Genomic DNA, 55851 nt, shown 5'->3' with positions numbered 1-55851 from the left:
GGTCAAGGTCGTCGTGCACCGCGGCCGTCCCGTCGGCGCCGCCATCGTCGGGCACCAGGCGGGCGAGCATATCGGCCTCTGGGCCTTCGCGATTTCGTCGAAGGCAAAGATGCAGAATGTCGCCGGCATGGTCGCGCCCTATCCCACCTACAGCGAACTTAACAAACGCGCCGCGGGGGCCTATTTCTCCCCCAGGCTGTTTGACAGCGGGGCCGTCAAGCGCGTGGTGCGCACGGTCCAGCGCTGGCTGCCGTGAGCACGCGTCTTAACTAAGGCTTTATGGTGAATTCGCTTTCCGGCCGCTTTCTGATCCTCACGACGATCTTCGTGATGCTGGCCGAAGTGCTGATCTTCGTGCCCTCGGTCGCGCGGTTCCGTGAAAGCTTCCTCCTGGCGCGGCTCGAACGGGCGCAGATCGCGTCCCTGTCGCTTCTGGCCACCGACATGATCGACCCGGCGCTGGAAGAGGAACTCTTGCTCAATGCCGGGGTCTACAACGTGGTTCTGCGCCGCGACGAGGCGCGGCAGCTGGTGCTGTCCTCGCCGATGCCGGGGCAGATCACCACCACCTACGATTTGCGCGACGCCTCTGCGCTGACGCTTGTCTTGGATGCCCTCCGCCGCCTCGTGACGCCGGAAAGCGAGCTCATCCGCGTCATCGGCAGCCCGTCGCGCGATGCCGGTCTGCAGATCGAGGTGACCATGCACAGCGACGAGCTGCGCGCGGCGATGATCGATTATGGCCTGCGCATCCTTGTTCTGTCGGCGGTGATCTCGGTGCTGACGGCGTTCCTGTTGTTCCTCGCGGTGCGGCGGGTGCTGGTGAAGCCGATCAAGGGCGTCGTCGCGCACATGCAGAGCTATGCCGCCGCGCCCGAGGACTCGCACCGCATCATCCGCCCTGGCGCCGGCGTGCGGGAACTGCGCGAGGCCGAGGAGGCGCTGGCCAAGATGCAGACCGAGCTGACCCAGGCGCTGCGCCAGAAGGAGCGGCTGGCGCAGCTCGGCGGGGCGGTGGCGCGGGTCAGCCACGATCTGCGCAACATCCTCACCTCCGCGCAGCTTTTTGTCGACCGGATCGAGACCTCCGAGGACCCGGTGGTGCGCCGGCTCGCGCCGAAGCTGGTGAATTCCATCGCGCGGGCGGTGTCGCTCTGCGAATCGACTTTGGCCTTCGGCCGCGCGGAAGAGCCATCGCCGGTGCTGTCGCACGTGAACCTCGCGCAGATCGTCGACGAGGTGCTGGAAGCCGAGCATCTCGCGATCGGCGACGCGGAAGTGTCTCTCGCCGCCGACATTCCGCCCAACCTCATGCTGCGGGCCGATCCCGAACAGCTGCATCGCATCCTGTCCAATCTGGTGCGCAACGCGCGGCAGGCGATCATCGGGTCGGGTCAACCGGGAGAGATCAACATCACCGCCTCGGCGGGCGACTCGTTCTGGCGGATCGAAGTGTCGGATACCGGGCCCGGTCTGCCGGCGAAGGCGCGCGACAACCTGTTCAAGCCGTTCCAGGGCGGGGCGCGCAAGGGCGGTTCCGGGCTCGGCCTTGCCATCGTGCTGGAACTGGTCCGCGGACACGGCGGCACGCTGGAGCTGCTGCACTCGGATGCCGATGGGACCACCTTCCTCATCCGGCTGCCGATGGGCGGGCTGAACTGACGCCGCGAAGGGGAAAAGGATTTTTCCGGACCTCCCCTTGCATCGTCCGGTGAGGCCGGATAGATCAGCGATCCACGGACCGATAGCTCAGCTGGATAGAGTACCTGACTACGAATCAGGGGGTCGGGGGTTCGAATCCTCCTCGGTCCGCCACCACCCTCCCTCAAGGCGCCGAAAATCGATCTCAGGTTCGGTGTGGCCGGGATTCATCGCTCGTCGTTTCTCCCACAGGCATGTGTGGTCGCTCGGCGTTTGCCTGTCCGGGCAGGGGTCCTGTGTCAGGACAAGTTCCATGACAGACGACGACACCCGGGAGGCCGCGCCCGGTGCGCCGACACGGCCTTGTGCCGGGGCGATTCGAGCCTTGCGCTCGGCGCGGATTTCACGCGTCGACGGAAAGCCGTTTCAGACAGACACGAGCGATAGCGCCAGGTAGCACAACGCCGACAGGACCGCGGCGGCAGGGACGGTGACGATCCACGCCGCCGCGATCGTGAGAAAATGCGACCGGCGGACAAGCTTGCGGCGGCGGCGCTCCTCGCTCGGAACGCGCTGCGCGGGGGGGCGGGCCTCCTGGATCCTGCGGGCGCGACGCTCGGCGTGCCATTCCCGGAAAAAACCGACTCCGAAGACCCCGCCGACGGCGATGTGTGTGGAACTGACCGGCAGGCCGAGCCACGAGGCCGCAATGACCGTGACCGCGGCAGAGAGGGCGACGCAATAGGCGCGCATGGGATTGAGCTTGGTGATCTGGCCGCCGACCATATCGATCAGTTTCGGGCCGAACAGCATCAGCCCGACGGAGATCCCCATCGCCCCGATGAGCATGACCCAGACCGGGATCGCGACCTCTGCCGCGGCCCCGCCGGTTTCCTGCGCATAGACGATCGCGGCCAGCGGGCCCACGGCATTGGCGACGTCGTTCGCGCCGTGGGCGAAGGACAGCAGGGCGGCGGAAATGACGAGGGGAACCCGGAAAAGGATCTTGAGCGACCGGTTGCGGTTCTCGAGCCCGCGTGCCTGCCGGCGGATCAGCGGTGTGGCGGCGGCCGCGCAGAGAACGCCGATCACGACCCCGATCAGGAGCGCGGTGCCGAGGTCGATCGCCATTACCCGCTTGAGGCCCTTGAGCGCGAGATAGCTTGCGAATGCCGCGGCCATCAGGCCGATCAGCACGGGCACCCAGGTGCGGGCCGCGGCGATCTTGTCGTCGACGTAGATCACCTTCCACTTGATGAAGGCGAGGACGGCGGCCGCGATGACGCCGCCGAGCGCGGGCGAGATCACCCAGCTTGCGGCGATGGCGCCCATGGTCGGCCAACTCACCGCGCCAAGCCCGGCCGCGGCAATTCCGGCGCCCATGACGCCGCCGACGACGGAATGCGTGGTCGAGACCGGCGCGCCGACGAAGGTCGCGAGATTCACCCAGAGCGCGGCGGACAGCAGCGCTGCCATCATCGCGGTCACGAACACCCGGCCGTCGGCCAGGCTTTCCGGTGCGACGATGCCCTTGGAGATGGTGTTCACCACATCGCCGCCCGCCAGGAGCGCGCCGGCGCTCTCGCAGACCGCCGCGATGGCGATCGCCCCGGCCATGGACAGCGCCCGGGCCCCGACCGCGGGGCCCATGTTGTTGGCCACGTCGTTCGCGCCGATATTCAGGGCCATGTAGGCGCCGAACGCCGCCGCCACGACGACGAAGAGCGCCCCGGGTGTCTGACCGACGATGAGGCCGGCGGAAATCGCGGCCACGGTCACGAACAGCAGCGACAGGCCGACACCGATGAGCGGTCGCGCCGCATACATTGTCGCCGCCTCGAGCCGGGACAGTCGGTTGAGGTCGCGGTCGAGGGTCTGCCAGTTGTAGGAGCCGTCCTGCTCGCTCATGGGGCCACTCTTGTTTGGGCGAGATTATCGCGCGGAGGCGGCGAGAAGACCGTCCACATCGGCGAGTAGGTCTTTCAGTCCGGGTTCGTCCACCGACGCCGCCGCATCCTGCGGGCTCATCCATTGCCGCTCGCGACGGCCCGCCTCGGGGTAGTCGTCGTAGAGCTTCTCGGTGTCGATCGCGTAGACATCCACGTCCGTCGGCACGGGAATCCCGCCTCGCAGGCGCTTGTCGTAGCGGTAGCGCCCGATGCGCCGGGGCCTGGCGCCCCGCGGCTTCACCCCGGCCTCCTCCCACGCTTCCTCGAGCGCGACACCGCCGGCGTCGAACCCGGTTTTCGGCCAACCTTTCGGGAGGATCCAGCGTCGCGTCTCGAGCGAGGTGATGAGGAGGATCTCCAGCCGGCCGCTGTCGCGGCGGAAGCACAGCGCCGCAACCTGATAGCGCGACGGGCGCCTCAGGATCGGTTGAATGAACTCGGACCAGATCGTATTGAGCATGGGTATTCTCGACATTTCGGCCGCGCTTACCACTTCGGCTTTCGTCACTTCAACGCGTTCCCGCGAAACTGTGGTCCTTCACGTCGACGTCGGCGGCGTTTGTCGGGGTCACCAGAACCTCGGTCCCGGTCTGGCGCAGCGCGTCGGCCAGCGGACCCGCAGGCCGCGCGTCGGTAATCAGCGTCCCGATCTCATCGCACTGCGCCACCCGGCACAGATGGCTGCGCCCGAACTTGCCGCTGTCGATCAGGAAGCGCCGCGCAGAACTCTGGCACATCATCGCGCGCTTTATCGCATCGAAGCCCTCGACGGCCTCGGTCACGCCGGCCTCGCTCAGGCCGGCCGCACCGAGGAAACAGGCATCGACATTGTATCGGCCAAGGTATTCACAGGTTTCCGGTCCGACCACGGCGGCTTCCTCGCGCATGTAGGTGCCGGGCGAGAGACGGACGCTTGCCGCCGGATTCTGTCCAAGCATCATCGCGACCGGCAGCGAGTTGGTGATCGCCGTGATGCGCCGCTGCTCGAAGGCGAGGGCGCGGGCGAATTCCATCGTCGTGGTGCCGGCGTCGACCATGATCGTGTCGCCGTCCGAGACCAGGCGCGCGGCGAAACGGCCCAGCCTCTCCCGCTCCGCGACGCGCTCGAGGCGGCGCTCGTCCATGTCGCGATGAAGGGCCGGCGCGGCCGTGGAGGCCCCGCCATGCGCACGGTTGAGCAAGCCCGCATCGTTCAGCTCCTTCATGTCGCGGCGCACCGTCTCGGTCGTGACACCGAACTGGATCGCGAGTTCGCTGACACGGACATGCGGCTTGAGCCTGAGCTCAAGCAGGATCTGCCGCCGTCGATCCGCCTTTTTCAGGCGCTTTGGCTCCAAGCGTTCGGCCATGGACCTTCGCTCCGCTCCGGGTTTCATGTCTGCGAATAGCGCAAGAACGCAGAATTTGTAACGACATATGTTGCATATCCCAAATTTCGGTGCTGTCATCGTCGCAATGCGCCGTGGAGGCGGCGTGCCAACTGAAACGGGAGGGAATCAGACATGCCCAGGGACACGATCTTCGGGACGACCGCGCTTGTCGCACTGGCGTTCACTGCCTCGGCGGCCTTCGCGCAGGAGGAGTGCGAGAATCGCGGCGCGCTCGATGCGCAATATTGCGACGCCGACGGCGACCTCGTGGCCGACGCGCCGGAGGACGAAAGCGCGCTGCGCAACCCCGACACGCTCGTATTCGCCTATACGCCGGTCGAGGACCCGGCGATCTACGAGGACATCTGGACGCCGTTCATCGACCATCTGGAGGAAGTGACCGGCAAGGACGTGCAGTTCTTCGCCGTTCAGTCCAACTCGGCGGAAGTCGAGGCGATGCGCTCGGGCCGCCTGCATATCGCCGGTTTCTCGACCGGCCCGACGCCCTTCGCGGTGAACCTCGCCGGCGCGGTACCCTTCGCGATCATGGGCGCCGATGACGGCCGTTTCGGCTACACGCTGCAGGTCTACACCCAGGCGGACAGCGACATCCAGGAGATGCCGGACCTCGCCGGCAAGCGCATCGCGCACACCTCGCCCACCTCGAATTCCGGCAACCAGGCGCCGCGCGCGCTGTTCCCCGATCTGGGCGTCGTGCCGGACGAGGATTACGAGGTGAACTACTCGGGCAGCCACGACCAGTCGATGCTGGGCGTCGTCGCCGGCGATTACGACGCCGCGCCGGTCGCCTCCGAGGTGGTGGAGCGGATGGCCGAACGCGGTCTCTACGACCCCGAGGAGGTGCGCATCGTGTGGGAGAGCGATCCGTTCCCGACGACCTCCTACGCCTATGCGCACGACCTCGCGCCCGAGCTGAAGGAGAGCATCGAGGAAGCGTTCTTCAGCTTCGACTTCGAGGGCACCGCGCTTGGCGAAGAGTTCACCGGCGTGTCGAAGTTTATCCCCATCACCTACGAGGAGCAGTGGGCGGTGATCCGCCAAATCCAGAGCGCGAACGGCGTGGAGTACACGCCCGAGGGTCTCGCCGCGGAATAATGGCACTTTCGGGCCGGCGCCGTCGTGCGCCGGTCCGGCAACGGAGCATCCCATGCTGAAGATCACCGACCTCGTCAAACGCTACGGCAGCGGCGACCCGGTCCTGAAGAACCTCGACCTGACCATCGAGGGCGAGAGCGTCGTGTCCATCATCGGCTCCTCCGGGGCGGGCAAATCGACACTCCTGCGCTGCATCAACCGGCTGGTGGAGCCGAGCTCGGGCTCGATCGAGCTCAACGGCACGGAGCTGACGAAGCTGCGCGGCAGGAACCTGCGCGCGGCGCGGCGCAAGATCGGCATGGTCTTCCAGGGCTTCAACCTCGTAGACCGCCTGACGGTGATGGAGAACGTCCAGTCCGGGCGGCTGGGCTACATCTCGACCTGGGCGGCGATCATGCGGCGTTATCCCAAACAGGACATCCGCCGCGCCTACGAGCTGATGGAGCGGGTGGGCATCGCTCATTACGCCAACACCCGCGCCGACCAGCTCTCGGGCGGTGAGCGCCAGCGTGTCGGCGTGGTGCGCGCGCTGATGCAGGACCCCGAGATCCTGCTGGCGGACGAGCCGACGGCCTCGCTCGATCCCAAGACGTCCGAGCAGATCATGGGGCTCTTGCGCGATCTTGCCGGAGAGCTGAAGCTGCCGGTGTTGATCAACATCCACAACGTGACCGAGGCCAAGGAATACACCGACCGGATCGTCGGCATGCGCTACGGGCGGATCATCTTCGACGACAAGCCGGCGCAACTCGATCAGGAGGCGATGGACCGGATCTATTCCGGCAGCCCGCACGCCGACCGCAGCGAAGACCTGAGGCAGGCGTCATGAGCGAGGCCCGCGATACCTGGCGCAAGCCGCCCTTCATCGCCAACCCGGTGGTCCGCTGGGCGGTCTATCTCGGTGCCATCGCCTATTTCCTCTGGGTCGGCGCGACCATGCCCATCGACTGGGGCCGCGTCGCGGACGGGTTCGGCCGCGCTGGCCGCATCTTCGGCGGCGCTTTCCCGCCGAGCTTCGAGCGCAGCGGCCTCCTGATCGACGGATTCCTCGAGAGCCTCAAGATCGCCATCCTCGCCACCACCGGCGGCGTGCTTCTGTCGATCCCGATCGCCTTCATGGCCGCGCGCAACGTGGCGCCGCTGCCGATTTATTATCTCGGGCGCTTCGTCATCATCGTCGCGCGCAGCTTCCACCCTGTCATCGTCGCCATCATCTTCGTGAAGGCCGTCGGCTTCGGGCCATTCGCGGGCGTGCTGACGCTGGTGGTCTACTCCATCGGCTTCGTCGCCAAGATGCTGGCCGAGCGGATCGAGGAGATCGACTTCGGCCAGGTCGAGGCGATGCGGGCCGCCGGGGCGCCGTTCTTCTCCACGATGTTCTACGCCATCTTCCCGCAGATAATGCCGCGCCAGATCGGCCTGACGATCTATCAGCTCGACAGCAACCTGCGCGCCTCGGCCGTGGTCGGCATCGTCGGGGCAGGGGGCATCGGCGCGACGCTCGCCAATGCCTTCGGGCGCTACGACTACGACTTCGCCCTCGCCATCACCATCGTGATCGTGGGCGCGATCCTGATCTCGGAAGGGGTCAGCGGCATGATCAGGAAGCGGATCGGATGACCAGCATTTCCGAACAGTTCGGGCGGGAGGACTGGAGCCGCTTCTCGTCGCGGCAGAAATGGCAGCGCTTCGCGATCTTCGCGGTTTGCGCGCTGGCCATCGCCTGGTCGATCTCGTCCATCGAGGTGGTCTGGGCCTGGGTCTGGGACGCGCCGGGGCAGATGGGCGATCTCTTCCAGCGGATGTATCCGCCCGACACCACGAACCTCGCCACCATCCTGCGGGTGCTGTGGGAGACGGTGAACATCGCGACCTTCGCCACCGCCTTCGCGGTGCTGATGTCGCTGCCGGTGGCCTACCTCGCCGCGCAGAACACCACGCCGAACCGCGCGACGCTCTGGCTCGGGCGGCTGATCCTCGTCACCTCGCGGTCGGTCAACACGATCATCTGGGCGCTGCTCTTCGTCGCGATCTTCGGTCCCGGCGTGGTCGCCGGCATCATCGCGATCATGTTCCGCTCCATCGGGTTCATCGGCAAGCTCCTGGGTGAGGCGATCGAGGAGATCGACAAGCGTCCCGTGGAGGCGCTGGAGGCGACCGGCGCGTCGCGGTTCAAGGTCATCGCCTATGCCATCGTGCCGCAGGTCATGCCGACCTTCTGGGCGGTCGCGATCCTGCGCTGGGACATCAACCTGCGCGAATCGACCGTGCTCGGCCTCGTCGGGGCAGGGGGCATCGGCATCATCCTTCAGGGCGCCATTGACACGTTCAACTGGCCCGAAGCGGCGACCGTCCTCCTGGCGATCCTCGTGCTGGTGATCCTGGGCGAGGTGATTTCGGCCTTCCTGCGCCGCCGCATCCTGTGAGCGTCATCACCGCAACGGACCCGGCCCTCGCGTTCGAGGCCTATCTGAGGGTGCGGCCGCGTCTGCCGCAGGCGCGGTTCCCGCAGACCTGGCAGGCGGCCCGCGATCTCGGCGAGATCGCGGGCGAGTTCGAACTGATCCTGCTCGACGCCTACGGCGTGCTGAACGTGGGCGAGTCGCCGATCCCAGGCGCGGCGGCGCGCATCGCCTCCCTGCGCGCGCAGGGCAAAAGCGTGATGGTCGTGTCGAACTCGGCCGGCTATCCCAAGCGGCGCATGATGCAGCGCTACGCCCGGCTCGGCTTCGACGTCACCCCCGAGGAGGTGGTGACCAGCCGCGAGGCGCTGCTCGCACATCTGGCCGCGGCGCCGCCGCGCCGATGGGGCGTGATGCTCACGCCCGAAGCCGGCGATGACGAATTCGACCCCTTCGATATCGTCCATCTCGGCGACCACCGCACGGACTACGACCGGGTCGACGGCTTCCTGCTGGTCGGCTCGGACGGCTGGACGGAGGCGCAACAGGCGCATCTCGCGGCCTCCTTGCGTGCGCATCCGCGTCCGGTTTGTGTCGGAAATCCGGATCTCGTGGCGCCGCGCGAGGATGGGTTGACGCAGGAGCCGGGCCATTTCGCGCACCGGCTGGTCGAGGAGGCCGGCGTCTCGCCGGACTTCGTCGGCAAGCCCTTCCGGGAGATCTTCGAGCTTGCCCTCTCGCGTCACGGCATCGACCCATCGCGGGTTTTGATGGTGGGCGACACGCTGCACACCGACGTCCTGGGGGGCGCTCATATGGGCTTTGCCACGGCGCTGGTGTCCGGGCATGGCGCGCTGTGCGGTCTCGACGTGGGGGAGGCGATCGCAGCGTCCGGCATCGTGCCGAACTATGTCATCGATTCCATCTGACTCCGTATCGGCCGGCCTCAGGAGGTCGGCTCGGCGCCCCGCTCCGTTCGGTGGACCGCCCTTGCAGGTTGGCCGTCGCCCCCTCGGGAGCCGGCCGCGAGGGAGGTCGTCTTGCGCGTCGCACCCTGTTTCGGCGCTTTCGTGTTCTGCCGCGCGCGGTTCCTGACCGGGCGGCTCGCGCTTCCCGAGGCGGAGCGCCGGGTGGATGCGGACTCGGCCATCGAGATGTCGCACGCGCCACGTGCCGCCCGGTCACCTCGGCTTTCGGCTGGTGCGCATGCCCCGCGGGGCCCGCCGCCGTGCCTGCGATGGCGGCGGCCGTGCGCACTCGGCCCGAGGCGTGGGGTCGGGTCAGGAGGCCTGACTGTAGCGAGCGCCCTCAGGTGCGTGGGCGTCGAACACATGCGCCACGAGGCGGGCAAGTACGCGCCCGTCGGGGGGCACGGTAAGGCCCGTGCTCGTGACTTCCACAAGGTCGCCGAACCGTGCGGCGACGGCTGCGATCTCCGGGCGAAGCCGAGCAGCCATGGCGCCGAAGCGCTCGTGCAGCGCCTCCAGGTCCAGCCGGAAGTCGCACATGATCATTTCGATGGCCCGCGCGCGCATCAGGTCCTCGTCGGTCATCACGTGACCGCGCACCGCCGCGAGTTCTCCGGCTTCGATCCGCTGGACATAGGCCGGCGTCGCCGGGGCGTTCTGGACGTAGCCCGCCGGCAGGCGCGAGATCGACGACGCCCCGAGACCGATCAGAGTGGCGCAGCTGTCGTCCACGTAGCCCTGAAAGTTGCGGCGCAGGCGGCCCGTGCGCGCCGCCAGTTCCAGCCCGTCGCCGGGGCGCGCGAAATGGTCGATCCCGATGGGGGTGAAGCCGGCGCCGCGGAACCGGTCCGCGGCGCGCTCCGCCAGCCGGTAGCGCGCGACCTCCTGTGGCAGGCTCGCCGCGTCGATCAGCTTCTGGCGCTTGGACATCCACGGCACGTGGGCGTAACCGAACAGCGCGATGCGATCCGGGCCGAGGTCCAGCACCTTGTCGAGCGTGTCGTCGAGCCGGGCCGCGTTCTGGTGCGGCAGGCCGTAGACCAGATCGGCGTTCAACGATCCGATGCCGGCGTCGCGCAGATCGTCCACGCAGGCGCGCGTGACGTCGAAGGGCTGCATCCGCCCGATGGCCTGCTGTACCAGCGGGTCGAAATCCTGGATGCCGATGCTGGCGCGGGTCATGCCTTCGGCTGCGAGCGCCGCGATCTTGGGCGTGTCGACCATCGTCGGGTCGATCTCGACCGAGAATTCGCAATCCTCCGTCGGCGGCAGCACCGCCTTCACCGCCTGCGCAAGCCGGTGGATGAGCGCCGGCGGGAGGATCGTCGGCGTGCCGCCGCCCCAGTGCATCCGCCCCATCCGCAGCCCCGCCGGCAGCGTCTCTTTCAGCAGCGCAAGTTCCTGTTCCAGCGTCCCGATATAGTTCTCGACCGGGGTGAGCGTCTGCGTCCCTTGCGTCCGGCAGGCGCAGAACCAGCAGAGCCGTTCGCAGAACGGGATGTGGATGTAGACCGAGACGGGTTCGGCCGGGTCCAGCCCGGCAAGCGCCGCGGCCTGGTGCGCCGCGCCGATATCGGCGGAGAACACCGGCGCGGTAGGGTAGGAAGTGTAGCGGGGCACCCGGGCGTCGAAGAGGCCGAGGGATCTGAGGCGGTCGATCTGTGTCATGCCGCCTCTTTGCCGCGGATCAGGGCCGCGCTCGTTGCGCTGGATCAAGGTTCAGAACGGGAAGGGCGAGGCGCCGATCACGGCCGTGTGAAGGTGCAGGAGACCGAGCCAGAGCGCCAGCCCCAGCACCGCCCGGGTCGCGAGCGGCCGGGCATGGCGGCGGCGCCAGTCCCGGTCGCCCAGTGGACGGAGCGAAAACATTGACGTCGCCGCAAAAAAGGCGCGGGCCGTCTCGGGCTCCAGCGCGCGGCGCGCCCGGGCGTCGAAGGCGGGGATCGCGGCCAGCGCCATCGCGAGGAAGCTGCCGAAGAGGAGCACGTGCGCCAGATCGCCGTTCGGCGGCAGGTGCGAACCGGCCCAGAGTGCGAGCGCCAGGAACAGGGGATGGCGCGAGATCGCGGCGACACCCGGCCGCGCCGGATCGAAGGCCGCGCCCTTGCGCGCGCCCAGCGTGTAGGGTTGCGACAGGCCGATGCCGGCCGCGATCAGCATGACCGACACCGGCATCGCGATGTTCGGCACCCAGCGCGCCCAGGCCGGCTGCGGCCAGAGTTCGACATACGGCGCGCGCCCGGCCGCCGCGATCAACCAGGCCAGCAGCGCGACCGAGACAAGTCCGTAGACGCTGAAATAGGTCTGCCGCCCCATCGCGCCGATCAGCCTTTCGCGAAGGCCCCAGAGCCGTGGCACGAAGTGGCTGGCGGCGAAGAGGCTCAGCGCGGTGGCGTATTCGATCCATCCGGTCATCTGCGATCGGCCTCGGCGATGAGCCGCGCGAAGTGACGCGTGGAGGCCCAGATGCCGGACAGGCCCTGCATCATACTCGGCTCACCACCGCCGGGACCGCGATCAGGGCGACGAAGCCGACAAGCACCAAAAGCTCGGCCGTTTCCGTCTGCGGCGGGCCGAGCGCCGCGGCGGGGAGGATGAGGAAGAGTGTGGTACATCGGGTCATGTCGGATCTCTGTCGTCAAGATCTGGTAAATCTCGAACCGGACACGGGGCAACAGGTCCGGGTCCGCAGATCGCGTTCCTGTCTCCGTGGAAGCGGGACGGGAACTTGCGGACAATTCTCCGGAACTTGCTTCGGCTGTCGGGGGCGCCATGCTAAGCTGCCTTGAGGCAAAGACAATTTTCGAGGTTGTATAGTTCATGCCTGCGTGGGGAGAGCAGATCGCCGCCTTGCCGGTGCGATGGGACCGCAAGGAGCGTATCCAGGTCCTGATGGTCACCTCGCGGGACACCGGCCGCTGGGTCATGCCCAAGGGATGGGAAATGAACGGCACGAAGCCCTGGGCCGCCGCGGAGATCGAGGCGCTGGAAGAGGCCGGCGCGCGCGGGTTCATCTCGAAAAGCCCGATCGGCGTCTACAGCTACGGCAAGGTGCTGGACGACGGCACCGTGCAGCCCTGCCGCGTTCGGCTCTACCCGATGATCGTCGACAAGCTCAAGCGCCGCTGGAAAGAGCGCGAGCAGCGCACGCGGCGCTGGTTCTCTCCCCGGTCCGCCGCCCGCCGGGTGCAGGAGCCGGAGCTTGCCGCGCTCCTGCGGCGGCTCGAATCGGACGGGGGGACACGCGACGCGCTGCGCCGGCTGCGCAAGGCGGCCTGATACGGCTGGCGCTCAGGCGACCATCTTCTCCGCCCGCTTGAGGTCCACGGACACGAGCTGGCTGACGCCCTGTTCCTGCATCGTCACCCCGAAGAGACGGTCCATCCGCGCCATCGTCACCGCATGGTGGGTGATGATCAGAAAGCGCGTGTCGGTGCGGCGGCACATCTCGTCGAGCATGTCGCAGAACCGGGTGACATTCGCGTCGTCGAGCGGCGCGTCCACCTCGTCGAGCACGCAGATCGGCGCAGGATTCGCGAGGAACACCGCGAAGATCAGCGCCATCGCCGTCAGCGTCTGTTCGCCGCCCGACAGCAGCGACAGGACCTGCAGCTTCTTGCCCGGCGGCTGGCACATGATCTCGAGCCCGGCGTCGAGGGGGTCGTCGCTTTCGACGAGGACGAGGTTGGCCTCGCCGCCGTTGAAGAGATGCTTGAACAGCATCCCGAAATTCTCGTTCACCTGCTCGAAGGCGGTCAGCAACCGTTCGCGCCCCTCGCGGTTGAGGCTGGCGATGCCCGAGCGCAGCGTGCTGACCGCCTCCTCCAGGTCGGCCTTTTCGCTCACGAGCTCGTCATGCTCGGTCTGGACCTCGCGGGCGTCTTCCTCGGCGCGCAGGTTGACCGCGCCGAGCGCATCGCGCTGGCGCTTGAACTGGGCGACGCGGGCCTCGATCTCCTCGGCGGTGGCGAGCGTCTCGGGGTCGATGTCGAGCTGTTCGAGGAGCTTCTCGGGTGTCGTCTCCTGCTCGTCCGCGATGCGTTCGGCGGCGACGGTGGCGGCCTCCTCGGCGGCTTCGGCGCGGGCCTCGGCGCGGGCGCGGGCCTCGCGCGCTTCTGACGCCGTGCGCTCCGCGTCGCGTTCGGCGGCGACCGCTTCGCGCAGCGCCATCTCGGCGGCGGCGAGGGCGTCGGCGGCGGCCGTCCGGCGTTCCTCGGCCTGTTCGATCTGCGCGGAGAGGTCCTCGCGCCGTGCGGCCAGTTCGGCGGGGCGGGCGCTGGCTTCGGCAAGCTCCGCCTCGGTCTTTTCGCGCCGCGTCTCCAGCTCCGCGGTCCGGGTGCGGGCGGTTTCGAGCCGGTGACGCCAGCCGGCAATCTCCTGCGTGACCTTCTGCGCCCGCGCCGTGCGCGCCTCGCCCTCGCGGCGCAGCTCGTCATGGGCGGAGCGGCGGGCCATCATCGTCATCCGCGCGGCTTCCACCGTCATGCGGATGTCCTCGACCTCCGCCCGGGTGGCGTCGAGGTCGGGCAGCCCCTCGGCGACGCGTGTGGCCTCGACCTCCTGGGCGCGGGCGGCGGTGGCCTCCTCCTGGTGGCGGGTGACGGCAAGCCGGGCGCTTTCGACCTTGCCGTCGGCCATGTCGTGGTCCGCCTCGGCGCGGGAGACGGCGCGCGCGGTTTCGGCCACACGGCGGTCGGCCTCGCGGCGGGCCTCGCGCGCGGCCTTGTCTGCGGCGGTGAGATCGGCCAGCCGGGTCGACAGGGCCTCATGCGCGTCGCGCGCCCCGTCGAGCGTCGCTTCGGCGCGCGCGGTCTCCTGTTTCAGCGCCTCGAGCCGGTTGATCTGTTCGAGCCGCAGCGCCGCGGCGGAGGGCATGTCGGCCGCCGCGGCACGATAGCCGTCCCAGCGCCAGAGATCGCCGTCGCGGCTTACCAGCCGCTGGCCGGGTGCGAGCTGCGGCTGAAGGCGGGCGCCTTCCTCTGCCTCCACCAGCCCGATCTGCGACATCCGGCGGACCAGCACGTCCGGGACGGAGACATGACGGTCGAGCGGCGTGATACCCGCGGGCAGAGGCTGATCGCTGTCGTAGGCGGGCAGCACGGTCCAGCCAGAGGCTTGGGCGTCCTCCACCTCGGGCGCGCGCAGATCGTCGGCGAGCGCGGCGCCGAGCGCCTTCTCGAAGCCCTGTTCCACCTGCAGCCGGTCGAGGATCTGCCCGCCCTCCGCCGTGTCGCGATCGAGCAGGCGGGCGAGGGCCGTATGCTCTGCCCGCAGCGCGGTTGCTTCGCCCTCGGCGCTGCTGCGCGCGGCGCGGGCTTCCGCCTCGCGGGCGCTGGTCTCGGCGCGGGCGGCCTCCGCTTCGGCGAGGGTGTCCTCCGCCTGCGCGGCGCTTTCGCGGGCGGCCTCGGCGTCCGCCTCGGCGGCCTCCTGAGTCTCGGCGGCCGCTTCGCGGCGCGCCTCGGCCTCCGTGGCGGCGGCCACGGCCTTTTCCGCTTCCGCCTCGCTGCGCTCGCGGGTCTTGCGCGCGTCCGCGAGGCTGCGCTGCGCCGACTGGTGGCGGGCGGACAGGCGGGCCATGTCCTCCGTCGCCTCCGACAGCGCAGCCTCGCGCGATTCGAGGATGGAGGCGGCCTCGCGCGCGGCCTCGGACGCGTCGGCAAGGCGGTCCTCGTGGCCCTCGCCGGCTTTCGCCAGCTCTTCGGCTTCCCGTTCAAGCTGGGCGATGGTGTCGTCGGCGTCGGCGTTCAACCCGCCCTCGCGCTCGATGTCGCGGGTAAGCTGGTCGATCCGGCCGGTCAGCGTCTCGATCGCCTCCGCCGCGCGGGCCTCTTCGGTCGAGAGCGTGTCGCGTTCGACGCCGAGACGTTGGAGCACGGCCGCGGCGATGGCATCCTCTTCCCGCAAGTCCGGCAGGGCGGCCTCGCGTTCGCTGCGGGTGGTGCCGGCCGTGCTCGCGGCGGTCTCGGCCCGCGCGGCCTCCGTCAGCGCGTCGCGCAGGGCGCTGCGGGCGACCGCGCGGGCGGCGTCGGCGTCCTTCCAGCGGCGATAGAGGAGCTGCCCCTCGGCCGCGCGCAGATCGGCGCCGATGGCGCGGTAGCGCGCCGCCTGTCTGGCCTGTCGCGCGAGGCTGGCGAGCTGGCTGGCCAGGCCCTCGACCACGTCGTCGACGCGGGTGAGGTTGGCCTCCGTGTTCTTGAGCTTCAGTTCCGCCTCGTGCCGGCGCTGGTAGAGCCCGCCGATCCCGGCGGCATCCTCCAGCACCCGGCGGCGCGACTTCGGCTTGGCGTTGATCAACTCGGAGATTTGGCCCTGCCGGACGAGCGCCGGCGAATGCGAGCCGGTGGCGGCGTCGGCAAACAGCATCTGCACATCCCGCGCGCGCACCTCCTTGCCGTTGAGCCGATAGGCGGAACCGACGTCGCGGGTGATCCGGCGGGTGATCTCAAGCGCGTCGGTGTCGTTGAAGCCGGCGGGGGCGAGCCGTTCGGAATTGTCCAGCGACAGCGCCACCTCGGCAAAGTTGCGCGCGGGCCGCGACGAGGCGCCGGCGAAGATCACGTCTTCCATGCCCCCGCCGCGCATCGCCGTCGGGCGGTTCTCGCCCATAACCCAGCGCAGCGCCTCGAGCAGGTTCGACTTGCCGCAGCCGTTCGGACCGACGACGCCGGTCAGCCCCTCCTGGATCAACAGATCCGTGGGGTCGACAAAGCTCTTGAACCCGGTCAGCCGGAGTTTGGAAAACCGCATCGCGTGTGCCTCGACCTGCCTTACCGGCAATCTGCCGACCGATCTTGGGTCATGTCAAAGGCTTTCGTCAGGATATGGAGCGAGCAAGGCATCTATCCACAAGATATTGGATCATTCGCTACTTATTGCTGCCTTGACGGATGCGACGTGGTGTTAAATCTCTGAAATATCAGCGTCGGTCAGGAGATTCGTCATGTCTGTGACCATTCGGGAGATTTCCCCGCTCGCGCCGGAGGCCCGGTTGCTGCTGCAGGCCAGCCAGGCGCTGATGCGGACACTCTTCCCGGCTGACGAGAATCACTATCTCGACGCGGAGGCGCTGGCGGTCCCGGACGTGACGTTCTTCGGGGCGGAGGCAGAAGGCGCGCTCCTAGGTTGCGTCGCGCTCAAGCGGCATGACGGGTACGGGGAATTGAAATCGCTCTTCGTCGCGCCGGAAGCGCGCGGCCTCGGACTGGGCCAGAAGCTTCTGGCTCATGCCGAGGCGCGCGCGGAAGCTGACGGGCTGCTGCTGATCCGGCTTGAAACGGGCAACAAGCTCTTCGCGGCCTCGGCGCTGTACGACAGGTGCGGCTATCGGCAGCGCGGGCCTTTCGGCGCCTATGTCGCCAACGGGTCGAGCGTGTTCTTCGAAAAACCGCTGCCGGCGGAAGGCGCAGTGCCGCGCTGATTGCATCATCGCTCGGCCGGGCGCCAGGCGCTGCCGGAGAGGGCGCCGCACCGAATCGCCAATTCTGTGTAGACCGCGCCGGTGGCCGTGATCTCGTCGATCACGTCGCAATCCAGTTCGGGGCGGCCCGGCGGCAGCAGCGCGCCTTCGCCGCAATCGAGCCCCATCCGCAGGAGCGCCGCGTCCCCGCGCATCCACGCGATGTCGCACCCGGTGACGCGCCGCACCGCGAGACCGGCGCGGCCTGATACGGCGGCGCGGGACGGCAGGATCTCCACGCTGGTGCGGATCGCCTCCACCTCGTTTCCCTGGCGGCGCAGGAGAAACGTCGATTGCCCCTCCGACACGCGGGTCGGAGGGGCGCCGTACATGCCCGGCCCCGGCAGGGTGCAGGCGGCCGAACCGGTCAACACGAACACCAACACAATGACATGATACGGCATGGGAACATTGGTGGAACGAGAGCGGTAAACGCGAAGTTAACGCCGCGACGTGCGCGGAGCCGCCACGAAGGCGCAAGATCCGGGTCGCGCGAGGGCGGCGCGTCTTCTACCTTGGGTCTCAGAACAGCCAGCAGGCCACAGAGATGACCGACCAGACCCCGATCGCAGACCGCCGCAGCTATCATTTCGAGGTCATGCGCCGGGCCATCGACCTGATCGACGGCATGGGCCCGCAGGCCCGGCTCGACGATCTTGCCGCCGCGATGCAGATGAGCCCGGCACATTTCCAGCGCGTCTTTTCCGAATGGGCGGGGGTCAGCCCGAAGCGCTACCAGCAATACCTCACGCTCGGCCATGCCAAGGCGCTGCTGCGGGAGCGATTCACCACGCTGGAGACGGCGCACGCGACCGGTCTGTCGGGTTCCTCGCGCCTGCACGATCTGTTCCTGCGATGGGAGGCGATGAGCCCCGGCGAATGGGCCAGGGCGGGCGAGGGGCTGACGATAAGCTGGGGCTGGTTCGACAGCCCGTTCGGCCCGGCGCTCGTGACCGGAACGGATCGCGGGATCTGCGGTATCGCCTTCGCCTCCGAATCCGGGGAGGACGCGGTCTTCGCCGATCTCTCGGGCCGCTGGCCGCTTGCCGCCTTAACCGAAGACCCCGCCCGGCTGCGCCCCTGGGTGATGTCGGCCTTCGGCGCCGGGACGGAGCCGACGCCGCTCTTCCTGATCGGAGCACCGTTCCAGATCAAGGTGTGGGAGGCGCTGATGCAGATCCCATCGGGCCAGGTGACCACCTATTCGGAGATCGCCGCCGCCATCGGCCATCCCGGGGCGGTGCGCGCGGTGGGCACTGCCGTCGGACGCAATCCGGTCAGCTTCCTGATTCCCTGCCACCGGGCGCTGCGCAAGTCCGGCGGGCTCGGCGGCTACCATTGGGGGCTGCCGGTCAAGCGCGCGATCCTCGCCTGGGAGGCCGCGCGCCACGACGCCTGAGGGCCGCCGGCGTGATTTCAACCCTGTCAGCGGAACTTTGCCGACGTTTTGGCGGTTGTCATCGCATGACAAACGCCCGGTCTCTATAAAGATGGGCGATCCCGCCGGTTCGCGGGTGACGCGATAACAGAACGAGGCACATCCCATGTTCCGAGCCAGACCCATTCTCTTCGCATCGGCAGCGCTGCTCGCCGTGGCGGCCTGTACCGAAACGGGCGGGCTGAACGACCCGAACAACCCGCGCCGCAACACCCAGTCGGGCGCGCTGATCGGCGCCGGCGTCGGTGCCGCCGCGGGCGCCCTGATGGGCAACGATCCCGAGGAACGCCGCCGCAACGCGGCCGCAGGCGCTGTCATCGGCGGCGGTGCCGGCGCGCTAGTCGGCAACGAACTCGACAAGCAGGCGGCGGAACTGCGCAACTCGGTCGGCAACAGCCAGATCGACGTGCGCAACACCGGCGACCGGCTGGTCGTGACGCTGCCGCAGAACATCCTGTTCGCCACCGACAGCGCCCAGGTTTCGCCGTCGATCCAGGGCGACCTGCGCGCCGTGGCCGGCAACCTGTCGCAGTACCCGAACCAGACCGTGCAGGTCATCGGCCACACCGACAATACCGGCGATGCGTCGTACAACTACGAACTGTCGCAGCGTCGCGCGCAGGCCGTGTCGGGAATTCTGATCGCCAACGGTGTGTCCTCGAGCCGCGTGCGCGCCATCGGCCGCGGCGAGGATCAGCCCGTCGCCTCCAACCTCACGCCCGAGGGCCGGCAGCAGAACCGCCGTGTGGAGATCGTGGTCCTGCCGAACGCCTGATCGCGTCCGCCACCGATACGGAAACGAACGCCGCGGCCCGGGGCCGCGGCGTTTTTCGTCTGCGTCGCCGCACCTTGAAGCGGCGTGCCTCCGGGCCATGTCCCGCACCGAACGACATCACGGCGGGAGACGACTTCGCATGACCGATCTGACCCTTGTGGGCCTCTGCGGCGCACTGCGCGCGGCCTCTACGAACCGGATGCTGATGCATGAGGCCGCGCGCCGCTTCGGCCCCGCGCGGTTCGAGGTCGCGGACCTCGACCTGCCGCTCTATGACGGAGACGTGGAGGCGGAGGGCATCCCGCCGAAGGTGCAGGCGTTGGCGGACCTGGTGGGGCAGGCGGACGCGGTGATCGTCTGCACGCCGGAATACAACAAGGGGATGTCGGCGGTGCTGAAGAATGCGCTGGAGTGGATCAGTCGGACGGAGGGCAATCCGTGGCGCGACACGCCGGTGGCACTGATGTCGGCGGCGGCCGGCATGGCCGGTGGCGAGCGGGCGCAGAACATGGCGCGGCTCTGCCTCAACCCGTTCCGGCCGCGGCTGCTACCGGGGCCCGAGGTCTTCGTGCGTCAGACCGCGCAGAAATGGACGGAGGACGGCCGGCTCAACGACGAGACCGGCGCCCGGCTGATCGATACGCTGATGAGCGACCTGCGCCGCGAGGCGGAGGCGCGCCGGACCTGACCGGCGCGCGCGGGGCCGGGACTCAGCAGCCGGTGCCGACGATGACGACGCGCACCGTCCGCAGCAGCACCGACAGGTCGGTGCCGAAGGACACGTCGCGCAGATAGGCGTGATCGAAGCCGGCACGCTCGGCAAAGCTCGACTCGTTGCGCGAGGAGGTCTGCCAGTACCCGGTGATACCGGGGCGAAGGGCGTAGTAGGCGGTGCCGGGATAGATCTCCCGCTGGTTTTCCATCATCGGTCGCGGCCCCACCAGCGACATGTCCCCCCGCAACACGTTCCACAGTTGCGGCAGCTCGTCGAGAGAGGTCTTTCGGATGACCCGGCCGATCCGCGTGATCCGGGGGTCGTGCCGCAGCTTCTGCGCCACGGTCCATTCAAGCCGCGCAGCCGGGTTGGCATCGAGATAGCTCTCGAGCTTGCTGTCGGCATCGACGACCATGCTGCGCAGCTTCCACATGCGGAAGACCCGGCCGTTCTGGCCGAGACGCTTCTGCCGGTAGAACGGCGATGCACCGTCCAGCATGATGATCGCGCAGATCGGCAGAAGAACCAGGAGCACCGGCAGCGCGGCGAGCAGCACCAGCGCGATGTCCAGCGCGCGTTTCAGCGCGTCGCGATAGAAGAATGTCGACGGCGCTGGGGCCAGAACGTCGGCGATCAGCGGGTCGAAATCTGCGGTGACCGCGTTCTGCGGTCTGAATTGTAACGTCACGGATCCGCCCTCCAGAGGCAGCAGGGGCAGGCGCGCCGTGGTCCCGTGTCGCAGGCTGGCCGAGGCCGCAGCTCTCCGTTCGCCGCAGGTCATGCGGCGGGCGGCCGGAGGCCGTTCGGCGTCGCGAAGTCATGAAGCCCTCAGGCTCTGATGTGCCTTTGCGTCAGGTCCTGTCCGCACCCACTCCAAACAAGAAAGGCACCAGCCCCCTGAGTGCCGTGAAGTCCATTGCGTCTTTTTTGTGGTTCACCGCTCGATGATGGCTTTGTGCAAATATGGCGTAATTTAGTCAACTTGGCTCACGAAGTTACACCTTCTGCTTGCATTTGTGCCCACGGTCTCGGCGTTGAGGTGCGGCGGCATTCGCGGCTCGCGAGGCGGTGGAGCGCAGCGAAGCGCAGGCGCCGTGATCCCCGCAGGTTTCGCTTGGATGGAAACAATGAGCTGCGGTGCCGGAGCGGGCTGACGGCGCACACGGGAATATGCGACGAAAATGCATGTATTGTCCCGATCAGGTCGATGGTCCTGGGTGGCGCGGGGTGTGGTGCGTGCCGATTTGTGCGTATGGCGGAAACAGTTTCCCCGGCCCGCGGCGGCGGTCTGCGCTGTCTCTGGTGATGACAGCAGCGTCCCTGTGCCCGGGCCGTCGAGCCCGGCAAGGACACGCCAGGGCTGTGCGCGATCTGCCGCAAATGTTTCAAAGGGGCATTTTTTGGGACTTGAACGGGCGAGGGCCGAGCGCAGGGCGCCACATTTCTACCGAATCGGGACGCTTTCGGGGGGTGAATCGTGGCGCGTTGCGCCGCATTTCCGCACCGGCCCCGCAAGCGCCTGCCTTGCCACAAACCACCGGCCTGTCTATGTGCCCCGGACGCAGCACCGGAACACGGCCTCGGGGGCGACATGGCGAACCATCTGCACAAGGGCGATCTGCCCGACGATCTCGATCTCGGGCCAGAGGTGGCGATCGATTGCGAAACGATGGGGCTCGACCCGCACCGCGACCGGCTGTGCGTGGTGCAGCTCTCGGGCGGCGACGGCGATGCGCACATGGTGCAGATCGCCAGGGGCCAGACCGCGGCGCCCAACCTCGAGCGGCTGCTGACCGATCCGGCGGTGCTGAAGCTCTTCCATTTCGGACGGTTCGATATCGCGGTGCTCTATCACACCTTCGGGGCGCTGACCGCGCCGGTGGCCTGCACCAAGATCGCCAGCCGCCTCGTGCGCACCTATACCGACCGCCACGGGCTGAAGGCGCTGCTTCAGGAACTCATCGGTGTCGACATCTCCAAGCAACAGCAAAGCTCCGACTGGGGCGCGCCGGTACTGAGCGAGGCGCAACTCGATTACGCCGCGTCCGATGTGCTGTACCTGCACCGGCTGCGTGATGCGCTCTTCGAGATGCTGAAGCGCGAGGGCCGGATGGAGATGGCGCAGGCGTGTTTCGATTTCCTGCCCATGCGCGCGAGGCTCGACCTGGCCGGTTGGCCGGGCACTGACATATTTGCGCATTCCTGAGGTAGCGATGGCGGCACGTTCTCCCGGCTCGTATTCGCGGATCGTGTCTTGGCTGAAGCTTCTGCTGCCGCTGGTCGCGCTGGGCCTTCTGTCGACCATCTTCCTGTTCGCCCGCAACGCAGACCCGACGGCGAACATCCCGGTCGCCACCGCGCGCGACCTCGCCGGGCGCGCGTCCCAGATGGTGACGGACCCGCGCTATTCCGGAACGACGGACTCCGGCGCGAGCGTGACGCTGACTGCGGCACGCGCACGCCCCGATCCAGAGGCCGAGGGCCAGATCCGTGCCGAGACGCTGGAAGCTGCCATGGCGTTCGAGGACGGCAGTCGCATCGATCTGGCCGCGCCCGACGCGCGCCTGCGCGATTCCGATGACGAGGTTCAGTTGTCGGGCGGTGTCACGATCACGAGCAGCCAGGGCTACCGCCTGACCACCGACAGCCTGACCGCGGCGATGACCCGGATCGAGGCGCAAAGCGGCGGCGCGGTTCGCGGCGAAGGACCGGCCGGCACCATCGAGGCCGGACGGCTGCGCATCGAGGAAACCGGGTCCGAAGGTGCGCGGCCCGGCGATGTCAGGCTGCTCTTCACGGGCGGCGTCGACGTGGTATACGAGCCGTGAGATCATCAGGGGGTTCGCCATGTTCCGCGTGCTGACTTTCGCCGCTGCGCTGCTTGCGGCCGTGCCGGCCGCGGGCCAGGGCACCAGCGTCGCCTTCGGCGGAATGCGGCAGGACAGTTCCCTTCCGGTGGAGATCAGCGCCGACAACCTCGAAGTCGACCAGTCCGAGGGCACCGCGCTCTATACCGGCAGCGTGGTGATCGGGCAGGGCGAGATGCGCCTGTCGGCCCCGCGCGTGCTTGTCGTCTATGGAGAGGGCGCCGGCCGCATCCAGCGGCTGGAGGCGACGGGCGGCGTAACGCTTGTGTCGGGTGACGAAGCGGCCGAAGCCGAGCGCGCCGATTACGACATCGACGCCGGAACGGTGGAGATGACGGGCAGCGTGCTCTTGACCCAGGGTGAGAACGCCCTCACCTCCGAACGTATGGTGGTCGATCTCGACAGCGGGCGCGCGCAGATGGCGGGCCGGGTACGCACGGTACTGCAGCCGCAGGACGCCGAAGGCGGCGGGCCGCAGTGACATGGACGCGCGGCCGGCAGGCGAACCGGGGCGGCTGAGCGTCGCCGAAGGCCCGCCCGGGCTTCAGGTACGGCACCTGCGCAAGAGCTACCGCAAGAAGGTGGTGATCCGCGACGTGTCGATCACGCTCGACCGTGGGGAGGTCGTGGCGCTGCTCGGACCCAACGGGTCGGGCAAGACCACAAGCTTCTACGCCATCGCCGGTCTCTTGAACCCCGAGGGCGGGCAGGTGCTCATCGACGGGCAGGATGCGACCTATCTGCCGATGTACCGCCGCGCGCGGATGGGGATCGGCTACCTGCCGCAGGAGATGTCGATCTTCCGCGGCCTGTCGGTGCAGGACAACATCGCCTCCATCCTGGAGATCAGCACCGACACAGCGCACAAGCGCCGGCGCCGGCTTGAAGAGCTTCTGAGCGAGTTCTCCATAGAGCATCTGCGCCGCGCTCCGGCGCTGGCGCTGTCGGGTGGTGAGCGGCGGCGGGTGGAGATCGCGCGCTGCCTTGCCGCCGATCCCAAGTACCTGCTGCTGGACGAACCCTTCGCCGGGGTCGATCCGATCAGCGTCGGCGACATCCGCGGGTTGGTGGCCGACCTCAAGAAGCGCGGCATCGGGGTGCTGATCACCGACCACAACGTCCGCGAGACGCTGGAGATCGTCGATCGCGCCTACATCCTGCATGACGGCCAGGTGCTCATGTCCGGCACGCCGGAAGAGGTGGTTCGGAACGAGAACGTGCGCCGCGTCTATCTCGGCGACAGCTTCCGCTTCGGCTGACCGGTCGCGGGGGCGATCTTTCAAGGTCTTGAAAGCGCGGAAGCGCCGGTCCCTCGGACCCTTGCGCGCGCGCCTGCCGACAGTGCCGGTGGCGGCCGGCGCGTCGTCGCCACGGGCGCCTTCGGGCCCCTGTGAGGTATGCGCTTTTCCACAAATCGGCCACGGGATTCGTTTGACACCGGGCGCGGTTCTTGCCTCAAATATCTGCCATGACGTCGCGTATTCGCACAGGCTTCCGTTCCCATCCCCGAGCGATCGGGGCCGCGGCAATGAACGGCGCGGACTGCGGCGCGGCATCGTGTTTCCCGACCCGAGCGACCCGGCAGGTTGCCGCCATGGCACGTGCGGCGTCGCCTCGGGCTTACAAATGAAAGGGGAGTCCTCATGCACTACCAGATCACGGGCAAACAGATCGACATCGGCGCTGCGCTGCAGACACATGTCGAGACCGAGCTTTCGGCGATGCTGGAGAAGTATGCCGGGCGCCCGACCGACGCCAACGTGATCTTCTCCAAGTCCGGGCATGAACATGTCTGCGAGGCGGTCGTGCACCTGTCCACCGGTCTGAACTGCACCGCGAAGGCAAAAGCGACCGAAATCTATGCCGCGTTCGAGGCCTGCGCCGAGAAAATGGACAAGCAGCTCCGCCGCTACAAGCGGCGCCTGAAGGATCATCACAAGGAGCGGACGACTCCTGTTGAACTGATGGGCGCATCCTCGTATATCCTCGCCGGCACCGAGGACGGAGCGGATGACACGGCAGAGCCGGACACGCTCCAGCCCATCATCGTGGCAGAGATGGAGACGAAGATCCCGTCGTTGTCCGTTGGGGAAGCGGTGATGCAGATGGAGCTGGCCGGCGCCCCCGTGCTGGTGTTCCGGAACGAAAAGAAGGACGGCGTGAACGTCGTCTACCGCCGCGACGACGGCAATATCGGCTGGATCGACCCGTAAGATCCGCCGGTCAGACCAGAGCGGGACGACCAAGCCCGAAACAGAGCAGGCGCTGATGAACGTGATCGATCTTTTGTCCCCCGCGGCTGTCCGCGTGATCTCAGGCGTGTCCAGCAAGAAGCGGCTGATGCACGACATCGCCGAGACGGCGGCGGCGGCGCACGGTGTCTCGGCCGACCGCACGGTCGAGGCGCTGATGGAACGCGAGAGCCTGGGGCCCACGGGTGTGGGCCACGGGGTCGCGTTGCCGCATGCGCGGCTGTCGGGGATCGACCGGGTTCACGGCGCCTTCATCCTCTTGGAGCGGCCCATCGCGTTCGAGGCGGTGGACCGCCAGCCGGTCGACCTGGTCTTCGCGCTTTTCGCGCCGGAAGAGGCCGGGGTCGATCACCTCAAGGCGCTGGCGCTGATCTCGCGCACGCTGCGGGACGGCGCGTTCTGCGCCAAGTTGCGCGCCAACCCCGATCCGGCGAAGCTCTACACGATCCTGACCGAACTGGCGCCGGTGCAGGCGGCCTGAGTCCTCAGCCCCAGTCGTCGAAGCCGAACATGATGTAGTCGCGCGCGTAAGCCTCGCGCGCGAGCGCCTCGAGCGTGTCGTCGTAGATCCGCGCGAGCCCGTGCGGCGCGGCGGTCGGCCGGTGTTCGGGCTCCGGCGCGTCGGCATGGCCGACCTGCATCGCCAGCGCTGGCAGGTAGGCGGCCATTTCGTCCTCGCGGATCAGCATGTCGGGGAGGGTGAATTCGGCCATGCCCTGCAGAATTTGCGTCTGACTGGCCCAGTGCGCATCGACGCGGACCGCCGTCTGGCCGTTCAGATTGTCCTTCACGAAGCGCAGGTAGCCCTCGAACGCCGCGCGGTGGGCGTCGGCGTCATAGCCCGGATCGGCCGGGTCGTCCGGCAGATCCATCCCGTACTTCCGGCCCAGCATCCGCCGGATCGCCGCGAAGGTGCCCGGTCCGGTGGCAAGGATCTTGCCACAGAATGCCGCATGCGCCCGCGCAAGCGGGTGGCGTAGCACGGTGAAGCTGCGGTGTCCCGGCCGCGCCGATTTCCACTGGCGCAGAGTCTTCTGGCTGAACCCGTTCTCCAGCGCGTCCGGCTGCGCGCCATCAAGCGCGGCCAGCCAGTGCGCCACCGCGTCCTCGGGTCCCGATCGGATCGGCATGTAAAGAAGCGGCGTGCGCACACCGGCGAGGTAGGAAGGCACCACCGGCCCGCGCCTCGGTTCGAAATTCGGTGTGCGCGACAGGTTGAACCGGTCGAGCCGGGCCAGCGCGGCCTCCATCTGCGGGAAGTTGGCCACCTTGCTCTCGACCGGTTCGGGGTTCTGGCGCTTGAGCGAGGTCTCCAGCCCCTCCAGCCGCTCGGCAATGCCGAGCCAGGCGGCAAGGCCGTTCATCACCTCGAGGTCCTGCAGATCCTCGTAGGCGACATGGAACGCCGTCTGCCCGCTGCGCTGGAGCGCCCGCATAAGCGTGACCTGGAAGTCCTGGAGATCGGCCATGTGCCGTTCGAACTCGGCCGGATCGAAACGCGCCTGCGCCGCCTCGCGCCGCGCCACGTTGGTCAGCTTCCACTGGCCGGTCGCCTGGGCGATCTTCCAGCTGACATAGCTGTCGACCGGGTTGCGCGTCAGAATGATCTTGGCCGCGCGCGGGTCATCGAGGATCGGGGTCAGCACCCGCGGGTCGTGGTCGTGGAAATAGCGAAAGCCGCCCATGCCCCCGCTCGCCTTCGCGATCTGCGCCAGCAGGCGCTGGGGCGCCGCGTCGCGCTCGGCGATCGAAATGCCGAGGATCTCCTCGCTTTTCGGATAGCCGATGAAATGCGGATTGAACGCCTCGCCGTGGCAAGTCAGCGACGGAAAGGCGTTGAGGTTGGCCTCGAGGAAGTTCGAGCCGGTGCGCATCTCGGCGAAGACGACGAAGTAGTCGAAGCGGTCGGTCATGGATGGCCTTCAGCGCGCCGTCAGCCGGCGGATTTCTTGACGAGGTAGGGTTTCTTCGGCTGCGGCGTGCCGTGGCGCGGCGCGGGATCGACCGGAAAGTCGCCCATGAGATAGGGGTGCATGCCCTCGTTCTTGAGGTTCTGCAGGAACTGGCCGAAGCCGGTAAGGTCGGTCATGCGCGGGGGTTCGGCCAGCCGGCGCTGGCTCTTCTGGCCGATCTCGTCGAGGATGACCTGCAAGGGCTCCATCGGTGCCTCTATGAACTCCGCCATGGACCAGGTTCGGATGCGCGCCTTCACGTCGGGGCTGCGCAGCTCGTCCAGCATCTTCGCCTCGATCTTCTGCAGCGCCGCCGCCTCGCGCCGCAGGAGGGCGAAATCTGCGTTGGATCGGAAGAGCGGCACCGCCCACGCCCCCGAGATGACCGAGATTTGCGCATTGGGATCGCGCGCGATGAGCCAGTTGATCCGGACATTGTCGGCAGGCCCGAACTGGAAGCACTGCCGCTCGCCGCGCGTGTTCCAGATAAGGTTCGTCAGGAAGGCCCGCGGGTTCGCGTCGCGCAGCCTGGCGTTGTCCGAAAGCGCTCCGGAGATCAGCGTCTGCCCGCCGGCGAACTCTGCCCGCTCCGGTGCGAAAAGGTGCCCGTGCACCTGCGCGCCGGTGGTGCGGGCGAGCCAGGTCTCGAAATCCTCGAAGAGTTCGGCAAAGCCCTGGAAGACGGAATACTTGCCGGCGGTCACGCCGTTCTCCCACCCCCGGTTCGGGAACCGCGACTGCATGTAGAGCCCGGGCCGCCCGCGCGTGCGCCGCTCCACCGCCCTGGCGAAGATGCGGTCGATCTTGCCGGGGGTCGGCTCCGCCCGGTTTTTGGCTGCGGCCTCTCCGAGGAAGGCGGCGTAAAGCCGTTCGGCATGGGGCCAGATCTTGCGCGCGACGAAACAGTCCGACCGGCGCAGGAGCTGCAGGTGATCGTCGTAGAAGATGTGCGGCTTGCCCTGGAAATCGAATTTCGACAGCGTCAGCGACCGGCTTTCTATGTTCGTGGAATAGAGTCGCGCGAGCGTCTGGAAATAGCTTTCGTCCGGGATCCAGACGGACCGGAAGTAGCGGTCGTGGATCGGGCGCTTCGGGTCCTGCAGGATGGCCGAAAGGGTCTGCCGCGTCAGGCACCACCATTGCGAGCCCATATGCGGCACGATGCCCTCGGGGATGCGGCGGCGGATGTTCAGCCTGCGCTGGATCGCCACCGACATGTCGAAGAGGGAACGGCTGTTCCGCCAGGAGAACGGGAAGCGCATGGTGAAGCGTTCCTCGTCGAGCCCGCCGACCGTCCAGGGCACCTCCGCCGTCGTCGCGCTTTCGATGAAATCGGTGCGCGGACGCTCCGCCAGGTAGGCGACCAGTTCCTCCACCGGGCGCAGCGGCAGGCAGGAGCCGGAGGTAAGGTAGACGTGCCGGACGCTCGGAAAATCGGCGAGCATGAGTTCGGCGGCGTCCTGTGTCGCCGCGACCAGCCCCCAGGTGCCCCAGTCGCAGCGGTGCCGGCGAGAAAAGCGGATCAGCGGATCGTCCGACAGGGCTGCCGCGAAGTCGTCGTAGACCTTTTGCGGCACCGCGCTGTCGGCGTGGATCACCACCGGGCAACTGGCGCGCGTCCAGTGCCGCGCCACCTGTTCGGCGCGGCCGAACGCGGTGTGGATCAGCATGACGATCCCGACGCTCACGCCCAGTTGCCCTTGGACATGAGGCCGAGGATCTCGAGCTGGCGCCAGTTGATGTATCTTTCGGACCACTTGCACCACAGCTCGGGGTTCTCGCGCACGCCTTCGGCATAGGCGATGTATTCCTTCGACGCGCCGTAATGCTGCCGGCGCTCCAGCTCTTCCTCCGCCTTGGCGGTGAAGGTGTCGAGGAACTTGGTGTGCAAGAGCACACCCGACGCCTTCTCGCCCCCCCATTCGTCGTAGACGAGGTTGAGCCCGCGCGGCAGCAGCATGTGCGTGGACGATACGTAGGCATAGCGCCGGTCCCACTTCACCAGCGGGATCTTGTTGAGCGCCGGTGCCCGTTCGGGCGTGTTCGGGAAAAACACGCGGGCGCGGGGGCCGCCCTGGATCCACAGGTTGCCGAAACGCGGATTGCGGCTGATCGAATAGTTGCCGGCATCGAACCAGGGCGCGATCTCCAGCGGGTCCTGGCCGGGGCGGTAGGGCTCCGCGTCGATGCGGCCCTTGGGATACATGTCCAGCAGCATCGCCGAGAACGACTTGATCGAGGAGGCGTCGAGCCAGTCGGTCAGCGCGCGCAGGGGGCGCGTGTCGCAGAACGGGTAGAGAAAGAGTTCATCGGGGTCGACCACGAGGCACCAGTGCCCGTGGCCGTACTTCATCTGGAGCCAGTTCAGCCAGTCGACCCCGAAGCGCGCGCGCTTGTAGCTTTTCGCGGTGTGCCAGAGCGACACGTCGGGCTGGGCGGCGAGGTAGTCGCGCGATCCGTCGGTCGAGTCGTTGTCGACCATCAGGAAGTGATTGACCCCCATGTCCCTGTAGTAGTTCAGGAAATAGGGCAGGCGCACGCCTTCGTTGCGGGCGGTGGAGAACAGCAGGATGTCAGAGGGGCGAATCTGCCCGGTGCGGTTGGCGACAGTGTGCAGGTCGCGGCGCTTGCGAAAGGCGCGGACGCGCCAGCGCCTGCGCTGCAACCGTAGCCGGTATGACTGCCAGAGCCCCACCTGTCCGCCCGTTCCCTTCCTGCCCGCGCGGCAGCGGGCGCCTCAGAGCCGGGGCAGAACGGTTCGGAAATGGTCATTCCAGCCGGGCGGGGCGATGCCCGCCGGCGCCTCCGATGTCCCGGTGTTCCGTGTTGCGGCCCGCTCGACGAGCCCTTTTATCGAGTGTTCCCAGAGATAGTCGTCGCAAATCGAGGCGTAAATTGGGAAACTCGGGGCAATTTCGCGGAAAACCCGGAGATCGTTGCAGATGACCGGCACATTCAGATGTGCCGCCTCCAGCAGGGGAAGGCCGTACCCCTCCGCAAGGCTGGGAAAGAGCAGCCCGGCGCTCTCTTGCAGCAGCCCGAACATCTCCGCGTCGCCGAGGTCGTTCAGTTCGTGCACCCGGTGCGGCTGCGCGTCGAGGCGGGCGAAGGTGGCGTGGTTCTCCCAGCCCCGCGCCCCGAGGACCAGAAGCGGCGGCGCGGTCGTGCCCATCCGCTCCCAAAGGTCCAGCAGGAAGGCGTGATTCTTGCGCGGCTCGATCGTGCCGATCGTCGCGACGTAAGGGGTGCCGGTCCACGGGCCGTGCGGAGCCTCGCCGGGAACTGGGCGCGGTACGCCCAGATGCGCGACCACGGTCTCGGGGGGCGGGTGATCGAGGTGCCGTGCGATATCGGCCGCCGTCGCGGCGGAATTGGCGATGACGAGGTCGGCGTTCTGCCCCGCCCGGGCAAGGAAGGCGGCGAACCGCTCCGACGCGCCGGGCCGCTGATGGTCCGGCCAGTCGAGCGGGATCGTGTCGTGGACCATTACCGCGACGCGCATGTCCGCCGCGGCCAGCCCCGAAAGCAGCGTATCGGCCAGCGCCGTGTGCCCGACGTTGACATAGGTGCCGCCGGGGACGTGGCGGCGCAGCAACGCTCCGAGCCCCGAGTGGCGTGCGCGGCCTATGGCGAGGCGCCGCAGCGCGCCTTCCAGCCCCGCGCGGGCCGGATCGCCGCGCCGGGCGAGCCGGGCGAGAGGCCCGGGCGGTGGCCAGGTGCCGATTTCGATCAGAGTGCGCGCGGCGGCGGCGCCTTCGGGATCGAGCAGCAGGAAGCCGAGCGCGGTGCGCACCAGCGCCCAGGGCGCGGGCAGGTGCTGCAGGTAGGCCAATTCCACGCGGTCGACGCCGGTCGGACGCCGCCCCGCGCGCGACACGAGGCGGGTGAGGTCGAGAAGGCGCTGACGCTCAGCCAGAGAACCCGCCCGAGCCGTGCCAGCGCCAGGCATCCTCGATCATCTGCTCCATGGTGGAGCGCTTCGGCGTCCAGCCCAGCTCCTCGATCGCGCGGCTGGAGCCGGAGACGAGCTTCGTCGCGTCCCCCGCCCGCCGCGGGCCTTCGCTAAAGGGCACTTCGCGGTTGGTGACGGAGCGGGAGGCGTCGATCACCTCGCGCACCGAGAAACCGCGCCCGGTCCCGAGGTTGAAGACCCGGCTGCCGCGCCCATCTTCCAGCCAGCTCAGGCCGAGGACATGCGCGTCGACCAGATCGCAGACATGCACGTAGTCGCGGATACAGGTGCCGTCGGGCGTATCGTAATCGGTGCCGTGGATAGTCAGCGCGTCGCGCTTGCCCTGGATCGCCTCCAGCATCACCGGAATAAGATGCGTCTCGGGCTGGTGTGCTTCGCCGACCTCGGCGTCGGGGTCGGCGCCGGCGACGTTGAAATAGCGGAAGATCACCGATTTGAGGCCGTGCGCGGCCTCGAAATCGGCCAGCATGTCCTCGATCGCGCGCTTGGACTTGCCGTAGGCGTTGAGCGGCTGCTGCGGTGTGTCCTCGTCCAGAACGACGTTGTCATGCTCGCCGTAGGTGGCGCAGGTCGACGAGAACACGAAGCGCTGGCAGCCCGCCGCCACCGCCGCCTCCAGCAGCGTCAGCGCGCCCATCACGTTGTTGCGCCAGTAAAGGCCGGGCTGCGCCATCGCCTCCCCGACGAGGCTGAACGCGGCGAAGTGCATCACCGCGACCGGCGCGTATTCCGCGAAGGCGCGGTCGAGCGTGGCGCGGTCGCTCAGGTCCCCCTCGATCAGCGGGCCGTACTTCACCGCCGCGCGCCACCCGGTCGACAGGTTGTCATAGGTGACGGGCACGTAGCCCGCCGCCTTCAGCGCCTTGCAGGCATGCGCGCCGATATAGCCGGCGCCGCCGGTGACCAGAACATGTCGCATGTCGGTCTCTACTCCGCGGCTTTCTCGGCCGACACGACCTCGAAGAGGTAGCGCCGCAGGTCGTCGCGCAGGTCCTCGCGCTCCAGGCCGAAGGCGACGGTGGCCTGCAGAAAGCCTGCCTTGGACCCGCAGTCGAAGCGCTGGCCCTTGAAGCGCAGGCCGAAGACGCCCTCGTCGCCGTTGATCTCTTGCGCGATGGCGTCGGTGAGCTGGATCTCTCCACCGGCGCCTTCCTTCATGTCGTTGAGGTTTTTCAGGACCTTGGGCGACAGGATGTATCGGCCGATGACGGCGAGGTTGGAGGGCGCCTCCTCCACCTTGGGCTTCTCGACCATGCCCTTGACCTGAACGAGCGATCCCATGTCCTCCGACACGTCGAGAATGCCGTAGGACGACGTCTTCTCGCGCGGGACCTCCATCGCGGCGACCATGTTGCCGCCGGATTCCCGGTACGCTTCGGTCATCTGCTGAAGGCAGGGCGTGTCGGCGGAAATCACGTCGTCTGGCAGCATCACCGCGAAGGGCTCGTCACCGATCAGGCGCCGCGCGCACCAGACCGCGTGGCCGAGGCCGAGCGCCTTGTGCTGGCGGGTGTAGGCGATCTCACCCGACTCCATGTTGGTCGACTTCAGGATTTCCAGAAGATCGTCCTTGCCCTTCTTGACGAGTTCTTGCTCAAGTTGTGGGGCATGGTCGAAATAGTCCTCCAGCGCGCCCTTGCCGCGCGAGGTCACGAAGATGAATTCCTTGATGCCGGCGGCCCGCGCCTCGTCGATGGCGTATTGAACCAGCGGTCGGTCGACGAGGGTCATGATCTCCTTGGGAACGGACTTGGTCGCCGGCAGGAATCGTGTTCCGAGACCAGCGACCGGAAAGATCGCCTTGGTTACCTTATTCTTCATTTCAAACTCCTAGTGTGCGCCCCAGCACGCTTTCGTGAGTGTCGTTTCGCATATCAGCCCCGGGAAGGGCTACTGTAAATTCTGCGCTCCCGTCATGCGCGTGACTGTCCGGGCGACCAGAGCCGCACCGGCGCGAGCCGGGCCACCTCTTGCCGAGTGCGGCGTGCATGTCGCATCGGGCGAAAGAGCGGCTGGTCCCGGTCCGATCGTCCGAAGAGACCGCCGCGCTGCTCCCATATCCCGGCATCGGTGAAATACATCCTGTGGTAGAGCGCGGTTGGTGAGAAGCAGAAGATCGTGACGACGTCGCCGGCTTGCGCCAATTGCGCTGCGCGCTCTCGCAACGGCCTGATGCGGCGGCCCGAAAGCGCGGTGCGCGGGGCCCCTGGACGCGCCGGAAAGGGGCGGAACCCGGCCGCGGCGCGCGGCAGGTTCGACAGCGCCGCAATGTCTCGGTCGCGTCCCTCCGCGATGCCGCGCTTCAGCCCGCGCATCAGCCGCGCCACATCCGCGGCGTCGAGCGGGCCGCGCTGCATGAAGGCGATCAGGCGTGCGCGCTGCTCGGCCCCGAGCCGGGCAAGGTGGCGGTCGTGGCTGCCCGGATCGGCGTGCTTGCGCAGGAAGACCGCGGTGGAGGCGCCGATCTCGGCCAGGTCGCGCGGGGTGCGGTCGCGGGCGCGTCGCGCGCTTTCGTAAAAGCCGTGATGAACCCGTGCCAGCGGCACCAGCGCGGTGGCGTGTCCGGCCTCCGCCAGACGCCAGTTGAGGTCGGTTTCGTCGAGGTAGAAGCGGAAGGCGGGGTCGAACCCGCCAAGCCCGGCCAGCACCTCGCGGCGGAAGGCCATGTTGGTGCCCTCTGTCTTGACCGCGCGGTCCGCGCTGCCCCGCAGCAGGATCGGCCTGTCATCGCTCAACTGGAGCGGATGTGCCGCGCCGCGCCGGTCGACGCTGCGTGCGCCCCATTGCAGCGAGATGCCGTTGCGCCCGATGACGAAACCCCCGGCGCCGGCGACCTCGGTATCGGAGAACGGGGAGATCAGGTGCAGCAGCCATGTCGGTTCCGGCACCGCGTCGTCATCGATGAAGGCGACGATATCGCCGGCCGCGGCGGCGATACCGCGATTGCGGGCGGAGGAGATGTTGGTCGCGTTGTATTCGACCAGCTTCACCTCGGCCCCGGCGGCATGGGCGCGCACCGCAGCGCAGCCAGCGGCGCATGCGACGACCACGACTTCGACTGCCGGCCAGTCGAGCTGCGACAGGCCGATCAGGCAGCGCGACAGCGCCCGAGGCCGCCCGTGGGAGACGACGACGACGGAGACGCGGGGCGCGTCCACCGCACTCAGGGCGCCTTGAGGTCCACGCCCGGGGCGTAGGCGATGAAGAACGGGTTGGCGAAACCGGCCTTGCCGTAGACCAGCGGCGTGTGGTCGTCGAACCGAACGATGCGGCCGCCCGCGCCTTTCAGCACCGCGTGGCCGGCGGCGGTGTCCCATTCCATCGTGCGGCCCAGGCGCGGATAGATGTCCGCCTCTCCGGTCGCGACGAGGCAGAACTTCAGCGACGAGCCGGCCGAAGTCATGTCCTTCACGTTGTACTTGTTGATATAGGCGTCCGTGGCCTCGTCGCGGTGCGATTTGGACGCGACGACCATCAGGGACCCGTTGTCCGGTTCGCCCACGTGAAGCGGGGTCGTCTCGCCGGCCGTGTTCTTGTCGAAGGGGCCGGTTTCCTCGACCGTGCGGCCGGTGCTGTCGGTGTAGAAAAGCCGCCCCTTGGCGGGCGCGTAGACCACCCCGCGCGTCGGCACGCCGTCCTCGACGAGCGCGATGTTGACGGTGAAATCGCCGCGGCGGTTGATGAATTCCTTCGTTCCGTCGAGCGGATCGACGATCAGGAAGGTGTCGGCGTCCTCCTGGTCGTGGCTGTCGGCCTGTTCCTCTGTCACCAGCGCGATGTCCGGGAAGGCCTCGCGCAGCCCGGCAGAGATCAGCGCATCCGCGGCCTCGTCGGCCTCTGTCACCGGGCTTTCGTCGGACTTGGTCTTCACATCGAAATCGTCGGCCTCGTAGATGGCCATGATCGCATCGCCCGCTTCGAGCGCGAGCCGCCGCAGCACCGGCGTCAGATCGGAATAATTCAAAGTCTTGCCCTCTCCATGGCGCATTCCGCGGGTTCATTGAACGGAAACGTCGCACTCCTTATGATGGTGACGCCGCGTCGCGGCAAGCGCCCGCCGGGGAAGGGCGCGGGCCGCGCCGGTAAAGGGTGGCGACCAAGAGACACCGAAAGACGGGCGACTGCGGAACAGGGCGGGCAAATGTTTCACATCAAGGAGCGGCGCAGTCGGGCCGGATCGGCGTTAACGCTGGCCGAAGTGGTCTACCACGCTTCCGTGCGGTCGGTGCGCAAAACGCACGGCAACGCGATCATCGCCATCGCCATAAATATCCTGCAGGCGGTGATCTTCGTCGCCGTCTTCTACTTCATGTTCTTGATCCTCGGTCTGCGGGGCGTGTCTCTGCGCGGCGACTTCCTGCTCTATATCATGACCGGCGTGTTCCTTTTCCTCACGCATACAAAGACGCTCGGCGCGGTGGCGGGGGCCGAGGGCCCGACGTCGCCGATGATGCAGCACGCGCCGATGAACACGGCTGTGTCGATCCTCTCGGCGATGCTGTCGACACTCTATATCCAGGTGCTGAGTCTGATCGTCATCCTGTTCGTCTACGACGCCGTTCTTCATCCCGGCGCGATCGCGGAGATCAACCAGCCGCTGCCGGCCTTCGGGATGCTGCTGATCGCGTGGTTTTCGGGCGCGGCGATCGGCATGGTGTTCATGGCCATCAAGCCCTGGGCGCCGGTGCCGGTGGGCATCGTCACCACCATCTACCAGCGCGCCAACATGATCGCCTCGGGCAAGATGTTCGTGGCCAATTCGCTGCCGCCGGCGATGCTGCAACTCTTCGACTGGAACCCGCTGTTCCACGCCATCGACCAGGCGCGCGGCTACACCTTCGTCAACTACTTCCCGCGCAATTCCAGCTGGGAATACGCCATCTGGGTCGCCATCGTGCTGCTGATGGTCGGGCTGATGATCGAGTTCTATACCCGTCGCCATGCCTCCGCCTCCTGGAATGCGAGGCGCTGAGAACGGCGCAATAAGCCGTTGCCGAATTGGGGCGACGCTGGGTAAGATCCCTGCATGAGACCGTTTTTCGCCCTTTTCGCCGGCCTTGCCGTCCTGTGCGCCGCGCCGCTTGCCGCGCAGGACGACGCGGCGCCCGCCGCCCCCGTAAGCCCGCCGCCGCTTCCGGCGCTCTACGATGTGACGGGTGTCACGCCGGGTGACGTGCTCAACATCCGCACCGCGCCCGATGCGGCGGCCGAGAAGATCGGCGAACTGGCTCCCGACGCCATCGCCGTGGAGGTCACCGCCATCGACGCCGAGGCCGGCTGGGGCCGCGTGAACACCGAGGAGCGCGCCGGCTGGGCCTCGCTCGATTTCCTCACCCGGCAGGAAACGGGCGCGGCGCTGCCGGACGTCGCGCGCATGATGTGTTTCGGGACCGAACCGTTCTGGAACATCGACCTCGACGCCGGTGGCCTGTCGAACTTTTCCGAACCCGAGTCGGAGGCGCTGTTTCTCACCGGACCGGTGCGGCCGGGCGAAGGGCGGCCGGACCGGTTCGCGGTGGTCGGCGGCGCGGCGGGCAGCGACCTGGCGCTGTCGATTTCGGTCGAGGAATGCAGTGACGGGATGTCGGACCGGCTCTACGGGCTGTCGGCCACGATGATCGTCAGCGGCAGCGTGAACCGGACGCTGTCGGGCTGCTGTGCGCTTCAGGGCGTGGCGCAGTAGCTCAGGTCACCACCCGCAGCGTCAGGTTGATCCGCCCGCCCTCCGGCAGCAGCGTGGAAGAGCCGAAGCGGATCCGGTCCACCCCGTGATGGCGCAATCGCGCCTCCCCGCCCATCACCACCACGTCGCCCGAGCGCAGCCAGAGCGAGGCCGTCTTGCCGCCACGCTCCACGTTGCCCATGCGGAAAAGTCCGTCGTCGCCAAGCGACACCGACACCACCGGCTGGTGGAAATCTGCCTCGTCGCGGTCCTGGTGCAGGCCCATCCGCGCGCCTTCGCCGTACCAGTTGATCAGGCAGCACTCGGGATCGCGCGCCTCGGGCGCGACGGCGCGCCAGATCGACAGCACTTCGGGCGGGATCGGGGGCCAGGGCGCCCCGTTCGGGTGCGCCTCCTCGTAGCGGTAGCCGCGCCGGTCGGTGATCCAGCCGAAGCGCCCCGCCGCCGACATGCGCACCGACATCGGCCGGCCGCGCGGCGTCACCGGCTGCACCAGCGGCGCCGTGCGCAGCACGTCGCGCAACGCCTCGACCAGCGCCACCTGCGCCGGACGATCCATGAATTCCGGATGAATCCGGAAACCGCGAATGTCGTGTGCCACGCTCATGGCGAGCAATTTCGCCCGCCCCGTCGCGGGACGCAAACGGAACGCCACGCGAAAATTGCCCGACAAAAGACGGAACCTGCGCCGGTGGCGTGCTTGCAGGCCAAAAACCCGCTCCTTATATACCGTCCGAACGCGGAGGCGGGCCATCGGCCCCGCAGCCGCCTCAGAGTCGGGGCGGGATGCCGGAACGGGTCCGAAGCCTCGGAGAATCGCCTTGAAGTCAAAAAAGGGATCGAAACGATATGGGCAAAGTCATCGGGATTGACCTCGGCACCACGAACAGCTGCGTCGCAATCATGGACGGCAGCCAGTCCAAGGTGATCGAGAACGCCGAAGGCGCACGCACCACGCCGTCGATCGTCGCCTTCACCGACGACGAACGGCTCGTCGGCCAGCCGGCCAAGCGTCAGGCGGTCACCAACCCCACCAACACCATCTTCGGCGTCAAGCGCCTGGTCGGTCGTCGTCAGGACGATCCGGATCTGGCCAAGGACAAGAAGAACATGCCGTACGAGATCGTCGACGGCGGCAACGGCGATGCGTGGGTCGAAGCCAAGGGCGAGAAGTACAGCCCGTCGCAGATTTCCGCCTTCATCCTGCAGAAGATGAAGGAAACCGCCGAGAGCTACCTCGGCGAAGAGGTCACGCAGGCGGTCATCACCGTCCCGGCCTATTTCAACGACCAGCAGCGCCAGGCCACCAAGGACGCGGGCAAGATCGCGGGCCTCGAAGTCCTGCGCATCATCAACGAGCCGACCGCGGCGGCACTGGCCTACGGGCTCGACAAGAAAGAATCCAAGACCATCGCAGTCTACGACCTCGGCGGCGGCACGTTCGACGTGACCATCCTCGAGATCGACGACGGCCTGTTCGAGGTGAAGTCGACGAACGGGGACACGTTCCTCGGCGGCGAAGACTTCGACATGCGGATCGTCAATTACCTCGCCGACGAGTTCAAGAAAGAGAACCAGGTCGACCTGACGCAGGACAAGATGGCCCTGCAGCGTCTCAAGGAAGCGGCCGAGAAGGCGAAGATCGAGCTGTCCTCCGCCTCCCAGACCGAGATCAACCAGCCGTTCATCTCGATGGGCTCCAACGGTCAACCGCTGCACATGGTGATGAAGCTGACCCGCGCGAAGCTGGAAAGCCTCGTGGGCGACCTTATCAAGGGCTCCATCAAGCCGTGCCAGGCGGCGCTGAAGGATGCGGGTCTGTCGACGGACGATATCGACGAGGTCGTGCTCGTGGGCGGTCAGACCCGGATGCCGAAGGTGATCGAAGAGGTCACCAAGTTCTTCGGGAAAGAGCCGCACAAGGGCGTGAACCCCGACGAGGTCGTGGCCATGGGCGCGGCGATCCAGGCCGGCGTGCTGCAGGGTGACGTGAAGGACGTTGTCCTTCTCGACGTGACCCCGCTGTCGCTGGGCATCGAGACGCTGGGCGGCGTGTTCACCCGCCTGATCGACCGCAACACGACGATCCCGACCAAGAAGTCGCAGATCTTCTCGACCGCCGAGGACAACCAGAACGCCGTGACCATCCGGGTCTTCCAGGGTGAGCGCGAGATGGCGTCCGACAACAAGATGCTCGGCCAGTTCAACCTCGAGGACATTCCGCCGGCCCCGCGCGGCATGCCGCAGATCGAGGTGACGTTCGACATCGACGCGAACGGCATCGTCCACGTTGGGGCCAAGGACAAGGGCACCAACAAGGAACAGAAGATCACCATCCAGGCCTCCGGCGGTCTGTCGGAATCCGACATCGAGCAGATGGTCAAGGATGCCGAGGAGAACGCCGAGGCAGACAAGAAGCGCCGCGATCTCGTCGACGCCCGCAACCAGGCCGAAAGCCTCATCCATTCGACCGAGAAGTCGGTCGAAGAGCATGGCGACAAGGTCGACCCCTCGACTGTCGAGGCGATCGAGCTGGCCATCGCTGCGCTCAAGGACGAACTGGAGAAGGAAGACGCGGAGAAGATCCGCTCCGGTATCCAGAACGTCACCGAAGCGTCGATGAAACTGGGCGAGGCGATCTACAAGGCGCAGCAGTCCGAAGGTTCGGACGGCGGTGACGGCTCGGACGGCGGCGAAGGCGGCGGCAACGCCTCCGGCGACGACGATATCGTCGATGCCGATTTCGAGGACCTCGACGACAGCAAGCGGGCCTGAGGGTTACCGCCCGCGGATCCCTTTGGGGCCGGTCCGGACACCGGGCCGGCCCCGCGCACGTTCCGCGGGCCCGCTTGCCCCAGAAGGAGGGCATGAATGTCCAAGCGTGATTACTACGACGTTCTCGGCCTGAACAAGGGCGCCTCCGCGGACGAGATCAAGAAGGCCTATCGCAAGAAGGCGAAGGAGCTGCACCCCGACCGCAACGCCGACAATCCCGATGCCGAGACGCAGTTCAAGGAAGTCAACGAGGCTTATGACGTCCTCAAGGACGGCGACAGAAAGGCGGCCTATGACCGCTTCGGCCATTCCGCGTTTGAAGGCGGCATGGGCGGCGGCGGTGGCGGCCGGCCCGGCGGTATGGGCGGCGGAGCCGGACAGGGCGATTTCGCATCGGCCTTCTCGGACGTCTTCGACGACCTCTTCGGCGACTTCATGGGCGGTGGCCGCGGCGGCCGCAGCCGCGCGGCGCGCGGGTCGGACCTGCGCTACAATCTGCGCGTGACGCTGGAGGAGGCTTATAACGGCCTGTCCAAGACGATCACAGTGCCGACCTCGGTCCAGTGCGGCGCCTGCTCGGGCTCCGGCGCCGAAGGCGGGGCGGAGCCGACGACCTGCCCGACCTGTTCGGGCATGGGCAAGGTGCGCGCGACGCAAGGGTTCTTCACGGTCGAACGGACCTGTCCGACCTGTTCCGGCCTCGGCCAGATCATCAAGAACCCCTGCACCACCTGCGGCGGAAATGGCCGCGTGCAGAAAGAGCGTGCGCTGTCGATCAACGTGCCCCCGGGCGTGGAAACCGGCACCCGCATCCGGCTCGCCGGTGAAGGCGAGGCGGGGATGCGCGGCGGCCCGCCGGGCGATCTCTACATCTTCGTGGAGGTCGAGCGGCACGACATCTTCGATCGCGAGGGCGTGAACCTGCAATGCCGCGTGCCGGTGTCGATGGCCACGGCGGCGCTTGGCGGCGACATCGAGGTGCCGACCATCGCGGGCGGCCGCAGCCGCGTGTCGATCCCGGCCGGGTCGCAATCGGGCCGCCAGATGCGCCTGCGCAGCAAGGGTATGCCGGCGCTGCGCGGCGGCGGGCACGGCGACATGTTCATCGAACTCGCGGTCGAGACGCCGGTCAACCTGACCTCGCGCCAGAAGGAGCTTCTGAAGGAGTTCGACTCGCTGTCCGAGGACAACAACCCGGAGTCCAAGAGCTTCTTCAAGAGCGTGAAGAGCTTCTGGGATGCGATGAAAGGGTGAGCGCCGTCTCGGAAACGCTCCGGGGGAGCGTTTCAGGCGCGAACGGGCGGAGCCCCGAGCCACAAGGAAAGAGCCTCGGCCACCGGCCGGGGCTCTTTTTCGTTTCAGCTATTGGCCGTGCCCGCGCGCCCCGACAAAGAAATGGCCCGGATGCGGGGGAAACGCATCCGGGCCGAAGGGAACACATGAGGGATGTCTCGGAGACTCAGGCGGCCTTGCGCTCGTGCTTGCCTTCCTCAATCTCCTCGACGATCTTGCTTACAAACGCATCAAGGTCGCCAGGGTTCCGGCTGGTGACGATTCCGTTGTCGGCCACCACCGTCTGGTCGACCCAGTGCGCGCCCGCGTTCTTCACGTCCGTCGCGATGGACTTGTAGGACGTCGCCTGACGGCCCTTGAGAATGCCGGCCTCGACGAGGATCCACGGCGCGTGGCAGATCGCGGCGATGGTCTTGCCCTGATCGAAGAAGGCGTTGACCGCCGTCATCACCTTGTCGTTCACGCGCAGGATGTCGGGGTTGATCTGGCCGCCCGGCAGAACGAGCGCGTCGTAATCGCCCGGATTGACGTCCGAGATACCGCCGTCGACGGGCACGGTATGGCCCCAGTCGTCGCCGTCCCAGCCCTTGATCGTCTCGCCGTCGAGCGAAACGACATGGACAGACGCGCCGCGGTCGCGGAGCTGGTCGCGCGGAACTTCGAGTTCGGATTGCTCGAATCCGTGGGTGGCCACGATGAGTATTTTGGAGTCGCTGATACGGGGCATGAAATGCCTCCTTTTCGCGTTTGTTTCCAGAGAGCTAGCCTTTTCGGCCCTGCTTGACTGTACAACGCGTGGCGAACCGCCCCGTTCCCGCGATCACAGGGTTGCGGCAAGGCGTGTGCCCTGGTCGATGGCGCGCTTGGCGTCGAGTTCTGCCGCCACGTCGGCGCCGCCGATCACGTGGACCTCTGTGCCCGCTGACGCCAGCGCATCGGCGAGGCTGCGCTCGCTCACCTGACCGGCACACAGGACGATTGTGTCGCATTCGATCACCTCGGGCCGCTCGCGCGCGTCGCCGTAGGAGATGTGCAGCCCCTCGGCGTCGATGCGTTCGTAATTCACGCCGGTCTTCATCTGCACCGCTTTCATCTGCAACCCCGCCCGGTGGATCCAGCCGGTGGTCTTGCCCAGACGCTTGCCCGGCTTTTCCGCCTTGCGTTGCAGCATCGTGACCGCCCGCGCCGGGGCATGGGGCTGCGGGCCTTCCGGGGCGAGGCCCGACCGTGCCTCTTCGGGGTCGACCACGCCCCATTCGCGCATCCAGTCAGGCAGGCTGACCGTGGGGCTCGTGCCCTCCATGACGAGAAATTCCGACACGTCGAAGCCGATCCCGCCGGCACCGACCACGGCGACGCGCTTGCCGGGCGCGGCCTTCCGCGTCAGCACGTCGACATAGCTCAGGACATTCGGCGCGTCCTGCCCCTCGATCCCCGGATCGCGCGGGCTGACGCCGGTCGCGACGACCACCGCGTCAAAGCCCGCGAGCGTCTCCGCCGTCGCCTCCGTGCCGAGGCGCAGCGCGACCCCGTTTCGCTCGGTCATCGTGCGGAACCAGTCGACGAGGCCCCAGAACTCCTCTTTGCCGGGGATCTGCTTGGCGAGGTTGAGCTGCCCGCCGATCTCTTCGGCACGGTCGAAGAGCGTCACGCTGTGCCCGCGCTCGGCCGCGGTGATCGCCGCCGACAGGCCCGCCGGGCCGGCCCCGACCACCGCGATGGCGCGCGGCGCCGTGGTCTTCTCGATGCGGATCTCGGTCTCGTGGCAGGCGCGCGGATTGACGAGGCAGGTCGACACCTTGCCCTGGAAGGTGTGATCTAGGCAGGCCTGGTTGCAGGCGATGCAGGGCGCAATTTCCTGCGCGCGCCCCTCTGCCGCCTTCGTCACGAAGGCCTCGTCGGCGAGCCAGGGGCGCGCCATCGACACCATGTCGGCGCAGCCCTCGGCGAGTACGTCCTCCGCCACCTCGGGGGTGTTGATGCGGTTCGAGGTGATCACGGGGATGCCGACCTTGCCCATCATCTTCTGCGTGACCCAGGCGAAGGCGCGGCGCGGCACCGATGTGACGATCGTCGGCACCCGCGCCTCGTGCCAGCCGATGCCGGTGTTGAGGATCGTCGCGCCCGCCGCTTCCACGGCCTGGGCAAGCTCAACGACCTCGTCATGGGTGGACCCGTCCGGCACGAGGTCGATCATCGAGATGCGGTAGATCAGGATGAAATCCGGGCCGACCGCGTCGCGCACCCGGCGGACGACCTCCACCGGCAGGCGCATGCGGTTCTCGTAACACCCGCCCCAGCGATCGGTGCGCTTGTTGGTGTGGGTCACCAGGAACTGGTTGAGGAAATACCCCTCCGATCCCATGATCTCCACCCCGTCGTAGCCGGCCTCGCGCGCGCGGGCGGCGGCGGTGACGATGTCGGCGATCTGCTTCTCGATGCCGTCCTCGTCGAGCTCTTTCGGCGGGAAGGGAGAGATCGGCGACTTGATAGGGGAGGGTGCGACGCATTCCGGCCCGTAGGCGTAACGCCCGGCATGGAGAATCTGCATCGCGATCTTGCCGCCTTCGGCGTGCACGCGGTCCGTCACGAAGCGGTTGTTGGCCATGTCCTTGGCGGTGAAGAGGCCTGCGGCCCCGGGAAAGACGCCGCCTTCGCGGTTCGGCGCCATGCCGCCGGTGACCATCAGCGCCGCGCCGCCGCGGGCGCGCGCGGCATAGAACTCCGCCACCCGGTTCCAGTCGCCGACCTCTTCGAGGTTGGTGTGCATGGAGCCCATGAGCACCCGGTTCTTCAGCGTGGTGAAGCCGAGATCGAGGGGCGAGAGCAGATGCGGGTAGAGATCGGACATGCGGGCCTCCCTTGCCTTGCGGGTCCAGCTTTCACGACACCCGCGTTCTGTCGACGTCAACGTGACGTCAGAGCCGGCCACGTCACCCAGGAGACGCACCGGTCACGTGTGCCTTCCCACATTCGATTGCGCATATGGGTTGTTTCGACGCCTCAAACATTGCCACCTATCACCCCCCTATTGTCGGCGGCGAGCCGTCTTTCTGCCTTGTTTCGACGCGATACCCGAGCTTGGAACAATCGAACGAGTGAAGGAGATGCGCATGGACCGCCTCACCGAGATGGAGGCCTTCGCCACCGTTGTGGACCAGGGCGGGTTCACCGATGCGGCCAAGAAGATGGGGATCTCCAAGTCCGCCGTCTCCAAGCATGTCTCATCGCTCGAGGCGCGGCTGGGAGCGCGCCTTCTCAACCGCACCACGCGGCGGGTGTCGCCGACCGAGATCGGGCTGGCCTATTACGACCGCGCGCGGCGCGTGCTGAACGACGCGGGGGAGGCCGACGCGCTGGTCACCTCCATGCAGTCGGCGCCGTCGGGGCTTCTGCGGATCTCCGTCGCGACGGATTTCGGGGTCAATCATCTCTCGCCCGTGCTGGGCGATTTCCTGGCGGAGTTCCCGGACATCACCGTCAACATGGTGTTGAACAACCGCTACGTGGAACTGATCTCCGAAGGCTTCGACATGGCCGTGCGGATCGGCGAGCTTGAGGATTCGACGCTGCGGGCGCGCAAGCTGACCGAGACGACGAAGCGCATGATCGCGTCCCCGAGCTATTTCCAGAAGTTCGGCCGTCCGAGCCGGATCGACGATCTGAACGAACACAAGCTGCTGCATTATTCCAACCAGGCGTCGGGCAATGTCTGGAAGGTGACCGCGCCGTCGGGCGAAAAGCGACAGATCCGCACCGCCGGCTGGCTGTCGGTCAATGACGGGCAGTCGCTGCTGAACGCCTGCATCGCGGGGCTGGGAATCGCCTACCTGCCGTCGTTCCTGTACGCCGACGCGATGGAGAAGGGGCTGGTGGAGGACGCCATCCCCGATCTGCCGGTGGAGACGCAGGGCATCTACGCGGTCTATCCGCCGGGGCGCTTCACGCAGCCCAAGGTGCGTGCCTTTATCGACTTTCTCGTGCACGAATTCGGCGAGAAAGGCCCCGCCGGCTGGTAGTTCCCCCGGCCTTGCCAAAGGCTCACCTCGCCCCGGCCGCGCCCCCGTGCGCCGGGGTTTTTTCGTTTCTAGCGGCGCCCTTCCCGCAGCCAGGCGCCAACGATGAGGCCCGCGGCCAGAAGCAGCACCGCCCATGCGGGCAGGGCCGGCACCTGGGTAATATCGCGCGTCTCGAACGCGTCGCGCGGGGTGATGCCGACCCAGCCGCGGCCCGCCGCCGGGCGCCCGGCACTGACCTCGCGGATGTCCGGCACGCCCTCTTCCAATCGCACGACGCCGCCTTCGACCGGGTCCAGTACCGGCTCAAGCAGGTCGCCCGTGGCGATGGTCTGCTCGAACTCGCGCGGGGCGGCGGGGCCGAGGCCGACCACCGCCTCCTGCTCGCCTTCCTCGAGGCGATAGAGGCCGATCTGCGGGCCTTCGTAAAGCGCTTCGAACCGGCCCGGCGCGACCTCTTCGAGCGTGATCTCCTCGGTCTCGCCGTCGGGGCGCGTGATCGTCACCGGCCCGACCTCGTCGCCGAGCGTGCGGCGGATGATCCGCATGGTCTGGCCCGTCGGCTGGGCGAGGAGCGTCTCCTCCTCCAGCTCCGGTTCCTTCATCATCCAGTGGGCGAGTCGGCGCAGAAGCTCGAGCTGCGGGCCGCCCCCCTCGTAGCCGCGCGACCAGAGCCACGCCTGGTCCGAGGCGACGAGCGACACGCGCCCCTCTCCGATCCGGTCCAGAACGAGGAGGGGGCGGCCCTCCACTCCCGACATCACCACCTCGGCGGCGTCGGTGGGCTCCACGTCGATCTGGCGCAGCCAGCGGCCCCAGCCCTCGGCGTTTGACAGGCCGGCGGTCACGGGGTGCCGCTCGCCCAACTCGGTGATCTCGGGCCGGAAGCCTTCCTTGATCACGCGGGCAGTCGGTTCGGCCGGCAGCACCTCGCCCAGGGGCGAGCGAGCCAGACTGTCGGCGGAGGCGAAGTCGGGGCCGGCCGAGATCAGCACCGCGCCGCCCTCCTCCACGTATTGCCGCACGTTGTCGAGGTAGATCGACGGCAGGATGCCCCGCCGCTTGTAGCGGTCGAAGATGATCAGGTCGAAATCGTCGATCTTCTCGAGGAACAGCTCCCGCGTGGGGAAGGCGATGAGGGACAGCTCGCTCACCGGCACGCCGTCCTGCTTTTCCGGGGGGCGCAGGATGGTGAAGTGGACAAGATCGACGGAGCTGTCGGATTTCAGCAGGTTGCGCCAGGTGCGGCCGCCGGCATGCGGCTCGCCCGAGACCAGCAGAACGCGCAGACGGTCGCGCACGCCGTTGATCTGCACCAGCGCGGTGTTGTTGCGGTCGGTGATCTCTCCCTTGGCCTCGGGCACGGTGAACTGGATCACGTTCAGCCCGCCATGCGGCAGGGTGATCGGCAATTCGAAGCTCTGGCCGATGGGGATGTCGAAGGTCTGCGGCTCCGCCCCGTCGACGGAGATGTCGATGGTCGTCTGCGCGGCCTCCGGCGCGGCGCCCTCGTCCTCCACCCGGACGGTCAGGGTGACCGGCTCGTCGAGGATGGCGAAGGCGGGCGCGTTCTCCACGATCAGGCGGCGGTCCCAGTCGTCCTCCTGTCCGGTCATCAGAAGGTGCATCGGCGCCGGCAGATCGGGCGCGCGGTCGAGGTCGTGCAGCCGCCCGTCGGACAGGAGCAGGATTCCGGCGACCTGCGCCGGCGGTTCCTCGGCCAGCGCCTCGGACACGGCAGTCATCAACAGCGTGCCGGCGTCGTCCTCGCCGTCGCCCACCTCGACGCGGCGGACCTCGGTGTTGGGGCGGCCGGCAAGCTCCGCCTCCAGCGTGGTCGCGGCCTCCTCGGTCACGCCGGCGCGCTCCGCGAGCGTCTGGGAGGCGCTCTTGTCCACAACCATCAGCACGATGTCGTTGAGCGGCGCGCGATCCTCCACCTGCCAGGAGGGTTGCGCCAGCGCCGCGACCAGCACCAGCCCGGCCAGCGCGCGCAGCGCCCAGCCCGACAGACCGCGCCAGAGCGCGAGCACCACGCCGAGCGCGGCGAGTCCCCCGAGCGCGCCGATCGCGATCCAGGGCAGCAGCGGGTCGTAGACGAGCGTTCCGGTCATTGGCCAAGCCTGTCGAGAAGGGCGGGGACGTGCACCTGGTCGGATTTGTAGTTGCCGGTCAGCACGTGCATCACGAGGTTCACGCCGAAGCGGTAGGCGATCTCGCGCTGCCGCTCACCGGAAAAGCCGCGGCCCAGCGGCAGCATCGGCTGGCCGTTGTCGGACACCGCCCAGGCCGAGGCCCAGTCGTTGCCGCCGATGACCACGGGCGTGACGTTGTCGTTGAGGTTGCGGAAGGGCATCCCGTCCACCAGTTCGGCATCGGGCGGCGCGGCCTCCACCCAGACGTCGCGGCCCACGTAGCGACCGGGGAAGTCCTGCAGGAGATAGAAGGTCCGCGTGAGGACATGGTCCTGCGGCACCGGCTCCAGCGGCGGAATGTCGAGCGGTTCGGCCAGTTCCTGCAGCTTGCGCCCGTTGGGCGAGGCCGCGCCGAACCCGGCGATGTCGGCGTCGCGCGTGTCGAACAGGATCATGCCCCCCGAACGCAGGTATTCGTTGAGCTTGGCGTAGGCGTCGCCCGAGGGGGTCGGCTGGTCGGGCGTCACCGGCCAGTAGAGCAGCGGGAAGAACGCCAGCTCGTCGTTTTCGAGATCGACGCCGAGCGGTTCTCCGGGTTCGACCGACGTGCGGTAGAACAGCGTGTCCGACAGGCCCTGAAGGCCGGCAGCGGCGACCTCGTCGACGTTTTCGTTGCCGGTCAGGACATGGGCGAGCGTGACCTCCGCCGTCGCCTCGATCGCGAAGTCGTCGCCGGTGGGCTGGCTCTCCTGGGCCTCGGCGCCGCCGGGCAGGATCAGCACGGCGGCGAGGATTGCGGCCGCCGCCGGGGCGCCACGAGAGCCCCGCAGACGCCCCGTCAGCGCCAGCGAGGCGAGGATATCGGCGAACAGCATGGCGATGGCGAGCGCCAGAAGCCACCCGGCGAGCGGCGTCTCCTCTGGGCCGGCGAGCCCCTCGACCGGGACGCTGTCGGGCCATGTCACCGGGCGCAGTTCGGTGTCCGCTGTGACGACGTTGCGGGCGAGGTTGCGATCCTCGCCGGCATAAAGGCCGGGTCGCAGATCGGGGCCGAGCGGGTCGGAGACCAGCGCCTCCCCGGACACGCCGGGCAGGGTGCCGGCGTCGCGCAGGTCGCCGAAGGCGTCGAGCACCATCTGCGGCTGCCATGTGGTGCCTTCAAGTTCCTCGATCTCGGGCTGGGCGGGCATGGAGGACACCGCGAGCCGCTCCAGCATGCTCACGAACAGGCCCGACAGCGGCAGCGTCGACCATTCGGCGTTGGCGGTGACGTGGAAGAGCACGATCTGCCCCTGGCCGACGCGCTTGCGGGTGACCAGCGGCGTTCCGTCCGACAATTGCGCGATCACGCGCGAGGCGAGCGTCGGGTCGGGCTGGGCCATGACCTGCGCGTTCACTGTGACGTCCTCGGGAATATCGAGCCCGAAGAATGGGCTTTCGGCGTCGAACGGGGCGAGCGACTTCGGCTCCCCCCAGCTCATCGCGCCGCCGACGCTGCGCCCGCCGGCGCGCAGGCGCACCGGCATCAGCGGATCCTCCTCGCCTCGGCTGACGTCCGAGCCGGCCAGGCGCGGCCCGGCAAAGCGCAGTAGCATGCCGCCGTTCTCGACCCAGTCCCGCACGGCCTCTGCCTCACCTCCAAGCGTGGCGACGTCCGCCAGGGCGATCACGTCGGGGTTGGCGGGCAAGACATCGCTCAATGCGCCGTCGATCAGGTCGGCGGTCGGCTCCAGCGCGCCTTGCAGGTAGTGCAGGGGGGAGAGCAGTTCTAGACCCTCGCGGTTCTCGGTCCCGGCGATCAGCGCGACCTCGCGGCGGCGCAGGCTGTCGTCCGACAGGGTGGTGGCGCCGGCGCTCTGCGTGGTGGCGACCTCGAACCGGTCGACGCGGGCTCGAAGTTCGGCCGGCAGGGACAGCTCGCCTTCGGCGATCACCGCGCCGTCGGCGAAGGTCATCGGCAGGGTGGCCAGCGTCGCCGGGTTGCCGGCCGGGTCGCGCCCTTCGGCGTTCACCACCACCTCCCGCTCGCCGGACGGGCGCAGCCGCTTCAGGGTGAGCGCAACATTTCCGTCGACGAAGCGGGCGGGGGCGAGGGCATAAAGGCTCTGCGGGCTTTCGTAGACGGTGACGCTGCCCGCGGCTTCGAGCGCGGCAAGCATGTCCTCGCGGCCTTCGCGGGCTAGCCCGTCGGAGAACCAGTAGGTGTCGAAGGGGCCGTCGGGCAGGCGCGCGGCGGCGCTTTCCATGCGCGCCGTGTCAGTTTCCCACGGCTCGGGCTGGATGCCCGACAGGCGCTGCCGCAGGGCATTCGCGCTCTGGAACATCGGCGCTTCGGGCGCGGTCAGGCGCAGCAGCGCCACAGCCCTATCGTCGCGTGCGGCGCGCGAGAGCAGGCCGTCCAGCGCCTCGGACCGGGCGCGCCAGTCGCCGGCGCTGGCCCAGCTTGCATCCATCACGATCAGGAGCGGCCGGTCGCCCACTGGCGCAGCATCCCGGTCGGGGTTGAGGATCGGCCCCGCGAGCCCGACGATCACCGCCGCGACCGCCAGCATCCGCAAGAGCAGCAGCCACCACGGCGTGCGGTCACTCACCTGTTCCTCGTCTTTGAGGCCGAGCAGAAGGACCACGCCGGGAAACAGCCGGCGCACCGGCGCAGGCGGCACCGCGCGCAGCACGACCCACAGGATCGGCAGCGCCAGCAGCCCCAGCAGCAGCCAAGGCGTGGTGAAGCCGAGTGCGCCGAACAGGGTCATCCCTTGCCTCCGTCCATCGCGCGCCAGACCCACAGGAGGGCCGATTGCGCGGGTGTGTCGGTGTGGTGGCACTCGTACTGCCAGCCGGTGATGCGGCACAGCTCGTCAAGGCGATCCTTCCGCTCGGCCAACCGCTCAAGGTAGCGGCCGCGCAGGTCGCTCGCCTTCAGCGTCTCGTGACGCGTGCCGCCGCCGACCGACTGGAACACGGTGCGGCCCTCGAAGGGAAACGCCTCTTCCGAGGGATCGAGGATCTGCAGCAGAACTCCGCGCACGCCGCGGTCGGCGGCCTTGGTCAGCGCCGCCTCGATCGGGTCGAGATCGCCGAGGAAGTCGGACACGAACATGGCGCGGGCATGGGGCAACATCCCCCGCGCCTCGGGCGCCGAATAATCGTCTTCGGTATCGGTGGCGAACGCTTCGGCGAGGCGCATGATCTGCGGGCGCCCACCGCGCGGCGGCAGGCTCCAGCCGGTCAGGCCCACCCGTTCGCCGCCTCGGATGAGCAGGATCGTGGTGGCGAGCGCGATCAGCCGTGCGCGGTCCGCCTTGCTGGGAACCTTGTCCGAGGAGGCGAAGCGCATCGACGCCGCCTGGTCGACCCACATCAGCACCGATTGCGCGATCTGCCATTCGCGATCACGCACGAATTGCGAATCGCCGCGCGCGGAGCGGCGCCAGTCGATGTTGCGGTAGCTGTCGCCGGCGACCATCGGACGGTATTGCCAGAAATCGTCGCCAAGCCCGGCGCGGCGCCGGCCATGCTCTCCCAGGAGCACGGTGCCGGCGAGCTTTTCGGCGCGGGCGAGAAGGGCGGGAAGGTCGCTCGCCTCCTCCTCGCTGTGCTGGCGGAGGGTGAGCGGCTGCGTCACGCAGCCGCCTCGGTCCGCATAAGCCCTTCGCTGACGGAACTGATGAGCTGGCCGAGATCCTCGCCCCGCGCGCGGGCCGAGAAGGTCAGCGCCATGCGGTGGACGAGAACCGGGCGCGCCATGTCGATGACGTCCTCGGGCGACGGCGCGAGCCGGCCCTGCAAGAGCGCGCGGGCGCGCACGGTGAGCATCAGCGCCTGCGCAGCGCGCGGGCCGGGGCCCCAGGCGACGAGGTCGCGCACACGCTCGGGTGCGGAGGGGTCGGAGGGCCGGAAGGCGCGCACGAGGTCGAGGATCATCTCCACGACCGATTCGCCGACCGGCATCCGTCGCAGAAGGTGCTGCGCGGCCATCAGCGAAGGCCCGTCGAAGACCTGGTGCGCCTCGGCGTCCTCCGTCCCGGTGGTGGCGAGAAGGATGTCGCGTTCTGTGTCCCGCTCGGGGTAGGCGACGTCGATCTGCACCAGGAACCGGTCGAGCTGCGCCTCGGGCAGGGGATAGGTACCCTCCTGCTCGATCGGGTTCTGCGTGGCGAGGACGTGGAACGGCTGGTCGAGCTTGCGGGTCTCGCCGGCGACCGTCACCGCCTTTTCCTGCATCGCCTGAAGGAGTGCGGACTGCGTGCGTGGGCTCGCGCGGTTGATCTCGTCCGCCATCAGGAGCTGGCAGAAGATCGGCCCCTCGATGAACTTGAAGGCGCGGCTGCCGTCTGTGCCGGTCTCCAGTACCTCGGAGCCGAGGATGTCCGCCGGCATCAGGTCCGGCGTGAACTGCACCCGGTTGCCGTTGAGGCCCATCACCGTCGACAGCGTCTCCACCAGCCGAGTCTTGCCGAGGCCCGGCAGACCGATCAGAAGGCCATGCCCGCCGCACAGAAGCGCCGAGAGTGTGAGGTCCACGACCCGTTCCTGGCCGATGAAGCGGCGGGTGATCGCCGTCCTCGCTTCGGCGAGCTTCGCCTCCAGCGCCTCGATCTCGGTGACCAGGTCCTCGGTCTCGGCCATGACAACGCTCCTTTGGCGATTAGATCAGTGGGAATGGTATCGTGACGGGAAGGAATGGCAAAAGCTATGACATCACAAAATTCCGTGACGCCCGCAGAGGCGCCCTCGGCCGACGGGATCGCCGCCTCGGCGCGCGCTGCCAAGGGCAAGGGCCTGCCCCCAGTGCACAAGTGGAATCCGCCGTTCTGCGGCGACCTGGACATGCGTATCGCACGGGACGGCACGTGGTTCTACCTCGGCACGCCGATCGGCCGGTTCGAACTGGTGAAGCTGTTCTCGTCGATACTCAAACGCGAGGACGATAAATACTTCCTTGTCACGCCCGCCGAAAAGGTCGGCATCACCGTGGACGACGCGCCCTTCGTGGCCACCGATTTCACCGCCGAAGGATCGGGCGAGGCGCAGGCGCTGACCTTCACCACCCATGTCGGCGACAGCGCCGTCGCCGGCCCCGACCACCCGATCCGGGTGGAGCGCGACCCCGAGACGGGCGAGCCGTCGCCCTACATCCTGATCCGCGACGACCTGGAGGCGCTCATCGACCGCAAGAGCTTCTATCGGCTGGCAGAGATCGGCGCCCATCACGAGGTGGAGGGCGAAAACTGGTTCGGCCTCTGGTCAGAGGGGCGGTTCTTCCCGATGATTCCGTCCGCCGATCTGCCGGAGTGATGCCGCCCGGGCGCCCCGCTCGGGGCGCCGGGCCTCGGCCGCCACCCGCACGGGAATGAGCGGACGGTGCCCGCCGCCGTGGCCGCCTTCGTCCTCGGCCATCAGGAAGATGCGCGCGCCGGTCTGCGCGCCGGCAAAGACGATGCCGTTGAAGAACCACAGCAGGAACAGCGCGAGCATGCCGTCGGCGGAGCCAAGGATCAGGTGGCGCAGGCCCGCCACATCCCCGGCAATCAGCAGGCCGACGAAGATCCCCGACAGCGCGAAGCCGACGATCCAGTTGCGAACGAAAAGAGCGACGAGCGGCGGAAGAGAGCGCATGGCGGGGTTCCCGAAATCTACACCGGTAACATTAGCACCGATCCGCCGCGGGTCACGCGCGGCGGTGTCGCAGGGTCAGTCGCCCAGCTTGGCATGCACCTCGTCGAGGTCGATCTCTCCGATCGGCATCTTGTTGGCCGGATTGCCGAAATCGTATTTGAAGAGCTGGAAATCGCGCCAGTAGATCTCTTTCATCAGGTGCATCGAGAGATCGTCGAAATAGTCCTCCACCGGGTGCAGGCGCTTGGGGCCATGCCCTTCGCTTTCGTTGAAGCGGGGAATCGTGGCCAGATCGACGGGCTGCGGCGTGTCTGTTGCCCCGAGCACCTCGGCCATGCCGTCGTTGAAGCTTTCGGTCCAGAAGATCTTGTCGTAGCGCCCGCCATTCACGATGAAGGTGCTGATATGTCCCGACATCGCCGACCAGTGGATGTCGGGCTCCATCGGCCGGCGCCAGCGGATGGTGTCGCGCGCGAACAGCAGGAATCGCCGGAAGCTGCGAATCTGGTCGAACGCCTCCTGCCCGTCGGGGCCGCCGACCTCGATCCCGTATTTCTGGATCAGCAGCGGCACGAGGTTGCCGCGGTAGCGCTTGCCGTTGCGCTGGATGCCGCAGATCTTGTCGAAGAACGACGACAGGATGCGGCTGTAGGGATTGCGCACGCAGGTGAAGGCGTAGGCGGAGCGCGTCTTGACGTTTGCGCGGATCGCCGGTTGGCTGTCCTCGCGCGCCCATTTGTGCAGACCGGCGGTGGCGTCGTGGATGTCGCCGTCGAAGAACGCCCCATGGTCCGAGAAGTACATGATCTGCCCGATGGTGGAGCAGGCGCATTTCGGCACGACCCGATACACCATGCTCTCGCTTTCGGTCATCCAGGTGCCCGGAAACCCCATGCCTGCCCGTCCCGCCTCGTGCGATCCGCTCCACGTCGGCGTCTGTCTCGCGCCGTCTTGCGGATGCCGCAAAAAAGAAACCGAAGCGTATTCATTCAACGCCTCTTTATCACTATCAACATGAACAATCCGCCGAAAAGAGGGCAAAAGTTCTAGCAGGCCATGGCAAAGATCGCCTTCATCCTTCTGTGTCACAAGGACCCGGAGGCCATCGTCAAACAGGCGCAGAGCCTGACGGCGGTCGGCGATTGCTTGGCGATCCATTTCGACGCCCGCGCGCCGGCCGCCGCCTACCGGCAGATCCGCAGCGCGCTTGCCGATAACCCGAACGTCGTCTTCCCGAAAAAGCGCGTCAGGTGCGGCTGGGGGGAATGGTCTCTCGTGCAGGCGACGCTGAGCGCCGTCGAGGCGGCGGTGGAGGCGTTCCCGCGCGCAACGCATTTCTACATGCTCTCGGGCGATTGCATGGCGATCAAGTCGGCCGAATACGCGCACGAATTCCTCGACCGGCGCGATGTCGATTACATCGAGAGCTTCGATTACTTCAAATCCGACTGGATCAAGACCGGCTGGAAGGAAGAGCGGCTGATCTACCGCCACTGGTTCAACGAACGCACCGCGAAGGCGGCGTTCTATGCCATGTTCGAGGCGCAGAAACGGCTGGGCCTGACGCGCAAGATCCCGGACGATCTCGATATCATGATCGGCTCGCAATGGTGGTGCCTGCGCCGGTGCACCGTCGAACGGGTGCTGGGCTTCGTGCGGCGCCGGCGCGACGTGGTGCGCTTCTTCGCGTCGACCTGGATCCCGGACGAGACGTTCTTCCAGACGCTGGTGCGCCATCTCGTGCCAGAGCCCGAGATCGAGGGTCGCGCGCTCACCTTCCTGCTGTTCACCGATTACGGCATGCCGGTGGTGTTCCACAACGACCACTACGACCTGCTTCTGGGCCAGGATTTTCTGTTCGCGCGCAAGATCAGCCCGCACGCGACGGAGCTGCGCCGCCGGCTCGGCGTGCTCTATTCCTCCGAGGGCGCGCGCTTCCGGGACTCCGGCGAGGGACGGACGCTGTTCGAGTTCCTCACCGCCAAGGGCCGCATCGGCCACCGCTTCGCCCCCCGCTTCTGGGAAACGGAAAGCTCGCTTGGCCGCGAGCGCGCGCTGATGATCGTGGTGTGCAGGAAATGGCACGTCGCCAAGCGGCTGGTGGAGCGGATCCGGCAGGTGACGAACCTGCCCTGCATCGACTACCTCTTCAACGAGGAGGCCACGCCGCTGCCCGATCTCGGTGGGCTGCAATCGACGCTGGGCAAGCGGCACCGCCACCGGCGGGCGCTGGTGCGGATGCTCTTCGACTATTACGAGACCGACCGGCTGATCGTCTGCCTCGATCCCGCGAACCTCGACCTGCTGGAGGATTTCTGCCGCGACCGGGCGCAGACCAGGGTGCTGGAGGTCGAGTGCGAGTTCGCGGACAGCTATCTCGTCGGCCAGGCGATGCGGATGGGGCTGGCCGGCGACCGAACGCCGCCGGAGACGCTGCGCCGGCTCCTGCCGACGATCCGCAACGACATGATGCACGAAAGCGATCGCATCCGCGACGGCGCGTTCGACAACCTGCTGCGCATCCGCGAGGGGGACACGCCCGACGTGAACGCCGATCCGCTTGCGCGTTTCCTGGGCGTGCCCCATGACAAGGCGCGCGAGATCGCGGAAACCCACCACCTGTTCGCCGATTGAGGATCCCATGGCCTATTCGTACGACTCCGAGAACATTTTCGCGAAGATCCTCCGGGGCGAGATCCCGAACGACACCGTGCTGGAGACCGAGCACAGCCTCGCGTTCCGGGACATCGCTCCGAAGGCGCCGACCCACATCCTGGTGATCCCCAAGGGTGCCTATGTGAACTTCGACCACTTCGCGCAGACGGCGCCCGAGGCGGAGATCGTCGATTACATCCGCGCCGTGGGCGAGGTCTGCCGCCAGGCCGGCGTGGAGGACGACGGCTTTCGCCTGATTTCCAATGCCGGCCGCCACGGCGTGCAGGAAGTGCCGCACCTGCACGTCCACATCGTCGCCGGCCGCCCGCTTGGCCGCATGCTCGCAGCCGACTGATCCGGCGGCGCCGCGTGCCGCGGCACAGGATCTGTCGCCGCCCGCCTTCGGCAGGCGGCACCGCGCCCATGACAGCGTGACGCGCGGCCCCTGGGGCTTGGTCCCGGTTGGACGGTCGGATGCCTCCGGCGGGAGTATTTCGGCGCCCAAAGAAGCCAGAGACGCGTCTTCCGGCTTCTTTGGGCCTCAAATACTCCGGGGGGTGCAGGGGGCGGAGCCCCCGCCCGGCGCGGCGGGGCCGTCAGGCGGAGCGACGGTGGTGCGCGCCGCGGGTGAGCGACAGGAACACGTCCTCGAGGTCGGCCTGTTCGGTGCGCACGTCCGCGATGCGGATGCCGGCGCTGCGAACCGCGTCGAGAACGCGCTCGGCACCGGTCTGACCGGCGTGGTAGGTCACCGCGATGGAGCCGTCCTCGCGCCGCTCGGCCTCGAGGCCCGGGCCGCTC

At 67.8% G+C, this 55851-nt stretch carries 53 protein-coding genes and 1 tRNA gene (2 of these 54 only partly in view); 27 read left to right on the top strand and 27 right to left on the bottom strand.

Going from position 1 to position 55851, the window contains the following annotated elements; genetic code table 11:
• The 3 genes from F3H57_RS16330 to F3H57_RS16320 form a co-directional block, all read left to right on the top strand.
• Positions 1–256, top strand: partial view of a dihydrolipoyl dehydrogenase family protein gene (locus tag F3H57_RS16330; protein WP_149756993.1) — the end only. 1163 nt of this gene lie to the left of the window's left edge; only the last 256 of its 1419 coding nucleotides appear in the window; its start codon lies off the left edge, out of view; the stop codon is at positions 254–256.
• 23 nt (positions 257–279) lie between these two features.
• Positions 280–1662, top strand: a complete 1383-nt coding sequence (locus tag F3H57_RS16325) for a sensor histidine kinase (RefSeq protein WP_149756992.1) — start codon at positions 280–282, stop codon at positions 1660–1662.
• A 76-nt stretch (positions 1663–1738) separates the two neighbouring features.
• Positions 1739–1815 (top strand) — tRNA-Arg (locus F3H57_RS16320).
• Positions 1816–2067: 252 nt separating this feature from the next.
• On the opposite strand, the gene F3H57_RS16315 is transcribed toward F3H57_RS16320, so the two are convergent.
• From F3H57_RS16315 to F3H57_RS16305, 3 genes are read right to left on the bottom strand one after another with little or no spacing between them, the layout of a single operon-like run.
• The gene (locus tag F3H57_RS16315; RefSeq protein WP_149756991.1) at positions 2068–3549 is read right to left on the bottom strand and encodes an inorganic phosphate transporter; all 1482 of its coding nucleotides are present in this window, start codon (positions 3547–3549) and stop codon (positions 2068–2070) included.
• Between the two features lie 24 nt (positions 3550–3573).
• Positions 3574–4050, bottom strand: a complete 477-nt coding sequence (locus F3H57_RS16310; RefSeq protein ID WP_149757014.1) for an NUDIX hydrolase — start codon at positions 4048–4050, stop codon at positions 3574–3576.
• A 49-nt stretch (positions 4051–4099) separates the two neighbouring features.
• Positions 4100–4939 carry a DeoR/GlpR family DNA-binding transcription regulator gene (locus F3H57_RS16305; protein WP_149756990.1) on the bottom strand — a complete coding sequence of 280 codons (840 nt, stop codon included), beginning with the start codon at positions 4937–4939 and terminating at the stop codon, positions 4100–4102.
• A 153-nt stretch (positions 4940–5092) separates the two neighbouring features.
• Between F3H57_RS16305 and phnD the strand changes: the two genes are divergently transcribed.
• From phnD to F3H57_RS16280, 5 genes are read left to right on the top strand one after another with little or no spacing between them, the layout of a single operon-like run.
• Positions 5093–6076: a phosphate/phosphite/phosphonate ABC transporter substrate-binding protein gene (phnD, locus tag F3H57_RS16300; protein WP_149756989.1), complete on the top strand. Its 984-nt coding sequence runs from the start codon at positions 5093–5095 to the stop codon at positions 6074–6076.
• A 52-nt stretch (positions 6077–6128) separates the two neighbouring features.
• Positions 6129–6905 carry a phosphonate ABC transporter ATP-binding protein gene (gene phnC, locus F3H57_RS16295; RefSeq protein WP_149756988.1) on the top strand — a complete coding sequence of 259 codons (777 nt, stop codon included), beginning with the start codon at positions 6129–6131 and terminating at the stop codon, positions 6903–6905.
• Complete coding sequence (gene phnE, locus F3H57_RS16290; protein WP_149756987.1) at positions 6902–7696, top strand: phosphonate ABC transporter, permease protein PhnE; 795 nt, start codon at positions 6902–6904, stop codon at positions 7694–7696. Before phnC ends, phnE (F3H57_RS16290) begins: the two co-directional genes overlap by 4 nt.
• The gene (phnE, locus tag F3H57_RS16285; RefSeq protein WP_149756986.1) at positions 7693–8502 is read left to right on the top strand and encodes a phosphonate ABC transporter, permease protein PhnE; all 810 of its coding nucleotides are present in this window, start codon (positions 7693–7695) and stop codon (positions 8500–8502) included. Before phnE (F3H57_RS16290) ends, phnE (F3H57_RS16285) begins: the two co-directional genes overlap by 4 nt.
• A complete protein-coding gene (locus F3H57_RS16280) occupies positions 8499–9407 on the top strand; it encodes an HAD-IIA family hydrolase (RefSeq protein WP_149756985.1) in 909 nt (302 codons plus the stop codon). Before phnE (F3H57_RS16285) ends, F3H57_RS16280 begins: the two co-directional genes overlap by 4 nt.
• A gap of 351 nt (positions 9408–9758) precedes the next feature.
• Here F3H57_RS16280 and hemN read toward each other — a convergent pair whose 3' ends face one another.
• From hemN to F3H57_RS22295, 3 genes are all read right to left on the bottom strand, one after another.
• Entirely contained in the window at positions 9759–11114 is a 1356-nt protein-coding gene (gene hemN, locus F3H57_RS16275) for an oxygen-independent coproporphyrinogen III oxidase (protein WP_149756984.1), read from the bottom strand.
• Positions 11115–11165: 51 nt separating this feature from the next.
• Positions 11166–11861, bottom strand: a complete 696-nt coding sequence (locus tag F3H57_RS16270; protein WP_149756983.1) for an NnrU family protein — start codon at positions 11859–11861, stop codon at positions 11166–11168.
• A 70-nt stretch (positions 11862–11931) separates the two neighbouring features.
• Positions 11932–12069, bottom strand: coding sequence for a hypothetical protein (locus tag F3H57_RS22295; protein ID WP_188129715.1), 138 nt, complete (start codon positions 12067–12069; stop codon positions 11932–11934).
• Between the two features lie 197 nt (positions 12070–12266).
• On the opposite strand from F3H57_RS22295, the gene F3H57_RS16265 reads away from it, so the two are divergent.
• Positions 12267–12725: an NUDIX hydrolase gene (locus tag F3H57_RS16265; protein WP_149756982.1), complete on the top strand. Its 459-nt coding sequence runs from the start codon at positions 12267–12269 to the stop codon at positions 12723–12725.
• A 12-nt stretch (positions 12726–12737) separates the two neighbouring features.
• Here F3H57_RS16265 and smc read toward each other — a convergent pair whose 3' ends face one another.
• Positions 12738–16193, bottom strand: coding sequence for a chromosome segregation protein SMC (gene smc, locus F3H57_RS16260; protein WP_149756981.1), 3456 nt, complete (start codon positions 16191–16193; stop codon positions 12738–12740).
• Between the two features lie 193 nt (positions 16194–16386).
• Here smc and F3H57_RS16255 point away from each other — a divergent pair, with 193 nt between their 5' ends.
• On the top strand, positions 16387–16863 hold the full coding sequence (locus F3H57_RS16255; RefSeq protein ID WP_149756980.1) for a GNAT family N-acetyltransferase: 477 nt from the start codon (positions 16387–16389) through the stop codon (positions 16861–16863).
• Between the two features lie 5 nt (positions 16864–16868).
• Here the strand turns inward: F3H57_RS16255 and F3H57_RS16250 are convergent, their stop codons facing one another.
• A complete protein-coding gene (locus F3H57_RS16250) occupies positions 16869–17273 on the bottom strand; it encodes a hypothetical protein (RefSeq protein ID WP_188129714.1) in 405 nt (134 codons plus the stop codon).
• Between the two features lie 176 nt (positions 17274–17449).
• On the opposite strand from F3H57_RS16250, the gene F3H57_RS16245 reads away from it, so the two are divergent.
• From F3H57_RS16245 to F3H57_RS16235, 3 genes are all read left to right on the top strand, one after another.
• Positions 17450–18301: a methylated-DNA--[protein]-cysteine S-methyltransferase gene (locus tag F3H57_RS16245; protein ID WP_149756978.1), complete on the top strand. Its 852-nt coding sequence runs from the start codon at positions 17450–17452 to the stop codon at positions 18299–18301.
• A 145-nt stretch (positions 18302–18446) separates the two neighbouring features.
• Positions 18447–19115 carry an OmpA family protein gene (locus F3H57_RS16240; protein WP_149756977.1) on the top strand — a complete coding sequence of 223 codons (669 nt, stop codon included), beginning with the start codon at positions 18447–18449 and terminating at the stop codon, positions 19113–19115.
• 139 nt (positions 19116–19254) lie between these two features.
• On the top strand, positions 19255–19803 hold the full coding sequence (locus F3H57_RS16235) for an NADPH-dependent FMN reductase (RefSeq protein WP_149756976.1): 549 nt from the start codon (positions 19255–19257) through the stop codon (positions 19801–19803).
• A 22-nt stretch (positions 19804–19825) separates the two neighbouring features.
• On the opposite strand, the gene F3H57_RS16230 is transcribed toward F3H57_RS16235, so the two are convergent.
• The gene (locus tag F3H57_RS16230; RefSeq protein ID WP_394349839.1) at positions 19826–20518 is read right to left on the bottom strand and encodes a sugar transferase; all 693 of its coding nucleotides are present in this window, start codon (positions 20516–20518) and stop codon (positions 19826–19828) included.
• Between the two features lie 903 nt (positions 20519–21421).
• Between F3H57_RS16230 and F3H57_RS16225 the strand changes: the two genes are divergently transcribed.
• The 6 genes from F3H57_RS16225 to F3H57_RS16200 all read left to right on the top strand — a co-directional run bounded on the left by F3H57_RS16225 (position 21422) and on the right by F3H57_RS16200 (position 25430).
• Entirely contained in the window at positions 21422–22036 is a 615-nt protein-coding gene (locus tag F3H57_RS16225; protein WP_149756974.1) for a ribonuclease D, read from the top strand.
• Between the two features lie 7 nt (positions 22037–22043).
• Complete coding sequence (lptC, locus tag F3H57_RS16220; RefSeq protein ID WP_149756973.1) at positions 22044–22658, top strand: LPS export ABC transporter periplasmic protein LptC; 615 nt, start codon at positions 22044–22046, stop codon at positions 22656–22658.
• Positions 22659–22677: 19 nt separating this feature from the next.
• The gene (lptA, locus tag F3H57_RS16215) at positions 22678–23178 is read left to right on the top strand and encodes a lipopolysaccharide transport periplasmic protein LptA (RefSeq protein WP_149756972.1); all 501 of its coding nucleotides are present in this window, start codon (positions 22678–22680) and stop codon (positions 23176–23178) included.
• Between the two features lies 1 nt (position 23179).
• A complete protein-coding gene (gene lptB, locus F3H57_RS16210; protein ID WP_149756971.1) occupies positions 23180–23956 on the top strand; it encodes an LPS export ABC transporter ATP-binding protein in 777 nt (258 codons plus the stop codon).
• A gap of 384 nt (positions 23957–24340) precedes the next feature.
• The gene (hpf, locus tag F3H57_RS16205) at positions 24341–24910 is read left to right on the top strand and encodes a ribosome hibernation-promoting factor, HPF/YfiA family (RefSeq protein ID WP_149756970.1); all 570 of its coding nucleotides are present in this window, start codon (positions 24341–24343) and stop codon (positions 24908–24910) included.
• A gap of 55 nt (positions 24911–24965) precedes the next feature.
• Positions 24966–25430, top strand: a complete 465-nt coding sequence (locus F3H57_RS16200) for a PTS sugar transporter subunit IIA (RefSeq protein WP_149756969.1) — start codon at positions 24966–24968, stop codon at positions 25428–25430.
• A 4-nt stretch (positions 25431–25434) separates the two neighbouring features.
• Here the strand turns inward: F3H57_RS16200 and F3H57_RS16195 are convergent, their stop codons facing one another.
• The 8 genes from F3H57_RS16195 to cysQ all read right to left on the bottom strand — a co-directional run bounded on the left by F3H57_RS16195 (position 25435) and on the right by cysQ (position 34862).
• The gene (locus tag F3H57_RS16195) at positions 25435–26862 is read right to left on the bottom strand and encodes a sulfotransferase family 2 domain-containing protein (RefSeq protein WP_149756968.1); all 1428 of its coding nucleotides are present in this window, start codon (positions 26860–26862) and stop codon (positions 25435–25437) included.
• Positions 26863–26882: 20 nt separating this feature from the next.
• Entirely contained in the window at positions 26883–28589 is a 1707-nt protein-coding gene (locus F3H57_RS16190) for a DUF5927 domain-containing protein (RefSeq protein ID WP_149756967.1), read from the bottom strand.
• Positions 28586–29596 (bottom strand): glycosyltransferase family 2 protein, encoded by a 1011-nt coding sequence (locus F3H57_RS16185; RefSeq protein ID WP_149756966.1) that lies wholly within the window; start codon positions 29594–29596, stop codon positions 28586–28588. Before F3H57_RS16185 ends, F3H57_RS16190 begins: the two co-directional genes overlap by 4 nt.
• Before the next feature lie 42 nt (positions 29597–29638).
• The gene (locus F3H57_RS16180; RefSeq protein WP_149756965.1) at positions 29639–30850 is read right to left on the bottom strand and encodes a glycosyltransferase family 4 protein; all 1212 of its coding nucleotides are present in this window, start codon (positions 30848–30850) and stop codon (positions 29639–29641) included.
• A complete protein-coding gene (gene galE / locus F3H57_RS16175; RefSeq protein ID WP_149756964.1) occupies positions 30810–31793 on the bottom strand; it encodes a UDP-glucose 4-epimerase GalE in 984 nt (327 codons plus the stop codon). Before galE ends, F3H57_RS16180 begins: the two co-directional genes overlap by 41 nt.
• A gap of 8 nt (positions 31794–31801) precedes the next feature.
• Complete coding sequence (galU, locus tag F3H57_RS16170) at positions 31802–32695, bottom strand: UTP--glucose-1-phosphate uridylyltransferase GalU (protein ID WP_149756963.1); 894 nt, start codon at positions 32693–32695, stop codon at positions 31802–31804.
• A 92-nt stretch (positions 32696–32787) separates the two neighbouring features.
• Positions 32788–34032, bottom strand: a complete 1245-nt coding sequence (locus tag F3H57_RS16165; protein WP_149756962.1) for a glycosyltransferase family 2 protein — start codon at positions 34030–34032, stop codon at positions 32788–32790.
• A gap of 5 nt (positions 34033–34037) precedes the next feature.
• Positions 34038–34862: a 3'(2'),5'-bisphosphate nucleotidase CysQ gene (cysQ, locus tag F3H57_RS16160; protein WP_149756961.1), complete on the bottom strand. Its 825-nt coding sequence runs from the start codon at positions 34860–34862 to the stop codon at positions 34038–34040.
• A gap of 153 nt (positions 34863–35015) precedes the next feature.
• Between cysQ and F3H57_RS16155 the strand changes: the two genes are divergently transcribed.
• Together F3H57_RS16155 and F3H57_RS16150 are read left to right on the top strand one after the other, a co-directional pair.
• On the top strand, positions 35016–35846 hold the full coding sequence (locus tag F3H57_RS16155) for an ABC transporter permease (RefSeq protein WP_149756960.1): 831 nt from the start codon (positions 35016–35018) through the stop codon (positions 35844–35846).
• A 54-nt stretch (positions 35847–35900) separates the two neighbouring features.
• A complete protein-coding gene (locus tag F3H57_RS16150; protein WP_149756959.1) occupies positions 35901–36557 on the top strand; it encodes a COG3650 family protein in 657 nt (218 codons plus the stop codon).
• A 1-nt stretch (position 36558) separates the two neighbouring features.
• Here the strand turns inward: F3H57_RS16150 and F3H57_RS16145 are convergent, their stop codons facing one another.
• Complete coding sequence (locus tag F3H57_RS16145) at positions 36559–37164, bottom strand: alpha-ketoglutarate-dependent dioxygenase AlkB family protein (protein ID WP_149756958.1); 606 nt, start codon at positions 37162–37164, stop codon at positions 36559–36561.
• A gap of 242 nt (positions 37165–37406) precedes the next feature.
• Between F3H57_RS16145 and dnaK the strand changes: the two genes are divergently transcribed.
• Both dnaK and dnaJ read left to right on the top strand, forming a co-directional pair.
• Positions 37407–39332: a molecular chaperone DnaK gene (gene dnaK, locus F3H57_RS16140; protein WP_149756957.1), complete on the top strand. Its 1926-nt coding sequence runs from the start codon at positions 37407–37409 to the stop codon at positions 39330–39332.
• 96 nt (positions 39333–39428) lie between these two features.
• Complete coding sequence (gene dnaJ / locus F3H57_RS16135; protein WP_149756956.1) at positions 39429–40586, top strand: molecular chaperone DnaJ; 1158 nt, start codon at positions 39429–39431, stop codon at positions 40584–40586.
• Between the two features lie 205 nt (positions 40587–40791).
• On the opposite strand, the gene F3H57_RS16130 is transcribed toward dnaJ, so the two are convergent.
• Together F3H57_RS16130 and F3H57_RS16125 are read right to left on the bottom strand one after the other, a co-directional pair.
• The gene (locus tag F3H57_RS16130; RefSeq protein WP_149756955.1) at positions 40792–41352 is read right to left on the bottom strand and encodes a type 1 glutamine amidotransferase domain-containing protein; all 561 of its coding nucleotides are present in this window, start codon (positions 41350–41352) and stop codon (positions 40792–40794) included.
• A gap of 93 nt (positions 41353–41445) precedes the next feature.
• The gene (locus F3H57_RS16125) at positions 41446–43476 is read right to left on the bottom strand and encodes an NADPH-dependent 2,4-dienoyl-CoA reductase (protein WP_149756954.1); all 2031 of its coding nucleotides are present in this window, start codon (positions 43474–43476) and stop codon (positions 41446–41448) included.
• Positions 43477–43738: 262 nt separating this feature from the next.
• On the opposite strand from F3H57_RS16125, the gene F3H57_RS16120 reads away from it, so the two are divergent.
• Positions 43739–44644: a LysR family transcriptional regulator gene (locus F3H57_RS16120; protein WP_149756953.1), complete on the top strand. Its 906-nt coding sequence runs from the start codon at positions 43739–43741 to the stop codon at positions 44642–44644.
• Positions 44645–44712: 68 nt separating this feature from the next.
• On the opposite strand, the gene F3H57_RS16115 is transcribed toward F3H57_RS16120, so the two are convergent.
• From F3H57_RS16115 to F3H57_RS16100, 4 genes are read right to left on the bottom strand one after another with little or no spacing between them, the layout of a single operon-like run.
• Positions 44713–46755, bottom strand: coding sequence for a glutamine amidotransferase (locus tag F3H57_RS16115; protein WP_149756952.1), 2043 nt, complete (start codon positions 46753–46755; stop codon positions 44713–44715).
• Positions 46752–49529 (bottom strand): DUF4159 domain-containing protein, encoded by a 2778-nt coding sequence (locus tag F3H57_RS16110; RefSeq protein ID WP_149756951.1) that lies wholly within the window; start codon positions 49527–49529, stop codon positions 46752–46754. Before F3H57_RS16110 ends, F3H57_RS16115 begins: the two co-directional genes overlap by 4 nt.
• Positions 49526–50401, bottom strand: coding sequence for a DUF58 domain-containing protein (locus tag F3H57_RS16105; protein WP_149756950.1), 876 nt, complete (start codon positions 50399–50401; stop codon positions 49526–49528). The genes F3H57_RS16110 and F3H57_RS16105 overlap by 4 nt, the downstream gene beginning before the upstream one ends.
• On the bottom strand, positions 50398–51405 hold the full coding sequence (locus F3H57_RS16100) for an AAA family ATPase (RefSeq protein ID WP_149756949.1): 1008 nt from the start codon (positions 51403–51405) through the stop codon (positions 50398–50400). Before F3H57_RS16100 ends, F3H57_RS16105 begins: the two co-directional genes overlap by 4 nt.
• Before the next feature lie 66 nt (positions 51406–51471).
• Here F3H57_RS16100 and F3H57_RS16095 point away from each other — a divergent pair, with 66 nt between their 5' ends.
• Positions 51472–52074, top strand: a complete 603-nt coding sequence (locus F3H57_RS16095) for a DUF1285 domain-containing protein (RefSeq protein ID WP_149756948.1) — start codon at positions 51472–51474, stop codon at positions 52072–52074.
• On the opposite strand, the gene F3H57_RS16090 is transcribed toward F3H57_RS16095, so the two are convergent.
• Entirely contained in the window at positions 52024–52395 is a 372-nt protein-coding gene (locus F3H57_RS16090) for a hypothetical protein (protein ID WP_188129713.1), read from the bottom strand. The genes F3H57_RS16095 and F3H57_RS16090 overlap by 51 nt on opposite strands.
• Positions 52396–52470: 75 nt before the next feature.
• Positions 52471–53289: a sulfotransferase family protein gene (locus F3H57_RS16085; protein ID WP_149756947.1), complete on the bottom strand. Its 819-nt coding sequence runs from the start codon at positions 53287–53289 to the stop codon at positions 52471–52473.
• Between the two features lie 162 nt (positions 53290–53451).
• Between F3H57_RS16085 and F3H57_RS16080 the strand changes: the two genes are divergently transcribed.
• A complete protein-coding gene (locus F3H57_RS16080; RefSeq protein ID WP_149756946.1) occupies positions 53452–55029 on the top strand; it encodes a DUF5928 domain-containing protein in 1578 nt (525 codons plus the stop codon).
• A 7-nt stretch (positions 55030–55036) separates the two neighbouring features.
• Positions 55037–55405: a histidine triad nucleotide-binding protein gene (locus F3H57_RS16075; RefSeq protein WP_149756945.1), complete on the top strand. Its 369-nt coding sequence runs from the start codon at positions 55037–55039 to the stop codon at positions 55403–55405.
• Between the two features lie 241 nt (positions 55406–55646).
• Here F3H57_RS16075 and F3H57_RS16070 read toward each other — a convergent pair whose 3' ends face one another.
• A protein-coding gene (locus F3H57_RS16070; RefSeq protein WP_149756944.1) for an ABC transporter ATP-binding protein crosses the window boundary here: on the bottom strand, positions 55647–55851 show its final stretch. It continues 785 nt past the right edge of the window; 205 of the gene's 990 nt are visible here — the last part of the coding sequence; the start codon falls outside the window, past its right edge; its stop codon occupies positions 55647–55649.

This window comes from Roseivivax sediminis (genome assembly GCF_900112685.1).
Classification (GTDB): domain Bacteria; phylum Pseudomonadota; class Alphaproteobacteria; order Rhodobacterales; family Rhodobacteraceae; genus Roseivivax; species Roseivivax sediminis.
The sequence above is the reverse complement of the archived record's forward strand: the minus strand, read 5'-3'. Positions and strand labels throughout refer to the sequence as shown.

Bases quoted from the DNA above. Each gene is read 5' to 3' on its own strand.
- F3H57_RS16325 (WP_149756992.1), top strand. From the start codon at position 280: ATGGTGAATTCGCTTTCCGGCCGCTTTCTGATCCTCACGACGATCTTC.
- F3H57_RS16315 (WP_149756991.1), bottom strand. From the start codon at position 3,549: ATGAGCGAGCAGGACGGCTCCTACAACTGGCAGACCCTCGACCGCGAC.
- F3H57_RS16310 (WP_149757014.1), bottom strand. From the start codon at position 4,050: ATGCTCAATACGATCTGGTCCGAGTTCATTCAACCGATCCTGAGGCGC.
- F3H57_RS16305 (WP_149756990.1), bottom strand. From the start codon at position 4,939: ATGGCCGAACGCTTGGAGCCAAAGCGCCTGAAAAAGGCGGATCGACGG.
- phnD (WP_149756989.1), top strand. From the start codon at position 5,093: ATGCCCAGGGACACGATCTTCGGGACGACCGCGCTTGTCGCACTGGCG.
- phnC (WP_149756988.1), top strand. From the start codon at position 6,129: ATGCTGAAGATCACCGACCTCGTCAAACGCTACGGCAGCGGCGACCCG.
- phnE (WP_149756987.1), top strand. From the start codon at position 6,902: ATGAGCGAGGCCCGCGATACCTGGCGCAAGCCGCCCTTCATCGCCAAC.
- phnE (WP_149756986.1), top strand. From the start codon at position 7,693: ATGACCAGCATTTCCGAACAGTTCGGGCGGGAGGACTGGAGCCGCTTC.
- hemN (WP_149756984.1), bottom strand. From the start codon at position 11,114: ATGACACAGATCGACCGCCTCAGATCCCTCGGCCTCTTCGACGCCCGG.
- F3H57_RS16270 (WP_149756983.1), bottom strand. From the start codon at position 11,861: ATGACCGGATGGATCGAATACGCCACCGCGCTGAGCCTCTTCGCCGCC.
- F3H57_RS22295 (WP_188129715.1), bottom strand. From the start codon at position 12,069: ATGACCCGATGTACCACACTCTTCCTCATCCTCCCCGCCGCGGCGCTC.
- F3H57_RS16265 (WP_149756982.1), top strand. From the start codon at position 12,267: ATGCCTGCGTGGGGAGAGCAGATCGCCGCCTTGCCGGTGCGATGGGAC.
- smc (WP_149756981.1), bottom strand. From the start codon at position 16,193: ATGCGGTTTTCCAAACTCCGGCTGACCGGGTTCAAGAGCTTTGTCGAC.
- F3H57_RS16255 (WP_149756980.1), top strand. From the start codon at position 16,387: ATGTCTGTGACCATTCGGGAGATTTCCCCGCTCGCGCCGGAGGCCCGG.
- F3H57_RS16245 (WP_149756978.1), top strand. From the start codon at position 17,450: ATGACCGACCAGACCCCGATCGCAGACCGCCGCAGCTATCATTTCGAG.
- F3H57_RS16240 (WP_149756977.1), top strand. From the start codon at position 18,447: ATGTTCCGAGCCAGACCCATTCTCTTCGCATCGGCAGCGCTGCTCGCC.
- F3H57_RS16235 (WP_149756976.1), top strand. From the start codon at position 19,255: ATGACCGATCTGACCCTTGTGGGCCTCTGCGGCGCACTGCGCGCGGCC.
- F3H57_RS16225 (WP_149756974.1), top strand. From the start codon at position 21,422: ATGGCGAACCATCTGCACAAGGGCGATCTGCCCGACGATCTCGATCTC.
- lptC (WP_149756973.1), top strand. From the start codon at position 22,044: ATGGCGGCACGTTCTCCCGGCTCGTATTCGCGGATCGTGTCTTGGCTG.
- lptA (WP_149756972.1), top strand. From the start codon at position 22,678: ATGTTCCGCGTGCTGACTTTCGCCGCTGCGCTGCTTGCGGCCGTGCCG.
- lptB (WP_149756971.1), top strand. From the start codon at position 23,180: ATGGACGCGCGGCCGGCAGGCGAACCGGGGCGGCTGAGCGTCGCCGAA.
- hpf (WP_149756970.1), top strand. From the start codon at position 24,341: ATGCACTACCAGATCACGGGCAAACAGATCGACATCGGCGCTGCGCTG.
- F3H57_RS16200 (WP_149756969.1), top strand. From the start codon at position 24,966: ATGAACGTGATCGATCTTTTGTCCCCCGCGGCTGTCCGCGTGATCTCA.
- F3H57_RS16195 (WP_149756968.1), bottom strand. From the start codon at position 26,862: ATGACCGACCGCTTCGACTACTTCGTCGTCTTCGCCGAGATGCGCACC.
- F3H57_RS16180 (WP_149756965.1), bottom strand. From the start codon at position 30,850: ATGCCTGGCGCTGGCACGGCTCGGGCGGGTTCTCTGGCTGAGCGTCAG.
- galE (WP_149756964.1), bottom strand. From the start codon at position 31,793: ATGCGACATGTTCTGGTCACCGGCGGCGCCGGCTATATCGGCGCGCAT.
- galU (WP_149756963.1), bottom strand. From the start codon at position 32,695: ATGAAGAATAAGGTAACCAAGGCGATCTTTCCGGTCGCTGGTCTCGGA.
- cysQ (WP_149756961.1), bottom strand. From the start codon at position 34,862: ATGCGCCATGGAGAGGGCAAGACTTTGAATTATTCCGATCTGACGCCG.
- F3H57_RS16155 (WP_149756960.1), top strand. From the start codon at position 35,016: ATGTTTCACATCAAGGAGCGGCGCAGTCGGGCCGGATCGGCGTTAACG.
- F3H57_RS16150 (WP_149756959.1), top strand. From the start codon at position 35,901: ATGAGACCGTTTTTCGCCCTTTTCGCCGGCCTTGCCGTCCTGTGCGCC.
- F3H57_RS16145 (WP_149756958.1), bottom strand. From the start codon at position 37,164: ATGAGCGTGGCACACGACATTCGCGGTTTCCGGATTCATCCGGAATTC.
- dnaK (WP_149756957.1), top strand. From the start codon at position 37,407: ATGGGCAAAGTCATCGGGATTGACCTCGGCACCACGAACAGCTGCGTC.
- dnaJ (WP_149756956.1), top strand. From the start codon at position 39,429: ATGTCCAAGCGTGATTACTACGACGTTCTCGGCCTGAACAAGGGCGCC.
- F3H57_RS16130 (WP_149756955.1), bottom strand. From the start codon at position 41,352: ATGCCCCGTATCAGCGACTCCAAAATACTCATCGTGGCCACCCACGGA.
- F3H57_RS16125 (WP_149756954.1), bottom strand. From the start codon at position 43,476: ATGTCCGATCTCTACCCGCATCTGCTCTCGCCCCTCGATCTCGGCTTC.
- F3H57_RS16120 (WP_149756953.1), top strand. From the start codon at position 43,739: ATGGACCGCCTCACCGAGATGGAGGCCTTCGCCACCGTTGTGGACCAG.
- F3H57_RS16115 (WP_149756952.1), bottom strand. From the start codon at position 46,755: ATGACCGGAACGCTCGTCTACGACCCGCTGCTGCCCTGGATCGCGATC.
- F3H57_RS16110 (WP_149756951.1), bottom strand. From the start codon at position 49,529: ATGACCCTGTTCGGCGCACTCGGCTTCACCACGCCTTGGCTGCTGCTG.
- F3H57_RS16100 (WP_149756949.1), bottom strand. From the start codon at position 51,405: ATGGCCGAGACCGAGGACCTGGTCACCGAGATCGAGGCGCTGGAGGCG.
- F3H57_RS16095 (WP_149756948.1), top strand. From the start codon at position 51,472: ATGACATCACAAAATTCCGTGACGCCCGCAGAGGCGCCCTCGGCCGAC.
- F3H57_RS16090 (WP_188129713.1), bottom strand. From the start codon at position 52,395: ATGCGCTCTCTTCCGCCGCTCGTCGCTCTTTTCGTTCGCAACTGGATC.
- F3H57_RS16085 (WP_149756947.1), bottom strand. From the start codon at position 53,289: ATGGGGTTTCCGGGCACCTGGATGACCGAAAGCGAGAGCATGGTGTAT.
- F3H57_RS16080 (WP_149756946.1), top strand. From the start codon at position 53,452: ATGGCAAAGATCGCCTTCATCCTTCTGTGTCACAAGGACCCGGAGGCC.
- F3H57_RS16075 (WP_149756945.1), top strand. From the start codon at position 55,037: ATGGCCTATTCGTACGACTCCGAGAACATTTTCGCGAAGATCCTCCGG.